Origin of the sequence: Okeania sp. SIO2C2, assembly GCF_010692625.1 — a bacterium.
In the GTDB taxonomy this organism is placed as follows: domain Bacteria; phylum Cyanobacteriota; class Cyanobacteriia; order Cyanobacteriales; family Microcoleaceae; genus Okeania; species Okeania hirsuta.
In genome coordinates, this window is sequence record NZ_JAAHGM010000055.1 from 1 (window position 1) to 48,783 (window position 48,783).

The following is a 48,783-nucleotide window of genomic DNA, read 5'->3' on the forward strand; positions in this document are numbered from 1 at the left end:
TTTAAAAAATCTTTAACATAGTCTTCAGCGGCATCCTTACCTAATTCTCCGATAACTTCCTGAGCAATAAATTTAACCGCTTCACTACCCCCCCAAGCAATTAACCATTCAATCATAATTATTTCATTTGTTATGTGTTATATCATGTCCGGATAATTAGTAGACCTCTCCGGAAAAGAGGGAGTAGGGAGTAGGGAGTAGGGAGTAGGGGGAAAGAATTGATTATTTATGCACGATAATTGATTTGATTTTTGATTATCGGAGATGTCTAGTGATAAAAAAACTTTCTCCTTCTTCATTCTTTCTACCCTCCTGTCTCCTGTCTCCTGTCTCCTGACTCCTTCGTCGTTTATTTATAACTGTTCAACCGGACATGATATTAGTTATTTTTTATTATAAAAAAATTAGGAAGAATTTATAGGAGTAAGATAAATATATAGCATTTCTCAAAAGGCGTGACATACAGTTTTAGATCCCCCCTAACCCCCCTTAATAAGGGGGGAACCGCTTAAAGGAAGGTTTCAAAGTCCCCCTTTTTAAGCTATCCCTTATAAGGAACTCCTGAAACCCTGCTGTAGATGGGGACATGGAGAGATGGGGAGATGGGGAAAAAAGCCTCTAATTAAATACGTTTACTCTCCCGGAATACCCATTGAATCGCTAATACATAACTTTTATTTTTTGTCAAGTTTTATGTTAAGAAAGATGTTTATAAAGCATAGCTTTTTAAGGGGGATTTAGGGGGATCGTAGGGGAACCGCTGAAAGGGAGATTTCTTCAAAGTCCCCCTTAAAAAGGGGGATTTAGGGGGATCATAAATTTACCTCACACCTTTTGAAAACCGCTATATCTTCGCACATTAGCAAGCAGGAAAACCCCAATCATTTTTTTCTCCGTACCTACTAATATCATGTCCGGATAAGAGCGCGATAGAACACCGCTCCGCGACCAAAAAACTTCTTCCTCCTTCCTCCTTCCTTCTTCCTTCTTCCTTCTTTCTTACCTCCTGACTCCTGACTCCTGACTCCTGACTCCTCAAGTTACGAAACCTTGAACTTCTCTAAATTTCCAGTAGGAATAGAAGCAATAAGTTGTCGCGTATACTCTCGTTGCGGTTGATTATAAACTTGTTCAGCAAGGCCAATTTCTTCAATTTTACCTTGATTCATTACCATGATTCGATCGCTCATAAATTTAACTACACTTAAGTCATGGGAAATAAATATGTAAGTTAAACCAAACTCATCTTGCAACTCTTTAAACAAATTCAACACTTGTGCTTGCACCGATACATCTAAAGCTGAAACAGACTCATCACAAATAATCAATTTAGGATTCAAAGCTAAAGCACGAGCAATACAAATTCGTTGACGTTGACCACCAGAAAAAGCATAAGGATAACGATTTAATGAATCAGCAGTTAATCCTACCCTTTCTAATAAATATACTGCGCGATCGCGCCTAATTTGGGAATTATTGCCTACCCGATGAATTAACATTGGTTCCATTACTGCAGCACCAACAGTTAAACGAGGGTCTAGAGAACTAAAGGGGTCTTGAAAAATAATTTGCATATCCCGTCGCAACCTCCGCATCAATTGCTTAATTCCCGACTTACCTCTATGGGAGTTTGTAATTTCTTGACCCTCAAAAAATACCTGCCCACTTGTAATCGGAATCAATTGTAATATTGCTCTAGCTAAGGTACTTTTACCACAACCAGACTCTCCCACTAAACCCAAAGTTTCACCAGGAGAAACACTAAAAGAAACGTCATTAACTGCCATATATAAACGTTTAGTTTGACCAAACATTCCTTTAACTGGGAATCCTACTCGCAAATTATTAACTTGTAAAATAGGATTTTCTGTTGTTTGGGGAGCTGTTTGTTTTGCCAAATCTACATTTTGTTGTTTTGCTGCTGCTATCTTTTTTTCCCTAATTTCAATTTCGCCATTCGAGTTTGTTACCTCTTCCATAAAATCAGAAACAGTAGGTAGACGCCAAATTTTTCCATGGAGGGGAGGACGACAAGCTAATAAACCTTTTGTGTAGGGATGCTGGGGCTGAGTAAATATTTGTCCGATATCCCCAGACTCAACTATTTTACCTTGATACATTACTGCTATAGTGTCCGCAACTTCAGCCATTACTCCTAAGTCGTGAGAGATAAATATAACTGACATTCCTCTACGTTGTCCTAACTCCCGCAGTAATTCTAAAATTCTCGCTTGCACTGTGACATCTAAAGCTGTCGTTGGTTCATCTGCAATTAATAAAGTGGGATTACAAGAAATCGCCATTGCGATCATCACTCTTTGCAATTGACCGCCAGAAAGTTCGTGGGGATAACGGTCTAGCATGGCCAGCTTTTTTTTGTTCACTTGTAGCATAATTTCGCGTTCGCTTGCGCCACTACTTATTTGTGTTTGACTCACAAAAGGTTCACTAGAAGCATCTAATCTTTTTGCCTGATTTTGAGTCGCACCGCTTCTTCCTTCTTCCTTCTTCTTTCTTCCTTCTTCAAGATTGTAGTCTGTTATTTCTTCTATAGATTTTTGTCGCAACACTTCATCATTAGGCAGAAGTTTTACTTCTTGAAGTAGAGATGCTGCTTGACGTCGTGCTTCTGCTGGTGAAACATTTTGATGAAATCTAATAGCTTCTGTTAACTGAAATCCAATGGTATAAACAGGGTTAAGAGAACTCATAGGTTCTTGGAAAATCATGGCTATTTCGCCACCCCTGTATTCTTGTTTTTGCTCTTCTGGTAACTGTAATAAATTTATTGGTTGAAAATTTTGTTCATTTTCAGCAGAATTATTGAACCAAATTTCACCGTTAATTTGACAAGATTTAGTTAGTAATAAACCCATAATTGCCAGAGATGTAACAGATTTTCCGGAACCTGATTCCCCTACAATTCCTAGAGTTTGCCCTCGTTTGACTGCAAAAGATATACCATCAACAGCTTTTAGTAGTTTTTCTTCTGTTGTAAATTGAACTTTAAGGTCGCGAACATCTAGTACAATATTACTCATTATTACTCATTAGAAACTAAGTATTAATAATTAGGTTAATTTATATTTATATTTAAAATTTATTTAAATTATATAACAATACTATAATTTTGTCAATTTTATTTAAGAGTTAAAATATTCTCTATAGCAATCCGCGCATAGGTTGCGGGTAATCAAAAAGTAAATAAAAAAACTGAAACTCTTACCAGTTAAGTGTTCCCAGTTAAGTGTTCCCTAAAAAGCAGTAAGATTTTTGACACGAATAAAATAGGATTGCTATAGTTTTTAATTTGCCCAAATCGAGACTCAATTAATTAAGTATTGGATCTAGAAAATTATTAAGGTAAAATAGTGACTAACTATGACTTAGTAGATAATAATTACCTACTAAATAATAATCATTGTGAAAAAATTATCTTTATTTTAGATAATTTTACTGAAATATTTCAATGGATTTAGTTAGAGTAAATTACTAATTTCAGTGTATATACTTAAAATTCTGGATAACAATCAATTTAAATAATTTTTGGGTGATATCTTAGTAGTGGACGACCAACCTAATAATCTCCGAATTTTAGCTAAAATACTCTCTAAAAAAAGGTATTAAGTAAGGGAAGCCACCAATGGAGAAATGGCATTAATAACTATCCAATCACAAGTGCCAGATTTAATTTTATTAGATATTATGATGCCACAAGTAGATGGTTATCAAGTTTGTCAACAGTTAAAAGCAAACCCTAAAACGAAAGATCTTTCTATCATTTTTGTTAGCTCTATCAATGGTTCTGTAGATAAAGTAAAAGAATTTTCTGTGGGAGGAGTAGATTATATTACTAAACCACTACAAATAGAAGAATTATATCAAATCCGTTTAATTGGACATAAAAAAAATCTTCAATCGCCATAACTACGTTTATCTTTGTAATTCTTTCTCCTCCTGACTCCTGAGGACTGACTTCCCCTCCACCGGAGGGGTTAGGGGTGGGTTGACTCCTCCTAACTTAACCATTCTATGGCTGTTTAACCGGATTTGATATTATTGGCTCGTGTAGAAAATCAAATGATGATGACTAAACAAAAACAAAAATTGAAAGAAGAAAATACTAAACTCAAACAAGAAATTTCAGAACATCAACAAAATGAGGAGCAATTACAATTATTACACAGAGCAATTGATGCTTGTCAAAATGAGATAATGATTACTGAATCTACTCAAACAGATAATCCTATAGTTTATGTGAATCAAGGCTTTGAAACAATAACTGGTTCTTCAAAAGCAGAAGTAATGGGCAAAAACCCTAGATTTTTACACAAAAATCACCCAAATCAAACTGCTCTGACAGAAGTCTCCACAGCTGTGCAAGAACAAAGAAAATGGGCGTTGCACAATCAGGAATGATAAAATCCGAAAGTAGATATTTTTGGATAATTCTTTCCTCAATATATGTACAGTTTAAAATCTATTATCATTCTCTAATGTACAACCCCTCTTTTTTAAAGATATCTCAAATGGGTTCTATAAGTAGAATTCCCAATTGGCCTACAGCTATTACATATCCCAGAGCTTTGGGTCATCAAATTTATTGATTTTCAGTATTAAGCATAATAATTAGTAAAATATTTTACTAACTTATTTTAAGTATTTAAGCAGGAGAATGAAAAACTAAATATTTAAAATATACCTATTGAATAAAATATCTAGTTCCTAAAAATTACAAATTCTTGGATAAAACACAGATGATGTGCTGTACTATAAATAACTTTAATTTTTCCACTTTCATTAGATACTCTTAAGTAATTAGGAACTTTCTCGGACTAAAATAATTCGTAAGTATTTAGATAGTTTAATTTTTATTCGTTATCACAGATTATGAAGATTAAAGCTTTATTTCGTACTGTTCCACTATATCCCCATAGACTAATGTCCCAGTCTTTATCAGCAGTAACTCTATCTATATTAGCCTTAATGATGGGTGTAATACCTACTAGGTTATCTAACTCATTAATTCCTGTATTTGATAGAGCTGTCTACGCTCAGGAATCTTTTACAGATACAGAAGAAGAACAAGAAACAAACTTTACAGATGAAGAAATAACTAAATATAGTACTACAGTCTTAGAAATTGAAAAATTAAGAATAGGAGTTTATCAAGAAATTCAAAATGAATTTCAAAAACAAAGTCCAGGAGGATCTATTCCTCCAATTATTTGCAATCAGAAAAACACTGTTAACGATCTACCACGAAATATTCAAGTAATTGCCGTGAATTACTGCAATCGAGCTAAAAAAATTATTGATAGTAATGATATGACCGTTACTCTGTTTAATCAGATTACAATGGCTCAAAAGATTAATCAAACCTTACGAGAAAGAATTCAAACTAAGTTGGTCCATCTTCAACAAAAGCGAACAAGTAGTCAATAAACCCATGACTGACAATGGTAATTTTAACCCAACGTTTAGCTGCTGACCAAAATGCAGTAGTTTGTTTGACTTTACCTCTGACTGCAGTACAACGGACCAGGAGTCGCTATCGTTTTGATACAGAGAATGGGGAAATTTTACATCTGCGTTTGTCTAGAGGAACAGTGCTGCGCGATCGCGACTTACTGGCCAATGAGACGGGTGAGTTTATAGTCAGAATAATTGCTAAACCAGAACCCATCCTGAGAATAACAGGGAAAACTTCCTTAGATTTACTCAGGGCAGCTTATCATTTAGGTAATAGACATATACCAATAGAAATTACTCCTACCAATTTAAAGTTATCTCTAGACCCAGTGTTAAAAGCTATGCTGGAACAATTAGGTATGGAAATTATAGAAGAAATCTCTCCATTTCAACCAGAAATAGGAGCTTATGGTCATGGTCATTAAGCAAGAGATAGCAAACCATATATATGTCTGTTTTATAAACCGGAAATAATGCACTATCAAAACCAGGGAGAAAACCAACTTTTATGTCTTTTACAGTTAGCAAGTCCGGCGTTACCAGTAGGAGCTTATAGTTATTCAGAAGGTATTGAAATATTAGTAACTACAGGAAAAATTTCCGATTATGATAGTCTCAAAAATTGGTTGATAGATTGTCTCAAATTTGGAAGTATTCGATTAGAAGCAGCATTAATAGTTAGAGCCTATCGGGAAACTAATTCAGGAAATTTACAGCTTTTAAATAATTGGAATAATTGGGCAACTGCAGTTAAAGAAACAGAAGAATTGCGTCTGCAAAGTTTACAAATGGGTCGAACTTTAATTCGTTTATTTACGAATATTCAGCCATATTTATCAACAGAATTAATGAGTTTTGTCCAAAAAAAACTCGAAACAGAAACAGATTTTTGTAACTTTGCGATCGCTTATGGTCTAATTTCTGCTAGCTGGCAAATTGAGATTGAAACTGCAATTTTAGGTTATCTACATAGTTGGGCAACTAATCTAGTTAATGCTGGTGTCAAATTAATTCCTCTAGGTCAAACAGTAGGACAAAAGTTATTATGGGAATTGCAAAATCAAATAGTTTTGAGTGCCAAAGAAATCCTCAAATTAAAAGATGATGAGTTAAACAGTTGTAGTTGGGGATTATCTCTAGCAAGTATGGCTCACGAAGTTCAATATACTAGATTATTTAGAAGTTAGGCTTGAGGTGTTAGGTGGTAGGTTTGAGGTAAACTTTATATAACCTATGAACTTAATAAATGGCCTGATAATTATAGCAGCCAAAGGAAAGGGCGCGGACAGTTCAAAAGTTTAAAACTCAGACAACGTAATACTTTTCCTTCTTCCTTCTTTCTTTTTTCTTCTTCCTTCTGCTATACCCATTAACAATTAGTAATTTATGAATGTTTTTCGGATTGGAATAGCTGGCCCGGTAGGCTCAGGTAAAACAGCCTTAGTTGATGCCTTATGTAAGTCAATGCGACAAGAATATAACATTGCAGTTGTAACTAATGATATTTATACCCAAGAAGATGCCCAATTTTTGGTGCGTAGCCAAGCATTAGATAGTTCCCGTATAATAGGAGTAGAAACAGGTGGTTGTCCTCATACAGCTATCAGGGAAGATGCTTCTATTAATCTCATTGCTATTGAGCAGTTAGAAAATAAATTTACCGATCTAGACTTAGTATTTGTCGAAAGTGGCGGTGATAACTTAGCAGCAACTTTTAGTCCCGAACTAGTTGATTTAACAATCTATGTAATTGATGTAGCTGCCGGTGATAAAATTCCAAGAAAAGGAGGTCCAGGTATTACTAAATCCGATCTACTTGTAATTAATAAAATTGACCTTGCTCCCCATGTAGGAGCAGACCTGAATATTATGGAAAAAGATACTAAAAAGATGCGAGGCGATCGCCCTTTTGTCTTTACGAACCTCAAAACAAAAGTTGGTTTAGAAGCAGTTTTAAACTTTATCCACAGATATCTAATTGTAGATTAACTCAATTTTCCTAATTCTATCAACTTAAAACATGAATAATATTTGGCAACGTTTGAAAAGTTTACCTTGGCAAGAACTATTTTTAGTAAGTTTCATTGCTATTTTGGCAGTTGTAGCAACAGAAGTATTATTAATCTTAAGTTTCACTTATTTTGTTGTTATCCTGAAACCATTGAGTATGCTATTTTCCTCTCCAATTTTTGGCGTATTAATACCTGTAGGAGCAGCAGTAGGAATGGGAGCGTTAGCAGTTTATTTATTAGAATTCTGGCAAAAGCAGTGGTTACTGAATAATTCTAGTCTTTGGGCGCTAGTTTTATGTTTATTTATCGGATTATTATTCAAGTCTTTATTTCCTCTCCCTGCTGTATTAGTTAGTGCATCTAGAACTTCATTAATAAGTCTAGCTATAGGAGTTTTCTGGAAAGGGCGACCTTATTGGCGACGTTAAAAAATTTCTGGAAATATAGGAAATATAATCGATGAAAATACTTACAAATTGGGGTTTTACCAGAGATGGGTGGCGCAGTGGCAAACGCGGTGAATATTTGGTATTAATTCAAGGTTTATTGCTGGTAGGATTTATTTTTTTGCCTACATATCACCTACCAGGAATTAGTTTAGAATTGCCAAAATTAATATACTCTTGTTGGATCGTAGCAGCACTTTTTAGTGCTACTGCATTAGTTTTGATTGCGAAAGGATTATTAGATTTAGGCAAAAATCTGACACCTTTGCCATATCCGAGAGCAGATGGTGAGCTAGTGCAAACTGGAATTTATGGCATTGTCAGACATCCTTTGTATAGCGGTTTAATTTTCTTGACTCTCGGTTGGAGCATTTTTCAACTTAGTTTGTCTCATTTTGTAGCTGTTATTGTGATTTTTTTGTTTCTTGACTTGAAAGCAAGGCAAGAAGAAACCTGGTTAAGTGAAAAATATCCAGAATATTCAGATTATCAACAACGGGTAAAAAAATTAATTCCAAGGATTTATTAATTAGATATTAATTCACGATATTTGTCTCGAGGTCAATATATTTATTCAGAAGCAATTGAGATTATAAAAAAAGTATATTAGATAACAATTTATCAATATTTATTATTTCCATAACTATTTTTTAACGTAATTCTACTGAATATTCTGCTAAAGTGCGAATAACAGTAATTTTTTTAGCTTCAATGATTTGATTTTTGGAATAACAAATTTTGGCGATAAAAGCTAGTTATTTTAAACAAATATCAACAGATTTCATCTAATCTTCACAATACTAGGATAAAAATTAAAGTAATTGTGAAAGTTTGCAAAATCAGGCCAAATTGGCTATACAAGAAAGTGAGATCAAAGTTAGACTGAAAATATATTGATAGAGTTGATATATAGGATGATCTAATTATGAGTTCTATTACAAGTATTTCACAGCAAGCTGCTCAAACAAACTATAACTACCTAGATAAACTACTGCAACCAATTCGCGAATATCTCGATCATGTAGAAATAAATAATCAAAAAATAGCACATTTGCTGTGTCAATTGATCCCAGCTCAATGTCCTTTTGAGAGAGATGTGAAACTATTCGGACATCTACTGTTTCATATTCCTGCAATGTGTAAACTGAATCCTTTGTATGACCAATTTATTGGCTTACGATTTCGCGCTTTAACTTTTCTAGCGGATGTTTGTGGAGAGGATATTACAGATTATATCAAATCCGTTTAATTCGGTATAAAAACATTCTTTATCTTCACCATTACCAAATCTTCATAAATTTTTTCCCTCCTGACTCCTGAGGACTGACTCCTGAGTCCTACTTCAAAAGATTTTATACCGATGCTACCGGATTTGATATTATTGCTGAAATATATTTCTTAATTTTAAATACTTGCTTCTACATTTTGTCTTAGAGTAGCTCAATGATATTTAGGTTATGCTACCAAGAGCTTAGTTTTTCTATGAAACTAGGCTCTTTATTATTGCCGAATGCGATCGCTATAACAAAAGGCAGAAAGCAGAAGGCAGAAGCCAGAAGCCAGAAGACAGAAGAAAAAATATCGGGATAAAAAATCTAGGACTTCAGCAAATACCCTACACATAAACATGATAAAATATAATATTCAAGACTTTCTTCCTTCCTACTTCTGTCTTCCGTCTTTAAATAATGGCAAAATCCCTAAAACCTGACGCATTTTTCCAAACACCAGGAGTCATTCTCGATGTTCGTAGTCCCGGCGAATATGCTCAAGGTCATATTCCTGGATCTGTTAATTTCCCTCTATTTAATAATGATGAACGTGCCTTGGTGGGAACTTGCTACAAACAAAAAGGTAAAGATCAAGCAGTCGAATTAGGGTTAGCGATCGTCGGTCCGAAATTAGCTAATTTTGTTGCTCGTGCTAAGGTATTAGCTCCAGAGCGTCAAGTTAGAATTCACTGTTGGCGAGGTGGAATGCGTAGCGCTGCAGTTGGTTGGTTACTGGAAACCGCAGGATTTAATGTTGCTCTACTGATTGGCGGTTACAAAGGGTTTCGACGTTGGGCACTTTCTCTATTTTCGATTCCACAAAAAATGATTATTCTAGGAGGAATGACTGGCAGTGGTAAAACTGAGATATTGACTGCTCTGGAAAATATAGGAGAACAAGTGTTAGATTTAGAAGCTCTAGCTAACCATCGGGGTAGTAGTTTCGGTGCTTTGGGGCAGTTGCCTCAACCTACTAATGAGCAATTTTGGAATGCGATCGCGATGGAATGGGCAAAGTTCGACCGGAGTCAAGTTTTATGGGTTGAAGCAGAAAGTAAGCGTATTGGAATGTGTTGTATTCCCCAGGAAATTTTTGAGCAAATGGAAAGGGCGAAAGTTATTGAGATAAGTCGTAGTCGTCAGGAAAGAGTAGCATTTTTGGTCGAAATTTATGGAGAAGCAGATATTAATGATTTGATTGCTGCGACCGAACGCATTAGAAGACGACTGGGGGGTCTACGGACGCAAGAAGCGATTAATTTTCTGAGGGAGGGAAATTTGGCAGCAGCTTCAGATTTAATACTCTACTATTATGACAAAACTTATACTTATGATTTAGAAAAAAGAGGAGTTAGTATTCATAAAGTAGATGTTTCTGGTTTATCAGCGGTTGATGCTGCCGTTTTGGTGCGGGAGAAAAGTCAAGAGATATAGTGGCGATCGCCGGATATTATTGTAGGGAAAAGGGAACAGCTAAGTTATTCTGTAGGGTGCGTTGCAACGCACCTATCGGTAGATTAGTTGTCTAAGTCCTAATCTAGTTAGGGTTTACCGATCTAATCTAAAAGCACTGAGATATAAAAGTAAGTGCATTTTTGGAGCGAAAAAAAGTGCCTACTTTCAGCTTATATCATGTCCGGTTAAACAGTGATAAATAAATAACTAGGGAGTCCTCAGGAGTCAGTCCTCAGGAGTCAGGAGGAAAGAGGGAAGAAAGAAGAACAACTGGAGTTGAAGGAGAAAGTTTTTTTATAACTAATTATCCGGACATGATATTAAGTTACCAAAAAGTTAAGACAAAAGACAGGCAAGCACGGAAAGATACAGGTACAATTATTCCTCCTACTTTCTCTTTTTCCCCACATTCCCCTCCTGGGAAGGGGAGGGGCGAGGGGTGGGTCCCCACACTCTGCTTTTTTCAGCAAACCCTAGTTAATTGTCCCTCGAAAACTAAAATTAATTAACATAGAGCGATCGCTATTATATGGGGAAGCGATCTCCGTTCTACTCTGGAAAATTGATTGAAAGAAAGAATAGACATCTCCAGAAAAGAGGGAATAGGTATGGAGGGGGAAATAATTGATTATTTATGTACGATAATTGATTGTATTTTTTATTATTGTACATGTCTCATATCTATGTAAAAAAAACGCTAAATTTGTGATATTAAATAATTGGTTTCTATTGCCCATAAATCGAAGGCTGTAGGGAATAAGTTTAGTGAATTTAAGTCAATGACTTCCGACACAACAGAATCTTGCCTGACAGTATGGTTTAAACCGATAGCGTGTACTACTTCGTGAGATATCACATACTGTTGTAAATATTGATTTTCAACATATAGCAATTCATCAGATAAGAAAATATCGCTGTTGATTGGACGATCTCCAGGGAAGTAAGCATAGCCAAGATAAGGAGTATTTGAATCTATACTAATTTTTATTTCTGCTGTATTGTAATCTACTTGTTGAAAGTCTAAATAGGTTCTGTTTTCTATGTAGTTGAAAGTATTGTTAAATAAGGCTTGAAGTTGTGGTGTAATACTATTGTCATAGCCATAAGTTGCATTTGGACTTAAAGCAAGTCCAGTTAGAATATCGTACATAACTAATTTTCAAGATTAGAAAAAAAAAGAAAGTAGTGATGCTACTTGTATTTACATCAAGCTAATAATTTCTTATAGTTAGAAATAGCATCCTACTCATTTAGGTGTTATTTGATGTCCACTTGAATAGTGACAACCCGTATTTCACAGCTAAAGCTAGTAGCGATCGCTTAGTTCTCAGATTTGGAAAGGTTGAGTGTTACTGTAGCAACCCAACCTATAACCTAACAATTGAGAAAGTGCAGTGAGCTATTACTAAAGCACTCTACCAGTTATCTTTTAGGAGCGACTAATCTGATATCGAACAGTGTAATCCCAAGTAGACCAACCCATAAAGCTGTCTTTTTTACTCATTTTCCACTCTCGTGTTTCATTAGCTGGTCCTGTAGCAGAAATTTCTAATTCGGTAGAACCTAGTAAGTCGTCTTTATCAAGACTAGCGAGTATGCCTATCCCTTTCGTAGCTACTTTAAGAATCGTTGCCGCAGTAGCTCCTTGTGGGCCTGTCGCTGCTAAAGCAGCTGAAACAGTATTAGTAATACTATTAACTGTATCAGCGTAACCATTATTCCAGTCTTTGGCAGCATCTTCGTCATAAGCTTGTAATCCGCCTTTGATACTTTGCCCTGATTGGATTTCTCCTTCAAATAAAAGGGCATCTTCTGGGCGAAAACTTTTTCTTTGCTTATCATTAATTTTGATAGGGTGCGTTAGGATTGATTTTGTAACTCCTCCACCAACTAAAGAACCAACAAGATAAAAATCGTCAGCTCCGGTTACATCTTCAGTATCTGCACAATAAACGTCAATCAATTCTACTTTGACTTTGACCATTTTTTCTCCTATGTGTTTTGTGTTTGCTCGATCGGGAACATATTTGCTAGTTCCATTATTAAGACGATCTCCGATGTCAATTTCTGAATTTTTTTGGGAAAAATTTGAAACTTTCAGAAAAATCTGACTTTGGTTTTTCGCTTCTATCTAATATAGGACTTACGCAGAAACCTGATTTATCAACGAAATTTCGTCGAAGGAAATTTACTCCTTACTTTTCAAGTTGATTCACCACATTGTCACGACCAAAACCAAGTAGGGACGTTCCATGGAACGTCCCTACTACTATCTACCTAAATGAAAACTGCTATAAACTTGTAGAAATAACACAATCCTCATTCCTGATACCATTTATCAACAGTAATGCTACAGTTGGAAATTGCGAGAATAACAAGTATTATTTTCGATGTTGGTTACGCTGTCTCAAATAGCTTCGAGGGATCGGTAAAGTCATTTTGGTTGGATGAAAACAAACTTGGGAGAATTGATTCATAATCAATCTTTGTTGCGACATAATGGCCATCATAGCTTTTGGTCTTACTAATTTTGACCACATCCCGAGATTTTAACTTTGAGGCATCAGTAGTAATTTGAACCTGATCTTCCTTTCCTCTTTTTACCTCACTAATACTACCTTGTGGTATTGGCGTGGAATCTACCACTGGTTTAGTTTCATCCAAAGTATTCAAAGGCAATTGTACATCCCGACTATCACTTCTGAGAACTGTTATAAATTTTATTTTTTTTCTGAAAATTTCACTCAAAAAATTCAGAAATTGGCAAGCATGATCGTCTTATTAGTAGAAACGAGAAAGGTACTCAACCAATCTCTGTTTTGAAATACTGAAAGTTAAGGACGGAAAAGTTTCTCTAGGAAGATCCATCTTTAAAATCAGTAATTTCTGCCCATCGCGATGGTATTACCCAATACGGTTCGCTGTTGCTTTTTGCGCATCAAATCACAATTACAAATTAAGACGGAGAATAACATGGCTAATAATCTTCTTATTGTTTTTGGTGGAACAACAGAATCGGATGTTGTTTTTCCAGTCATTGATACTCAAGATAAATCTCTCAAATCTTCAGGACTATTCACACAAGATGAATTAGATCTGGTCAAGCTAGATGTTTTACAATTTAATCTCCTTACAAGTGAACCTAGTATTAATTTTTTTGCCAATAAAAATAGTTACTTTGACAACTCATGCCAAAGGTTGACAAACAAAAGTAACAGTTGGTTCAAAAGGGATTTGATAATGACAAAAAAAGAATTTGATTTTCAAGATAAAACTGTTTTAGAAAAACTGGACGATCTATTAAAGACAATCGAAGATATAAACTGGAGTTCTTTGAATTACAGTGAAAATTCAGATGGGCGAGGAATGACTGTCGAAGCATTCAACAATTTTTCAGAAATGTCACGAGAGTTAATTGTCAGCTTTTTAGAATACTTAGAAAACAAAAAAAATAATTATGATAAAGTGTTTATGTTGGCTCACAGTCGAGGTTGTGCTTTAGCACTTCAATTGTTATCGGATCGATCTGTTAACACACAAGATGATACTCAACTTATTCAATTAGCCGATAATTTACTAACAAAAAAGCTCAAACGTATCGTGCTGCTAGATCCAGTCTCAAAAAACGCCACTAACACATTCTCTTGGAGTACGGATGCTAATAATGTTGTCAGTCCTGCAAATGCGAAAATTGTTAAACTCTTCAGCACCATAAAAGATGAAAACAAGGAGATACACATTATTTCCAAGGCTAAATCAGCAAAGATAATCAACTACGAGAGTTATGCAGATCTTTTGGTTGGTACGAAACAAGCTAACAAAAATAACAGTAGCGATTCTCCTAATATGAGCAATGTTTATGTAGATATTGCTGATATGGTCCACGAGGGAATGTTGTCGGGTGACTTGTATAAAAAGGGTAATTTTACAGAGTACACAAAAATAATATCCGACAGTCCATGGAATACAACTTATGTTGGCGATCGAGACGTTGATTTAGAGGAAATGAAAAAATCTAAGGCTCTGAAAGAATACATTGAAGGGAATAAAAGTGCAAACGAATTAACACCAGGAGATGGAGATCCTCTGAAAGACTTCTACGAAAAAATTGAGCAAAAAGATCGCCGAAGAGCCTTTGTGCATTGTCTGGCCAGAAAAGTTCAGTTGCTTTCCTAAAGCTTGGGACAATTTCTGAAAGCCGATCGCCCCTAATATCATGTTCGGTTGAATAGACATCTCCTCCAAAAGAGGGAACAGGGAACAGGGAACAGGGAACAGAGAACCCACCCCTCGCCCCTCCCCCTCCCAGGAGGGGAGTAATTGATAATTTATGAATAATAATTGATTTTATTTTTAATTTTTACCAGATGTCTAATACTTATAAATAACTGTTGTGAGGAGTCAGGAGTCAACCCACCCCTCGCCCCTCCCCCTCCCAGGAGGGGAATAAAAGAGGAATACACAGGAAATATTGATATTGGGGGTATTGATAATTTCAGTATTTCTTTGGTACTGTCGGTACTATCAGTCCTTAAGTTTTATTATAACTGATTATCCGCAATTCGTAGCTCCCCCTCGGGGGGAACATGATATAACATATCCATAACAAAAGGGAGTGATCGCTCCCTTTGATTGCATTCTCATAAACCTATGGATTTTACCAAGAGTTAATGTAGAGCTGTTTAACCGAGTTTTAGAAGACTTTGCACGAGAATTTCAATTAGGAGAAGACAAATTAATGAACCGATACTGCTGACGCAACGCTCCGCGAACGCAAATCGTTCATTTACCAGCCTCGAAAAGTTAGAAGAAATTCTGTTTGAGCGTTGTCCAGTTCTTTTAACACAGCAATTTGTAATCAAGGCTATAACCCAGTACCATTGGTGGCCGAAAATTAAGGTTGAATTACTCCGATGCTACCGGATTTGATATAACACCAGATTTTAGACCTCCATAGGTTCGTGTTGGTCTCAACAATTAAATTCTAAATGAAATATTAAGTTTTGTTAAATAATCATTTTTAGCAGCTAATTAGAGTTTATTATTAATATTAGTTCTATATAGCAGTCAAATAGCACCTAATGATCGATAGTAATCGAAAAACAAGGTCTGAAAAAATATCTGTCACTATGTCCGCAGGAACCTATAGACAGCTAGAAGAAAGAGCTTTGGAAGAAGAGCGAACTTTAGTTAGTCTGGCCTTGTTTTACATAGAGAGCGGATTAGCTAGGAGTAGAGAATACGATGTTCTGCATGAATTAAGTTTTGACTATAAAAAGGCTTTAGCAGAACAACAAGCTCGGATAAAAACTCTTGAAGCCAAAATTGATAATTCCGATCCTCCTTTGGACAATCTTGTCAGAAAGGCGATAATCAAATCAATTTCAGGCCAAGCTTTAAACAATGTAGACATCAGCCTTATATGCAAGTACCTTGATTACGATCAGGAGTTGCTACCCGATCTAGTCTATGGAGATCAAATCCTAGAAAAAAATGTATATGAGGAAAAAGATCGAAAATCAGCCTCAATTCCTGAATAGACATCTCTGAAAATAATCAAACATCTACTATAACCATCTTTTAGCAAGAAATCGCTATCAATGGATGGATTAAAGCTGTATTTAAACAGGGTGCAAACAAAATCCTAGAACAAAATGCAGATGAGTAAAAATATCAAAGGTAATCAGTCCCAATTCCTGAATGGATGGACTGAAGCCGTATTTCAACAGGGTATCGTCTTTATTGCTCCTTTTTCTTATAGAAAAGAAGACGTGATTACTATCTACAATGAACATGAAGATTGGTTTATTTTATTAGCTACTAAGTGGGGTGAGGTTCGCCTCATCTGGAATGGAGCAAAACGAGGTATCAGAATTATAGGGAAAAAAATAATGATTAAAGAACTAGGTAAAAGTCTAATTGAAATTTACGGCGAGGTTAACCCACAGTTTATCACTGATATGAATACTAACGAGGTGATTTGGATGAACCAAGCCGCCATTGTTGCTAACAGTAACCAACCAATGAGTAAAATTGTTGGTCAGCAAGCCAAAGATTTATGGCAACCTGGTGAATTGAATAAAATGCTTGATTTCTTAGATAATGACCTTTACCTTCCTAAATTTGAAGTTAAAGGCTATAGGTTTCTTCCCGATGGAGAAAAGGAAAAATATACTACCTTAAACGAGTACAGAATTATCAATGCTTTTGGCAGAAAGTGTCGATGGTCTAGAGTTAATGTTTAAATATTCTAGCCTTGTTGATGCTGCTTGAGTAACGGGAATCTCAAAAAGTACTCAATTACTTAGGTGAATACAATCAAAATCAGTGGGCATCGCATATCTCGTGAAAATCAAGTAGCAGATTTGATTTATTCATAGAGTGTGCGGTGCTCAATTCCATGATACAGAATGGTAAGCTGGAAAGCTAGAAAGTGGAATTCTAGTTAATTCCTCCAGTAAAGAGTTTGACTCTTGCCTTGATTCAACAAAGCTTATTCAGATTACGAATATTGATCGGATTAGCGATCAAAGTAGGCGATCGTAATTTGCCCAATCAATCTGACTATAAAGATCGTTAAAAATGTTTTTTGGCATATTACTCAGGATATAGTAAAATAGAAATAAAGTTATTCAGCGATCGCGATATTTTTTCAAGGTGATTGGTAGTAACAGAACAAAAATCTAAACTAAGATTACGATTCCTACTGGGAATAAATTAAGGAAACAGGACTTACACATAAAGCAGGAAAAACTTGGATTTGAGATTATTTTCCCTATCGGTCACAATGATGGAAATACCTTGTGGTGACTAAGTTATAAGAAATTAGATTTTCCTACATAAGTACATAGGCAAAATCAATTACACATATTTTAAGGTAATAATAAATCGCTCTATTCTTTGAATATAGACTATTACAGTGTTTATTGTTTTCGGTCTTAAATTTGCATGACTACTTATCTAGGAATAAATCAGCTTTTCAGAGATGATTAGATACTCTTTATGACTTACACATGAGGTAGGAAAAACTTGGATTTCAGATTGCTTATTCCGGACTGGTCTACAAACCCCATCGGTAGCTTTGGACAGAAATAGGTTGTATTGTGTAAGTTTCATGGTGTTAAGTTATAACATACAATTCCCAAGAATGCTACCCATTCCCTTGAAATTATAGTTCTGCTCCAACTAACTAATAGATTTCTTTAAGGGTTGACTATTATGGTATCAAATTCTCTCAAAGTAGTTTCAGCTACTACATTGGGTCTAAATTGTACTGAAAAAACAGAGCAAGAGTTTTGGCAGCAATGGCTAAAGCATGAAGATTATCTTTATTATTGCTGTGTCAAGTGGATGGGCGGGAACCGAACTGATGCTGAGGACGCACTCAGTCGAGCAATGCTCAAAGCTTGGGAGAAGAAGCAAAAGAATGCAGCAAAAATTTATAATTCTAAGGCATGGCTGACAAAACTGACTTATAACCTCTGTGTGGATATTCATCGAGAACATATTCGGGGTGCGAATAGAGTTGAAAATATCGAAGATTACGCATCTGCTGAGGAGCAAGAAGTGGTTTCTGTTGAACAAAGGCCAAATTATTCTATAGAAGCAGAAGAGAAAAGTATTGTGATTCGTCGTGCTATTGATAATTTGCCGACGAGAATGCGTGAAACGTTTATCCTGCATTTTTATCAGCAACTGTCTCATCAAGAAATTGTCCAAAAACAAAATATTTCCTACGATAATGTCTGCAAGCGAATTTCTCAGGCACGGAACATATTACGAAAGGAGTTGAGGGAATATTTTATCGGGGGGGTGGCAAGTAAGATGAAAAAAATATTTCTACTGGCTGTAACAGAGTGGTTGATAGGGAAATCTTCTTGGTGAGACAGTGACATCAAGTCCGGTAGTATCGGTATAAAAAAGCAGAGAAACCGGGTTTGTATTTAATATCAAATCCGTTTAATTGGACATAAAAAAAATCTTCAATCGTCATAACTACGCTCATCTTTGTAATTCTTTCTTCTCCTGACTCCTGACTCCTGACTTCCCCTCCCCTCCTGGGAGGGGTTAGGGGTGGGTTGGGAGGGGGAGGGGCGAGGGGTGGGTTGACTCCTCCTAACTTAACCATTCTATGGTTGTTTAACCGGATTTGATATAATGCCCCACTATACTAACATATACTTTCCACAAACCCGGTTTCTGATAACACTTCCATTGCAGGCAGATTTGATCTGACATCAGAAGTTGCTTTTCCTAAGCAGACAACATCTATAGCAATGAGCGCTGGTATATTTACAAATTGTAGTAGGGGCAAAAGAGCTAGAAGTCTTATATGATTCCTACGGAATGCTTGCGCAAACGGCAATTTATTCCCCCTGTTCCCTGTTCCCTGTTGCCTGTTCCCTGCGCACAGCGCTATAAGTAAAGTTTCTTTGAATTTTCAGAAAAAAATAATTCAGAAATTTGCTTCCTTAAACGTCTAATTAATGAAAGCAATTACAAGCTTTCTATTTAGTGAGGACAATATTATGCTGTAGTTGAGCTAAAACAGCCCAAAACTCAAGCATTAATCAAATCATATCAAGTCCAGATAATTACTTAGTGTAAAAGTCATTGCGACTGAAATGGAGTTCAAGGTTTGCGGAGCATTCCGGAACGGAAAGCAATCTCTCAAAGCTGGAGATTGATTTTCTATAGAATGTTCTACAAATGTCGCAATGACAACTGTTCAACCGGACTGGAACTCAAAAAGTATTCTGCCTTTCTAAACTTCTTGTTCCATCTGTTTTTTGTACTTTTTTGTATACAATACTATTTCTCAAATGACACAGACAAAAGAAAAATTCAAAAAACTCGAAGTTCCCTATTTCTCTCAGTTGGATAACGATACGGCCTATCACGGACCTGGTTACAGACAATGTAACCTAACTTCTTGTTCAATGTTTTTAGCCTTTCTCAGACCCGATCTTGTTGAAAAAGCAAAATCAGAGGGTTATAGTGAATTTGAAAGTATGTATGGGAAGATACTAGATAAATATGGGGATACTACCGATCATCAAGCAAATACTCGTGCTTTACAATATTTTGAAGTAGATACCTATTTTTCCTATACACTTTCAATTGATGAATTAATCGAGTGCTTGCAAGCAGGATATCCAGTAGTTATGGGTATGGCATATAAAGGTAGCGGACACATGGTGGTAGCTACAGGATTTGACCTAGACAAACAGAAAATTTTCATACACGATCCTTATGGTATTAGAGACGGAGCGGGCAATACTTACCAGGTAGGGGTAAAAGCAGCTTACGATCCTTACAGTTTCGATCTTTTAAGAAAAATTTGGGTCGATATGGGTGAACAAGCAGGATGGGGTAGAGTCACTGTTTCTGTTAAAGGAAAACCAACAGGACTACCTCAGAATTTGTAGATTTTGCTATGCTGTCTCTGCCGATAGCAGGGAACAGGCAATGGTGGAAAAACATTAATATTTATGCCTAATTAAATCTGACTAGATCATTGCGACCGGAGTGGAAGGAAGTAACCTCTAATGCCCTAAGATTGCTTTCTAATGGAATTGCTTTGCCAACTTTCCACTCCCTTGCTCCTTTACCTCCTGTCTCTCTTCTGTTTCTACCCTCTTTTGCTCGTTGCCTGTTGCATTCACAAAAATATCAAGACTAGAAAAAATGGAAACTATCAAAGCAATTAGTCAAACTGTTCTCAAAAAAGCAGTAGCTCAAGCTTTTCAACTTCCTGAGAGTCAAAAAACATCTGTTGCTCAAGGAAAAACTTATGAAGTTCTCAAATATTCTCTAGCAGAACAGGGACATTACCAAGTTGAACTCAATCATAATGCTGGAACCTGGTATATTTTCTCCGATCATTGGGAGCTATCCTGGGAAAATCAGGCAGAAATTATAGAATCTAATAACTCAGATTTATTGACTGCTGAAAATCTGAAAGCAATTATGCCCGATGCTTCTGATGATGATATTCATAGATATGTCGCTCCTCTCAATCAAGTTATACATGATTTTGATTTAGCAACAACAGCAAGAGTTTGTGCATTTATTGCTCAAATTGCCCATGAAAGCGGTTCTTTTTATTATAAAGAAGAATTAGCTAGTGGTGCAGATTATGAGGGACGAGAGGATTTAGGTAATACTCAACCAGGAGATGGCAGACGATATAAAGGAAGGGGTCTGATTCAACTTACTGGCAGAGCTAATTATCGTCAATGCGGTGAAGAATTGGGTTTGCCTTTAGAAGACAACCCGGAAATGGCTGTTCAAGACCCTTATACAAATGCGGCAGTGGCAGCTTGGTATTGGCAAAGTCGGGATATTAACGAGTATGCAGACCAAGGAGACTTTGAAAAAGTCACCCGTCTGATTAATGGTGGTCTAAATGGTTATAGCGATCGCCTGCAATTTTGGGAAAAAGCTAAAAAAGTTTTTGGTATTGATTAAGAAAGGAACAGCCCATTTTGAGTCTTTCAGGACTTACCAAATAATTAATAATTGAACAATTAAGGTTTAAAGTCTCTCCTTTTAAGGAGAAAAAAGCGGTCGATCTTCGGAGCTTTCTGTAGGATAGGATGGCAAAGCCGCTCCGCTTTTTCCTACGGAATGCTTCCCTACGGGATGCTGCGCAAACGCAAACATGTCGCGCAGCGTTAACGAAGTTGTGCGTTAGCTAAACGCCATATCCAATCGACCAAGAGAAGAAAAATTTTTCCTTTTAGTCAATCCCCTTCTTTTTAAGAAGGGGTAATTGTTAATTATTAATTGTCAATTGTTGAAGCATGAGGCAAGAAAAACTAGGGATTTGAGATTGCTTCTCTGTGGGTGGCAATGACGAAAATACGTTGTACTGCGTAAGTCCTATCTTTCTTAGAAAAGTTAATTTAGTGGAGGTAAACCTCAAAATGTTCGCCTTTGTTAAGTGTTAGTCTTAAGGCAACTTATCCATTAGCAAAGCTTATTTGAAGGATAAACCCAACATTCATGTTTTGTTGGGTTACCTTTGCGGGAAGCAAGCTAAATTCTTCAACCCAAACTACCTCCATGGGATTAATTATTATTTCTCTATAATACCAATTTGATAAATGTTTGCTACAAATAGTTAGGCTATTTCTTAGGAGTCAACCCACCCCTCGCCCCTCCCCCTCCCAGGAGGGGAAGTCAGGAGTCAGGAGTCGTATGGGAATTGGTTCAATACCAGTTTTTAGGTCGTAAATTCTCTTTTTTGTCAAAGGGACATTTCCTAGCAAATCTTTTTATCCCACTTATTATTCGTAACATTCTTTTTTCAAATTGGTATAATAGGAGTTTTCATTAATATAGAGTACAAAGATTTTGGCTTGAAGGCAGAAGTTTTGTAGTTAACATTTCTGGAAAACTGCTACAATTTCCTAATTTAATAATTCTGAATTCTACATTCACTCACTCTACATTCATAAAAATGAAGTTTTGTAGTCTATCTTTGTGAAAATCGCTATAAATATGCAGCCTAAAGATAATTTTGATAATTATGATTTAAATTCCTTGGAAAACAAGCCAGTTTTCGAGGAACAACATAATCTTCCGGTTATTGATGAAATAGATACCAAAGTTTATGATTTGTTCGCCCAAATCAATGAGGTAATTACTGACTCTAATTTTATCCAGGAATTAAGCGCAGAAAATCAAGAAGAAGTTTCCAAAGTTTTGATATTACTCTCAGATATCAAAACTCTATATCTATCTGGAAAATTAATTAAAAATATTCACAAAAAATCAGAAGTGGCTAATTTAGTATTTAATCTTAGTCTTGCTATTAAATCTTTTCAGCATAACCCCGAAAAACGGCTGATTGAAAAACTGCGAATTGATGGAGAATTTAGAATCAGAAGAATTAAAAACTTTTGGCTAGCTTTACCTATTAATTTTTATCGAAGAGTTACTTCTAAGATTATTCTGAAAATTTTACTAGGGTTAATTTTAGGACTTCCATTATACATAGTAGTTCCACTGGGCTTATCATCAGGAAGCCAGAACTTAGAACAAGCTCTAGAGTTAAAAGGAATTATTTCCTCAGATATTTCTAGTAGGACTAATGACACACCGGATATGTATATAAAAGATTTTCAAATGACAGTTTGGCTAGGAAATTTGTGTTTTACTGCTGGCGCTCTAGGTAGCATAGTTAGTATCTTATCTCGACTTAGTAATTATGAACAATCTGAAGAGGAGTGCCAATATGAAGACTCAATAATTCCTATCTTAGTTGGTTTTTATAAGCCTCTGATCGGAGGTACATTTGGCATTTTAATTTTTGCTATTTTACAGGGCGGAATTATTCCTATTACCTTTGGTGAACTTGATAACGAAAAGAGGCAAGATCAAAGATGGATGTCTCTATTTTCTTTGTCTTTTGTGGTGGGATTTAGCGAGCGATTAGCAAAAGATATTATTAATACGACAGAAAAAAATTTTGATTCAGAGAAATAGGCAGTGATAGATAGATGGACAAAAATGTTGATTCTATTTCGTGTATAGTAATGCTATATCGGGAACAATTTGTAATATTATTTTCAGGACTTACGAATGAGGAGCGAAATCCGGTTATAAAACCTAGTTTTTCCAAATCTGTCTAATCCTTCTGCTTTCTGCCTTACCTTGAAAATAAATCTCCCTTCTAAACCGGATTTAGTATCATATAAAAACAAGGAGAAAAACTCATTATAATCACGGATAAAATATAAGAAACTCCAGTTTTTATGAAGAATCAGTAAAGATTTAAAGTGTGGGGTTGCGGATTTGAATGGCAGTGGGAGCATCTTGCTCCCATATTAGGCATTCCTTGTTCGTATTTTTGAGCTATTCAGAAAATAGTTTTCGCAATTCATCCATTGAGGAAATCTGGGGAATTTGAGAAGCAATTGCCTCCAACAATTTCAGATCCTCTATTTGGGAAATATCAGATAATATCCCCACATATTCATCACCAAACTTGAGTTTCAATCCCATTTCAATTGCCAATAATAACGCCTGTTTAATTTGAACATCTTTTTGAGATATCTGAGTATCCTTTTGGGATATCTCAGCATCCTTTTGGGATATCTGAGTATCCTTTTGGGATATCTCAGCATCCTTTTGAGATATTTCAGCATCTTTTTGAGATATCTGAGTATCCTTTTGGGATATCTCAAGATTTTTTTCTGCTGCTATTTCATCTCCTGTTTTAATCACATTCCCCAACTCATCACACCAACGCAACCAAGTACCATTCAGATTTTCAAACACACCATTCCAAAGAATTAATCCTAAATTGACATCAGCAAACCAAGCATCATTTTTAGGAATATAAGAACTACCATGAAGTTGAAATACTTGCACAAAAGTTTTACTTAGTTTTTGCAATGGATCGTAGAGAACATAATAAGGAATTCGTAATTGTGCATACTTTGTCAATTTACTTCCTAATTCATTGCCTGGAGTGGGAGAAACAATTTCAATTACTACATCTGGGGACTTGCCAAATTCCCAGAATAAATAAGAACGAACATTACGTTTCCACCATTGTTCGCCACCAGGAATATTCAAACTTAAAAACACATCAGGTACAATTCCTGAATCTCCGACATAAGAAAATAAACCCACATTAGCAGCAACGATAAAAGGAGCATTTATAGGTATTTCAGCACCGCTGTAAAATACAGTTGTAAGTAGACGTTGTTGTTTTTCATTAATAAAGCTATCCAAGGGGGTGTCATCCTCCAGAATCATATTACTGGTGTCTGGATATTCATGGGGCAGAAGAGTCAATTTTTCTGACATAGTTCCTCCAGATTGATTTGGTAATTATTTCATATATTAAATTTCAGTGGTATTCAGCAGTATATCAAATCAATTTGTGGGAAATGCGAGACTCTTTAGAAAATATACAACAAAGCCGCTGAGTAATGCTATCTATAATTTTTATTCACTATTTCTCTCCAATTACCAATTCCCGACTCCTCAATTTGTTGTTCCCTTAAGCATAACTAAACGCATTATCCCAGATATAATCTATTAATTGTTTCGCATCATCTAAGGGTAATACTCGACAACAAAAATTTTCATCATAAGTTAATAATGGTATATTTGAAATCTCATTCTCATCTTCACCATCCCTGACAATTTTGCCCTGAATTTTTGTGAGATTATGTAAAGGTCCATTAATATCAAAATCAATTTTTGTATCAAAATTTTCCTCCATCCAGGCTTCAATCTTGTTATCCAATTGTTCTGGAGTTAGATATGTATTGCTTGTCAATAAGTGATAGTAAACTAAAATAATTTCCTTACATTCTTCTTCCTCTGCATCATCAATTAAAGTTTGAAATACACCTGCATTATTAGCAATATTATTGAAAAATAAAGTGTCTGTTACCTGTTTTTGAAACTTAATCTGTTTAGTTTTGTATTGAGTATACTGCTTGAAACAAAATCCTCCTAAAGTTACTAATAGAGATAATGAAGCTAATAAAATTCCAGTCATATTCCTCACATCCTCCGGATTAGCTCTCAAGTTCAATTTTTCTACATAAGACGGACCGAAAGCTAGAAAAACAATTACACCGATAATTAGTAAAAGTTGCGGTAAAATTTTCAGGGCAATAGGTACTGCTGCACCAATAGCAGGTACTACTAACATTAGACGGTCTTTCAAAGTCATACTAACTTTTACATTAGGAAATAGAAATTCTATATCATTTTTAGGAATATTTTTATAGAGAGAAATATAGATTTTTTTAGAACTCAGATGAGATTCTTCCTGAGAATATTCTGAACCATCAGTCTCTTCTGTATTTTGGCACTTAATTAATAAAGCAACCCTTTCAAAAATATCAATTTTCTTTTCAATTTTTCGGAAAAATTTCTTAACTTTTATTGTCTTATATATATCTCCTCGACAGTAACATATCATCTCTTCAAAGTCATCAAAATTGATATCTGTTTTCAGTTCAATTAGGGAAGTTTCCTGAAAAGCACGTTCTAAACTAGCGTGAGATATAGGAAAAAAATTTCCTTGATCTAGAATTTTCTCAAAACTCTGAACAACTTTAGTTTTCATCATTGCTAGTTCTGATTCAGAGAGAGAAGCAATATATTTAGTATTAGCATCTGGATTAAATGGAGCATAATTTTCCTTTAAGATCTCCAGTGTTTTATGTAATTTAAAATGATAATAAGCCAGGAGAATAGAACAAAAATCTCTAAACTTTTGTAAAGATCCTTCTGGTAATTTACCATCTTGAATACAAAGTTCTATGATATCTTTTCTAGAATAAGGAATAAATGCTTCCCTGTCTTGATAAACTGCCATGGTTATATACCTCGATTATATGAGGATATATTTTACCACTTTTTTCGCCCCATAAAGACACGATAATACTTGACAAAATCATCATAGTATGTATAAATAAAAGAAGCTATCGCATTAATAATAAAGGTAGCTATAAAGATAAAATACAAATATATAAAATAATCATCATTTAATAAAATGAATCCAGAAGCAACTTTAAATCAACTTAAAGAAGCCAGTCCGGAAGGAAAACTTCCCTCTAGTTACGGAGTTTATTTCAAAAATACATTGGTAGCTTTATGCCATGCTTTAGAAGACCACATATTACAAACTAACCCTAAAAATTATGAAGAAAAACCATTAGTTTTAGTCACATTTCAAAGAGGTAAATGGTATTTACAAGAAGCAGATCGTTATCAAGAAATAGCACAATCTAGCCGTCACATTATTATTAGCGCAGTACCAGATAGTGGGTTACCCAAACATCCTACAAGTCAGCTAGAAAATGTCTCTTTAGTTAATTTAGAAACGACGGATAGTTTAGTTAATGAATGGAATCTAATTATCTTAGCTCCAGGTTACAGAGCGATGGTACTTTGCCATGAACTATCAGAAGATGAATATGTACTCAATGGTAAACCCACTGTAGATGTAGAAAGAAAATTTTACGGTTTATGGAGTTTCGACCGGAGTTTAGTAGTTAAAGCCGCAGAAATTCTCATAGAAAGATGTCGCCCCTACGATCCTGCCTTAGCAGACAGCATTCAAAAACAACATCAAGAAATTCTAACTATCAAAGATGCACCACCTACAGATATGACTAATGTGGTATCTCGAATAGTTTCTTATCTGGAAACTTCCCAACAGCAGATGATTGCGATGAATCGTCAAACTAGGGAATTATGGGAATTGGAAGGTCAAGCGTTACGAGTTAGTCGCAACCTAAATGCTAATAAATTACAGGCATTTTTACGAATGGCGCAGAAAGCAGATGAACGCGATCCTAGTAACCCTATTGCTTCTTTGCAAGTTGCAGCTTTATCTGAAACTCTTGGTCAAATGTTAGATTTACCTACTTTGCAGTTACGACGTTTGCGGTTAGCAGGATTATTGTTTCGAGTGGGGTTAGCATCAGCACCAAAGGAAGTATTTACTCAAACACCAGATGAATTAGATGATGCAACTTTAACTTTTTGGCAGGAAAGGAGCATACTTGCTGCCCAATTATTAACAGCAATGCCAGAGTTAGCGCCTATAACTAAAATTGTGGCTCATCATTTAGAATATTGGGATGGTAGTGGTAAACCAGACGGTCTCAGAGAAGACGAAATACCCGTAGAATCTCGAATTCTGGGGTTAATTTCTTACTTCCAAGAGTTAATACAAGCACGAGGTAAAAGAATAGCTCTTAGTTTCGGAGAAGCTTTAGAAAAATGTATCAATCACAGTGGTAGATATTTTGACCCTATTCTTGTAGAATCTCTCAGCAACGTGGTTCGTTTAACAGAAATGGGTCTGATGCAATTACCTCAAAGGCCAAGTCAACTGCCCAACGTTTGGTTAGAGGAAGCAGTTACATCAAAGACATCAGTCAATTAATATCTTTAAAAATACCTCGATCTTTTCTTTACTTTGGATGTAGGAGCTTTTCTATTTCTTGAGTGGGGGAGTAGGGGAGTGATGGAGTAGGGGAGTGGGGGAGAAGTAAACATCAGAATAATTAATACGCTAGTGGCGTGCTCATTATCAAAAATATCATTGCGCCTGTGTTAATTACTTAATAATTGAAGTTTCACCTCACAAAAGCATTCTTTTTTCACCCTAACACCTAAGACCTAACACCTAAGACCAATTTTTATGTATATGAATCAATCAACATCCCTAGATATTTCGGCCATTCGAGTTGGCAAAATCAAACTTTTAGCGAGTGCTAATCTCCCTGGTGCAGATTTAGCAGGAACCCAACTTTCAGAAGCAGACTTCTACCAAGCTAACTTGGTTGGAGTTAATTTTGCTGGAGCTAATCTACAGAAAGCTACTCTGAGAGCTAACCTGCGTGGAGCTGACTTCACTGGTGCTGATTTGAGAGGGGCAGACTTTCGTAATGCTGACCTACGGGGTACTATTTTTATGGATGCCCAAGTTAGAGGAGCTAGCTTTGCAGGTGCTTTCTTAAATGGAGCTGTACTGAATAATTTGGACTTGAGTGGGGCTGATTTTCGTGGTGCTGACCTACGAGGTGTGAATTTTACTAGAACTATTTTATTTCAAGCAGAATTTAGTAGTGCTAATCTAGCTGGTGCAGATTTATCCCAAGCAGATTTAGAAGAAGCTAATTTTACTGGAGCTATACTCCGGGGCACAAATTTACAACGGGCTAATTTGCTCTGCGCTATTGTCGATCAGGCTGACTTCAATGGGGCTATATTCACCGATGCTTGTCTGCAAGGTACGCCCCTTGATTCAGTCTATTCCTAAAAGTTTGATTTGCGTAGTGGATTGACACATCTAAAATGTTGCAATAGTAGGGGCAGGTTCGGCGTTAAATTAATTGCTCAACATTAAATTGAGATTAACCCGACCCATCCCCCTATGTCAGTCCAGTAGGCTATTTCTTCTGTAGATGCAAAGTAATGCTTATTAAGTACATAAGTACAAGTAAACTTTACAATTCTTTATCAAACTGCTAGGATATCAATGAAGGCAAACATTGAAAAATTATGGTGACTGCGTTGTTGACCAATGTACCAATGCAAAATCAAAGTGGCGATCGCCTAGTGAGCAAGGCAGCAGGAGCGGCAATAGCAGCTCTGTTTAAAAGCTCTGATAAAGTCGAAGCCAATGTCCGTGCCGAGCCAGTGGCCAAACTTTTACAGGGTAGTCTGGATGGGTTTGATTTCATTGGCAAAGGAATGCGGATGTACAATGGCCTTCGGATTGAAGTTATGGAGCTTTACCTGCAAGCTGTCTCAATAGACTTTAGTGCAATTTTTACTGGTAAAGTCAAATTAAGGCAGCCGATTCAGGCCACTCTGAGGACTGTATTAACTGAGTCTGACTTGACTACCTCTTTCAATACACCATTTGTGATAGAGAAACTGCAAAGGCTCAAATATCAGGGACAATCCCTACATTTCCAAAATACTCAAATGACTATCACTGAAGATCGAGCCCTCAGACTTAAAACTCAAATCGGGGTAGGAAATCCAAATCAACCTATAGATGTTGATTTCACTGCTAACATTGAAGTGGAAAATAGACGTAAAATCAAATTTGTTAATGTTAAATATAATGGCGATCGAGAGTCAGTAGATTTAGGTAAATCTCTCATAGACCATGTAAATAATTTACTAGATTTAGATAAATTTGCTTTAGAAAATACTCAACTAAGAGTAGACCGACTAAGGGTAGGAAGAGATGACATCACGTTCTATGGTATAGCTAAGATTGAACAGTTTCCTAGTGGGATGAAGAATAAATAGTTGTTAATCTTTAAAATCCATTTAATGCAAGATCAAAATTGATGGAGTGATCTTGATAATCAAGCAGGAATTGACTAAAAGTATACAACTTCCTTGACAATTCTGGATTATTTCTCAAACAATATCACAAATGAGATAATACTCAGGTTAGATAAAAGCTACTCTAAAACATAATCTCTACCTAGTTAGAGTAGCTTCTAATGTTCAGTAAACTGTTATGCTTTTAGCTATCTTTATCATCATTAACTTTAGGAACATAGTCTGGACGTTGTGCATCTTCCCAACCAGGTGGACGCTTAGAATTATACCAAGCAATTGAACCTATAGTAATAGCAGCAACAAAGCCTACTACAACTACTGCAATTGGAATCCATATATTACCCTGGACCATATTAAATCTCCAAATTATTTCTATAATTTAGAAATATTATCTCATGGCCTGGATTGAGTTTAAATAAAATCAATCATTATTGCTAGGCGGGGTCATTTCAGTCATAAGTTAAAAGTTATCAGTACCTTTAGCTGAATCAAGAGGCTTGAAATACGGAATATTCTTTTTTTTATCCTCTTAAAAGAGGAAGATTCAGACCAAAATTTATCGGTCAAAGTAAGAAACAATCTAGAATCTGAATTTGATAGATTTTTTTGCGGTTGTAATCGCGGAGCTTAGTGTAGCCGTATTACTAGTTTCATCACACCTATTTAACCACCAGCAACAGCAGGAACAATACTAACTTCATCTCCATCTTGTAGAGATGTTTTTGTTCCCTCTAAAAATCGGATATCTTCGCTGTTGACGTAGAAGTTTAAAAATCTTCGGGGTTCTCCTTGGTCATCACAGAGACTTTTTTTAATGCCAGGAAAGTTTGCTTCTAGAGAATCTATTAGTTCGGAAATATTGCCACCGCCACATTCAATTTTTGCTTTACTCTTGGTGAACTTTTGTAAGGGAGTAGGAATTAAAACTGTAACTGCCATAGTTGAGTAATGTTATTGATATAACTAAAACGTCTTTGCAAATTTTTATTCTAATGGTGGGCTAAGAAAAACTGTCAATTTTTAAGAAAAAAATTATTTTTCCTAACCCACTATTACTGCCTGGAAGATACACCAGATTTAACCTTGCTGAGGTATATTCATCGCGGACAAGATACCCGCACTAGGAACATTTAACTGTTAGTATCTTTACTTCAGATACCACCGAATCTGCTGTCTTTAGGAATTTTTGAGGTAAAGTTGCTTAAACCAAAACTTGCTCCCAATCAAGACGCTCTAATGTTTGAGCACGTTCCCAAGCTCGCTCGAAACTGTCTAACTTTGCATCTATTGTTAAAGGTTCGCCGATATAACCTTGTACTGCTTCTTGTGTCTTTAAGCCGTTACCTGTAATGTAAGCAACAGTAGTTTCTTCAGGATCGATTTTGCCTGCTTCTGCTAATTTTTTCAAGACCGCAATAGTTGTACCACCTGCTGTTTCGGTGAAAATTCCTTCTGTTTCTGCCAATAACTTCATACCTTCAATAACTTCAGCATCCGTGACAGATTCGATATTACCGTTTGTTTTGCGAGCTACTTCTAATGCGTAGATACCATCTGCAGGGTTGCCGATCGCGATTGATTTGGCAATAGTATTAGGTTTAACTGGGGAGATAAAATCACGACCTTCTTTGAATGCTTGAGCTACTGGAGAACAACCTTCAGCTTGCGCTCCACTAAAACGAACTGCTTTATCTTCTACTAAACCTACTTTAACAAACTCTTGGAATCCTTTGTAAATTTTAGTGTAGAGGGAACCAGAGGCGATGGGTGCAACGATATGGTCTGGTAGTTGCCATCCTAGTTGCTCGGCGACTTCAAAGCCTAGAGTTTTTGAACCTTCTGAGTAGTAGGGGCGGAGGTTAATATTTACAAATCCCCAACCGTAGGTATTGGCAACTTCGCAACAGAGGCGGTTTACTTGGTCGTAGTTACCTTTAACTGCCATAACTGTTGGATTGTAAATTAGGGTGCCGAGAATTTTGCCTGCTTCTAGGTCGGCGGGGATAAATACACAACACTCTAATCCTGCTTTGGCTGCGATCGCTGCGGTGGAGTTTGCTAGGTTGCCTGTACTGGCGCAGGATACTGTGGAGAAACCTAATTCTCTGGCCCGACTGAGGGCTACTGATACCACCCTATCTTTGAAGCTGAGGGTAGGCATATTTACAGCGTCATTTTTGATGTAGAGATTTTTTAGACCCAGGCGACGGGCTAAACGTTCTGATTTTAGTAGGGGGGTCATACCTGTTCCTACGTCTATAACGTTATCTGTTGCTACTGGTAGGAATTGACGATAACGCCATATAGAGTTAGGACCTGCTTCGATTGTTGCCCGACTGACTGTTTGACTGAGCTTTTCATAGTCGTACTTTACTTCTAGGGGGCCAAAGCATACGTCTTCGCATATATGTTTGGCTTCTAGTGGGTATTCTTCACCACATTCTTTGCACTTGAGTGTTTCTATTGCTGTATTTTGACTGTGGATTTGACTATCGGTATTTGTAGCCTGGGTCATGGTCTTTACTCCCTACTTCTAACTAAAAACTATTCTTCTGCACTTTTTGAAATACTAGCATGGGTAAAAATTACCGTCAACCATACCAGACTAAAATAGTCGGGATTGATATTCTTCTATTTTTTTCATTATTAATTGCAACAGATATACTTTCTGCTTTGGTAAGTAATTTTACTAATTTAGTAGTTGATTTTAATGTAGCGATTTGAGCGGTAGTATAAATGGCTTAGTTGTTTAGAGTGAAGCTTACAGTTAGTGGCTTGCTTAAGGAAGTAAGAAGTCAGAAGTAAAAAGTAAGAAGTTCTTTTTGTAGGGGGGATTTGAGCAAGGTTCCAAAAACCAGATCGCCAATCAAGGCGGGGTTGCGCGACCCAATTATTTTGATAACTATTTTGTTCAAATTGATTAATATTTTGGTTGTCAATTTTACTGATTTTCAGGATAAATTTATTTTTTTTGTGTCACATTTTTTCTATTTAACTTAGTATTAAATGTGAATCATGTTATTGGATTTATTTTAATAAATGTAGCATTTTATAGTAAAAAACTTTCTAGAGGTAAGTGGTTTAATACCATATACCAAAGAAATTATATTTTCTAAAAAAAATATCTAAAATCTAAAATTGTAAAGAAGAAGGCTTCTATAGAAGTCGGGAATTTCAACTCAAGCTTTTAGGGTCCTGAAAGCTGAGTGCTGTTTGCAAAGCATTCCGGTATGGAAAATGCTGATAGCTGTTTGCGGAGCATTCCGGTACGGAAAATGCTGATAGCTAGTTAAGGCCACCACTAACTGGAGGAATGAGGACTACTTCATCGCCGTCTTGAAGGACGGTTTCGGGTGGAGCAAAGTTGAAGTTAATACCAAATTTGGTTACTTTTCGCCACTGCTCTAGTTCGGGGTGTTGAGTGACGATCTGTTCTAAAAGTTGGGAGGCGGTAGTTCCTGGGGAAAGGGTGAGTTGGAGTTCGGAGACTCCATAGGCTTCTTGGTAGGCTGCGAATAGTTTGAGGGTGATGGTCATTTCAGTTATCAGTTATCAGTTATCAGTACTTCCTGCAATAGAGATGCTTGAAACCTAATTTTTTCGTCATATTATTGGGAAGAGGTGAATCAGCTTCTACTTCTTTATTTTTTGCGTTGAATAAAAAATCATGCGTATGGGCGAGCGAACCCTTATACATCTTATAGTCTTCAGAATATCAGAGTTTTTGTTTGAATGCAACTATTTCCCTGATGATTTTTTCGAGAGCTTATGAGGATGAGAATGATTGATAATTTATTTTATTATTTTAAATAGGGACGTTGTTGATTGACATCCTCCCGACGCTACTCTCACGAGACAGCGCGGGATTCCTTAACATCATTGTTAGGGGCTTTCTGTTTCTTAGCACACGCCTTCCGGGATTTACTCCCAGAAGGTCTTACAATCACTCCACAGACTGACACTGCGAGTCCCGCAGCCAAAATATTTACCGAAGCGTTTATGTCCCTGTCATGGTGAGCTGCACATTCAGGACAATCCCACTCTCTAATATTTAGAGGCAGCGGAACGGAACGGGCAAGATGCCCATTCCACATTTAATAATTTTAATAATAATGTTCAGCCATAAAACCTAAGACCTAACACCTAAGACCTAACACCTAAGACCTAAGTAGGCAGGCAAAAAAAGTTGTAAAATAGCCTAGTCGAGTAGATGGAGGAAAATTTATAGTGTGCCAGCCCCTTTAAGAGTACATTTGAGTGAAGCTGAAGACAAAGAACTGCTGGAATTCCAGAAAATTGAGGGAATCCCCTCAAGAGTGAGAGAAAGAGCGGAAATAGTTCGACTCAATCATCATGGATGGTCTGTAGCAGCGATCGCCAAATATAAAAATAAGTCACCTCACACCGTGAGAAACAGTCTTCACCGTTGGTCAAGCCAAGGTTTTGAGGGACTGTGGGAAAAGATAGGTAGAGGAAGAAAAGCCAAGTGGGTTGAAGAAGATATAAAACATATAGAGATTTGTTTGGAAAAAGATGAACGAACCTATAATGCGGCTCAATTATCCCGAAAACTATCTCCAGAGCGAGGAGTGACTCTCAGTAGCGATCGCTTCAGAAAAGTCCTCAAAAAAAGGGGTGGCGTTGGAAAAGGACAAGACCTCAACAACCTTCCCCCCCAGATGCTCAACAAAAACAAGCCAAAAAAGCTGACGCACGAATGGTTATTGTGGTCTCACAGTGCAGGAGAGATTTGCCTAAAATTCCGTAAAGGAATCCGGTTTTTGTCTTTGGAGTCCCGTCAGTTACAGTTATGCTCGTTGTGGACAGCAAAAACTCCTCAAACAGACAAAAAAACGGGGGAAAAGGTTAAATATTCTAGGTCTTTATGCCATCGGAGTTAGTTTTGATTATGGACTAAAGTTAGGTTCTTTTAAAGGAGAATCTTACCTTAAGCTAATGGACTGGCAAGCTCAACAAGCCTCTCAACGTTTTGAGCAGACGGGACAAATCACAGTAATCGTTCAAGATAACCATCCTATACACCTGAGCCAAAAAATCAGAGAACGTTGGAGTTATTGGCATGCCCCAAGGATTATTTTTCTTCCAACTGCCCAAATATTCCTCAGAAATGAATCTGATTGAAGCAGAGTGGCATCAACTTAAAACACATGAACTAGCTGGTCGGATTTTTGAAGATGAATATGATTTGGCGATCGCTGTTATAGAGGGTGTAGAAGCTCGCGCTCAACAAGACCAACATGCCACAGAACGTTTTCTATTTAATTCTGCCTAGCTACTTAACATAAAATTATTATCAAAGTTAACCATCTAATTAAAATGCTCAAAATTCAAAACTTAGTTCTCACTAGCAGTTGTTTTTACCTCTACTTTTCAACTTATTGTTTAGCAAAAACTCCTGAATTTTCCGAATATACTCTCAGAAACAATGGCGTAAATATTATCTCTCAACGTCAAACAGATGCAGAACAAGAATTAGAATCTCCCAATAAATTTTCCCCTAACCCTTTAGAAAGCACCGAACCAGACCCACTCTTACCAGAACCCCCTACTACAGGAACCGTTACCGGGGACAAACGAGAAGAACTTTCTCAAGAACTCGACCGACTTAACGCTGAAGCTTCAGCATTATTCGCCGCGGGAGAAACAACTAAAGCTTTTGATACCTGGAATAGAGAACTTCGTTTGCGACGTTATCTGGGTCAAGCAGAAGAATTAGCAGCTTTGGAACGAGTGGCAGAAATAGCATGGAATAATAGTCAAAAATTACAAGTGCAGTGGATTACAAAACGACTGGAAACCATACAACCAGAGATTCAAGAACAAGAACCAGTGAATATAGAATTGTTGCAAGCATTAGGTTCTGCATTTAATACTGTTAGAGCAAAAGATCCAGCGGTTCAAGTTTATCAACGGGTTATTGTTGAAGCAAGAGAGCGAGAGGATGTTGCTACCCTGAAAGTAGCTTTGACAGCTATGGGGGAAATATATTTGAATTGGTTAGATTATGATAATGCAGCGATCGCCTATGAAGAATTATTGGAGGTTCAGCAGCAGAGTAACTCAGCAACATCTACTAATGAAGAAACAACAGATCCTGCTTTAACTACTAATTTTGAAAAAGTAGATACTATCGAAAAATTAGCTTTCATTTATAATCAAGCGGGAAAACCTCTACAAGCAATTACAGCTAAAGAAAGATTGGTCAATTTTTACGAAGGTCAAGAAACTATCACAGAAATTCCGGATATAAAAATATCTATTGCTGGAGATTATGAGGAACTCGGTAAACTTAGTCTTGCCAGTCAATACTATCAGGAAGCTTATGATATTGCTCAATCAATTCAACAGTTTATAAGTGCTAGTGATGCTTTAGAAAAATTGGCAGCACTCTATCTTTCTCAGGACGAAAAAGAGGCAGCAATTGAAATATATAAAGTGCAATTATTGATGGATCAACAGTTTGTTAATGTTTATGGGATGATGGAAACTTATGACCGTATGGGTCAAGTTTATGCACAGTTAAAGGCTTTTCCTTTGGCAATGTCATCTTTTCAAAGAGGTTTAGAATTATCGAGACAATTGGGGGGATATCGAGAAAGTTATTTTCTACAAAAGCTGGATAAATTGAATAGAAATAGAAATCTGTGATTTGACTAAAAGTTTGTAGTTGGGCTTTAGCCCAAGCAATACTTATATGAAGGCTAGAGCAAAACTACAAGCCTGGTTATAATTTTTTTCCCAAACATAATATTAGCCCTATCTATCTTGGGGCTAAAGCCCTACTACGAGCATGATATTACTTAATTAACTCAAAAATTCTGTATTTGTAGAATATACAAAACATAGCTACAGGAGTAAGTAGAAGTGTTAAAGATAAAGTTACTGTAGATAAGGTGATAAGCACTGCTCCTACTTCAATTATTTCTAAAATAATAGAAGCAATTATTTGAGTTTGATTTTTTTTGCTATGTTTTGCATAACCTCTAGGTAAGCGTTTCTGAGAATTGGTATTCTTCATTTTTGTTGTTTCTTGAAATTACATCTCTACCATAAAAGGTAGATGCTACCCCAAGGCAAGGGATGCAATTATTTACCTATAAATCTCTTACAATAAAGTATTCAGCTTGAGGATAGCTTGGGAGTAACCCAAACCTTTTTTCAAAACCTTATAATTGTTAGTAATTTAAGTTTGGGGTAAGTAAAAAATAACCCAAACCACCCAAACCCCTAAAAAAAGGATTAATTGAATTAACAAAACTTATGCCACGAGGAAAAAACAAGGGTGAGGAACCCCTCAAACGAGCAAAAATATTAATCGGATTTCTAATAGATTACAACAAGACTAATTATGAACCTGGCAAATTATTTACTGAATGGAGAGATAGAGATAGCGATCGCCCTAAGTTATTTGTAGAAACAGAATTAACAAAGCTTGCCGATCTATTAAATCAAGAAATATCATCTGATTTCAAAAAGGCAAATCTTCAAGACACTATAAGCAACCTAAAAGAATTTAAAATTGTGACAGAACATAGTACACGCAGTCAAAAAAGCAAAGGTACTAGAGTTTTGACATTCGCTCTTTGGTTTTATAATAAAAAGGCAGAAAACCTAAAAAAATTAGGGTCAGTTTGGGAGGAACAGAAACGCCAAAAGCAAAACCAAACTAAAAACCCTAATTATAATAATCAAAAACAACAAATTGATATCAAAAATAGAGAATTAGACACTATTCTGGAAAGAAATATTACAACTTATCTTTCTAAATCATTTAGAAAAGATAGATTTGCAGAATTAGATCAGGCAGGTGATTCAGGAAGAGATGAAGAAGGTACTTATCTCCAAAGAGTATTTATCGATATTTTCCTTAAACCGTGGGATAAAGTAACTACTGAAGTTAAGAAAATATTCACAGGTGAAGATGATTTATTTAGAGACAAAAATTATGTTCCAGCTATGGAATATTTCACAAAAGAAGAAAAAAAGTACAATAAGGTTGTAATTATTGGCGGTCCTGGTCAAGGTAAATCTACTTTAGGGCAACAATTAGCTCAAGTACATAGAGCTAAATATCTAAATACAGAATATGAATTTACTGAAAATATAAAAGTTAAACGTATTCCCTTTCGGGTAGTCTTAAAATATTTTGCTCAATGGTTATCAAATAGAGATAGAAATGAATCTTCTAGTTTAGAAAATTACCTAGCTACAGAAATGGGTAATATCACAAATAGACTAGAAGAAATATCTGCTGCTAACGTACAAGATATTTTTGAACAGAAAGAATGCCTCTTAATTTTGGATGGATTAGATGAAGTTTCAGATGCTCGTTTACAACAGCGAATGGTCGAAGAAATTTCTACTTTTTTAGACTGGGCAGAAAATATAAAAGTGGATTTAAAAGTAGTAGTGACTTCTCGTCCTAATATGTATAAACAACAGTTCAATCCTGAAATATTTCCTCATTTAGAAATATTGCCACTGGAAAAGGAACAGAGAACAGAATATGCTCAAAAATGGGTTAAAACTAGAGAAATTGCTGATGGAGAACAAATAAGAATACTTGATATTCTCAAAGAATGTGAGGAAGATGAGAGAATTTCTAGATTGTTAACAACTCCCTTGCAAGTAACTATTATTTTACTGATTATTAAAAATGGTGGAAGACCTCCAGGGGAAAGAGAAACTTTATTTGATGAATACTGGAGAACTATATTAAAGCGGGAAAAAAGTAAGGACAAAGACCTAATTAAGAGTGATGACCAAATTCTGCTTAATGTTCATTCTTACTTGGGTTATTTATTACATTATCGTGCTGCTTCTAACACTTCTGATAATTCTGATATTAATGTTCAGTCTCTTTTACCGGAAAATGAATTTAGGGCAGCAATTAAGGAAATTTTGCGAAAGAATGATCGATTTTCATCGGATGAAGATATTAATAATAAAGTCGATAAATTTGTGACTGATGCTAAGGATAGATTAGTTTTGATTGTGGAACCACAACCAGGGTTATTTGGTTTTGAACTTAGGTCTTTTCAAGAGTTTTTTGCTGCTGTTTGATTTTACCAGTAAAACAAACCCTTTGGATAGTTTTTTGGTTATTTAATCAACCAGAGAAACAAAATATAGAGTTATTTGGGAATTTTCTTAAAGATCATCCAACCTTACCAGACTATTTTGATAAATTATTGTTTATTTCATATCTAGAGGATTATTGGGATATCTTAACCTTAGCTATCAAGGCAAATACTAATCAAAAAGATACATTCGCAAATTTTTTAGATTATTTGGATAGTTCTACTCAAATATCTATTGCTGAAGAAATAGACAAAGGAATTAAAGAATTTTTAGATAAAGCTGATGATGAAGAAAAACAACGATTTATTATTGCCTTACAAGCATTAGTAGGATTAGATGAGTTTTTTCCTCAACTAATTTCTACTGCTAGAAAAATAGGAGTCCAACTAGATGAATTAGTAGGAGCATATCTCACATTAGATTCAATTTATCTAGGACTAGAATATCCTCCAGAGCAACTACAAAAAATGCTAACTACTGTTGAAACAGCAATACAAAACAGAGAAAAGCCATATAACTATTTATGGCAAACATTTATATTTGAAGGTATTTGGTCATGTTCTTTAGAAGTTATAAACTATGCACGTCAAATTCTTGAATTATTTCTTGAGAAGTATTCTGAATCTTACTCTTTTCCTACTGCTAGTTTAGGTATAAATTTATTCCTAAAGCTACTTGAATATGATGCTAATATCTTAGATTTAGCACCTAATTTGTTTACTACATTGTCACTAGATAAGCTAATGGAAGTAGACATATATAAACCACTAGATAAACTACTATATAGGCTAATCAGTATACGTAGTATATCTAGATTTTTTGTTAACCTTGAGAAAGAGTATATTTCTCGACTTAAAACATTGCTGACTCACAGCAACAAATTAATTCGTGTTGGCAGTGCACTGATTTTAAAAGTAATAAGAAATTCATCTCATTTTCCAGGGGAAATAAAAATAGAATTGTTCTCAGATATTCGTATAGATTTTAGTTTAGGAATAGAATTTATTTACAAAGAAGATACGAAAGATCGTCTAATTGGTATAACACTTCTATCTTTGTCAGATTATCCTATCGAAGATAAGCAATATCAACATTTGATTTGGAATAATTTACAAAACCCAAAAACAGAAGCAGAGGAAAAAGCTTGGAATAAATTTCTAGAGGAAATTCCAATGGATTCAGAAAAGCATTTTATGTGGCGTACATTACTAGAAGAAATTTTGAGGAAACCTGCTGTTTATAGTAGTTCAGTATTAAGAATAGCAATGGAAAGATACCTTGAAATTGTTGGTAAGAGTTAAATTTATAGCATTTCTAGTAAACTGCTGGAGATCCCCCCTAACCCCCCTTGAAAAGGGGGGAACCGGAAGTACCCCTTAGAAAGGAGGATTTAGGGGGATCATAGTTGTTATTTGTAAGCCATCATCTTTTTGCTCGTAACCTATAACTTCTAACTTTTGACTTTTGACTTTTGACTTTTAACTTTCTAATTCTCGCCTTCCCTCCAACGCACGCGCCAAAGTCACCTGGTCAGCATATTCTAAATCTCCTCCCATAGGCAAACCAAAAGCAATGCGCGTCACTTTTGTAAAAGGTCTCAACAACTGACCGACATATAAAGTAGTAGTCTCTCCTTCCACACTCGGACTAATAGCAATAATTACTTCCTGAATATTTCCCTGACTAACTCGCCGCACCAAAGCTTGAATAGTCAACTGTTCTGGACCAATACCATCCATCGGCGAAATGACCCCCCCCAGGACATGATATTCACCTTTATATTCTCGTGTTTTCTCCAAAGCAATAAGGTCGCGGGAGTCAGAGACCACACAAATAACTTCCTTGTCTCGCTGAGGGTTACGACAAATTTCACAAATAGGTTCAGCAGATAAATGGAAACATTTCTCACATAAACCCACTTTTTTCCTCGCATCAACCAATGCTTGAGCTAAAGCTTGAATTTCCGCTTCCGGGCGCTTAATAATATGTAGTGCCAGACGTTGTGCCGTTTTGGGGCCAACTCCAGGCAACATTTGTAATTGTTCAATTAATCTGGCTAAAGGTCGGGTATAAATTTTGGATGGCCTCCGATTCAGTTATCAGTTATCAATTATCAGTACCAAACACTGTTTGCGCAGCATGACCTAGGAAAGTATCCAGCTTGAGACCTTATTTTTTAGTCACAACCTGCTATTTGATTGTAGCGATAAATAGTTTTACTCTCAGAAAAAATAAATACTATCAATTCCTACTTTCTAACTTCTGACTTCTGACTTTTGACTTCTGACTTCATTAAGATTGTAGCGATAAATAGTTTTACTCTCAGAAAAAATAAATATTATCAATTCTGACTTTCTAACTTCTGACTTCTGACTTTTGACTTCTGACTTCGTTAAGGCGATCGCTTATGTAAACCAAATTTACAAATTGAAGGATTTTTCAAATTGAGCAGCTATGGTGGAAATAGCAGTAATCATTCTAAGTCCATGACTGAGACAAGAAAAATTAAGAGAACTATTGTTATTTCCTTAGTATTAATCTCTTCAATTTCCCTAACAGCTTGCACATCTCATAAGCATCGGGAAATCTATAAAAGTCTCGAAGACTGTCGTCGAGAATGGGGAGGAGTTGAAAAATGCGAACTGATAACCGATGGCAGTTATCCACCTGGGTATTATTATGGTCCCTACTACTATCGGTCTAGGTCTAGTGGTAGATATTTTTATCGAAACAGCAGTGGTAGCTATCAACCAGTTCCCAATAATGCAGGTATTCTCAAAAGTCCTTCGGGAAGGTCTACAACTTCTGTTGGTACGGTCAATAGAGGTGGTTTTGGTAGTAGAGGTGGCAGAGGTAGTAGTAGTTTTGGAGGTAGAGGTGGTGGCAAAGGTTAATATAGCGGAAGGAAGAAGGAAGAAGGAAAAACTTTGCGTTGTCTGAGTTTTAGGCTTTTGATATGTCCGCCCTCTTTGCTTTAACTCCTATAAAATTCTAAATTAAAATTTAAAAAATAAAGTAACAAATGAAACGGATAAATATTGAACCTCGCGCCAACTGGCAGCAGAAATGTGAAGCGGTTGGCTTTCATTTTTATAATATGTACGGAGAACCATATTGGGATGAGACTGCTTGTTACTATTTCACTACTTCAGAAATAAATGAACTGGAAGTAGCAACTCAAACTCTACAAGAATTATATATTGAAGCGGCAGAGCGCATTATCCACGAAAACCGTTTTTCTCAATTATCTGTTCCGGAACAGTTTGCGGAATTATGTCGCCAATCTTGGGAAAGGGATGACCCCAGTCTTTATGGTCGTTTTGACTTTGCTTATGATGGTGTTAACCCCCCGAAGTTATTGGAATACAATGCTGATACGCCAACTGCGCTTTTGGAAACTGCGGTAGTGCAGTGGACTTGGTTGGAGGAAATGTTTCCTGAAGCAGATCAATTTAATTCTGTACATGAAAAGTTATTGGCAGCTTTTGTGGAAATGAATGGTTTAGGAGGGGAGACTTTATATTTCAGTTGTGAAAGAGAGACTTTGGAAGATTTGGGAACTGTTGAATATTTGCGAGATTTGGCAATTCAAGCAGGATTAAATACTCAACATATATATATAGATGATATTGGTTGGAGTGAAGATTTAGAAGTTTTTTGCGATTTGAATAATCAAATTATTCGTCATTTATTCAAGTTGTATCCTTGGGAATGGATGATGCGGGAAAAGTTCGGAAAGTATCTATTATTAGAACCGATGAATTTAATCGAACCTGCTTGGAAATTAATTTGGAGTAATAAAGCTATTCTGCCTATTCTTTGGGAATTTTTTCCAGACCATCCTAATTTATTGCCTGCCTATTTTGACTCGGTCAAATTATCTCATCCCTATCTGAGTAAACCAGTTTTTTCTAGAGAAGGTGGAAATATTACTGTTTATTTTGGAGAGAGAGAATATCAAACGGAAGGAATATATGAAGATGAACCTTTAATTTATCAATCCTATTATCAATTGCCGAATTTTGATGGTTATTATCCAGTGATTGGTGCTTGGGTTATTGGTGGAGAAGCGGCTGGTATTTGTGTTAGGGAAGATAGGGAAATTGTGACTCAAGATTTGAGTAGATTTGTGCCTCATTATTTTAGTTAGATAGATAACATTCTTAATTATCAGGAAATTTATATAGGATTATATTTAAACAATTAATAATTAATAATTAATAATTAATAATTACCTCTCCTTGAAAACAAGAGAATTGACTCAAAGGAAATTTTTTTCTCTCTTGGTCGATTGGATATGGTTAGGAAACCCATCCATCCCTCGACCGCTTGTTTATCCTTTAAAAGAGAGGCGTTAAACCTTAATTATTCGGTAATTTACTTAGAGAGTATTTGGATTGTGTAATGATGGAGGAGTTGCCAACAATAGAGTATCTCGTATATAATCCACTATATTGTACATAAATTGTTGTAAATACAGAATTAACTATATGATAGAAGTACCTAGTTGGATCGTTCCAATAGTACTAAAAATAGTGAATCCTATCTATGAAGGAGCATTAAAAGAATGTGGAAAAGATTTAAAACAATATATACAAAGTAAATTTGGATCAAGATTTAAGCTGCAACAAGTAGATGAAGAACCTGAAATTATTATTGACGCATATAGAGAAGATCAAAACTTTCAAGAAAAATGCCAAACATTACTTGAAGAATGTAAAGGGAACCCAAATTTGCAAGAAGAGTTTCAAAGAGTGGTTGAAGAATATCAGCAACGACAAAATATTAATAAAGTTTCCAATAATAGTTCTAATTCAAATGTAGGGAGCATCAATGTATCTAATAACCAAGGTAACCTCAATGCAGGTCAGCAAAATGTAGAAAAGCTATTTTTTCGATAATAGTAACAATAATTATAGTTATTATTACAATTATTGTTACTATTACTCTGCTCTTAAAGATCGGGATTTAGAGAAAAAACCGTTTCATATTTTAATATTTCTAGTAATACTGCTACCATTCTGGTGTCTTGCCAATCGTGTTGTTCGGTTTTTTGGCTACACCTTTCCATGTAAAGAAGTTAGGCAGTTAATATTTTGTTATTCTAAGGGAGAATTATCAGCAAAGGTTAATAGCTTACAATACCAACTTCAGGAATCAGAAAAAATTGCTGTAAAAGGAAAAAGAGGAAAAGGAGAACTAAAGCAGGCGAGCTTCTTTATACTGGTTATATATAGAACTAATAGATAGACTTGGTAAAAACAACATAAATAGTATTAAAAGAGTCAGTGAAACTTTAGAAGCTTTAGAACAACAAAGAAGTTCTGTATTAAATGAATTAAAACCTTTAAGACCAAAAATATGCGATTATTGGGATAATTTTCAACAATTTTTCCAATTTATAAGTCAAACTGAAGAGAAAAAAGACTATATCAGATTAGAGAAGAGTCTGAATACGATAGTTAATAACTTCCTAACTTCTGCTGCTTACAAAACAGAGAAAAAAATAATTTTAGGCATAATAGATGAGGAAATAAAAAATAATGTAAAAAATATAAGTCGTTCTAAACTAAGAATGATTTACAAAATACAAAAGTTGATTATAGCTTCTTTCCAAAATAGCGATCGGGAAATTTTAGGAGATAAAATAAGTATTAAAGATGACAAGAATCAATTTTATAATCTAGGTGTCGAGAACGATAAAAAATTACAGTCAATGCTAGAAATGCGAGAGCAACAAATACAAATGTTACGTCAAAATAATTATGCTAAATTATCAAAGATACAAAAAGGAAAATATATTGGAGATATCAAGAAAAAACTAAGCTATCATTACAGCGATAAATGTGAACATTGGAAAGCATTAATGTTTGATTTTCATTTCAATAAAAAAGTTTCCAATGAAATTATTTTACAAAAAAATCCTAGTTACTTTGATGAATTAGGCATAAAAGAATGTAGAGATTGTCAGAACTATAAAGAGAGGGAAAGGAATTTTTAACATTAAAGCAATCCCACTTTACAAGCTCTAAATTATGAGTAGTGAGATAGTCTTTAGATACTAAATATAAGTTACATTTCAATCTAATACTAAACAGATTAATAATCATCTTTGTATAATTGTCTATTCGAGCAATAATGATTAAAAAGTTGTTTGCCTCAATGCTCAAATATGAAGTATATCCCGTTTGTTTTAATGAATCTTTCCCAGAGATTTTATGGAATTTTGAAGTCTTTGCAACGTAAATTAGGATTAGAAACGGCAGAAATTGATGATAGTTCAGAAAGTTTAATTCGAGAACATGGTATATTTATATTTCTCTTTATAATTTTATTTTTGTTCGTAGCGTATCAAAGTTGGACGAGTAATAAAGATAAGTAATTTTGATTAGATATGAAATAATTTCCTGAAATTTCTATAGAGTTAAAGTTTCCAGCTTATAAAATATTAACTTTTAACTTTTGACTTTTAACTTCCGAATAATTTTTTATTCCTATCTACCATTAAGCGAGCAGGACTACCAAAAAATTATTATTTGCCCACTCTATGAATTTACTTATAAGTTATAAGGTGCGTTGCAACGCACCCTAGAATTGCTTTTAAATTTACTGAAAAATTCAGGTATAAAGCCTCTCCATTAATTAAGAAGAGGTAATTCTCAATTCTCAATTCTCAATTCTCAATTCTCAATTATTGAACCTCTTCCTTCTTCCTTCCTTTAAAAAGACCTTCTCCAATTAAAGAACTTCTCTAAGAAATTCTGCTGCCATAAATTCTTGGCATATTTCTGCTTTTTCAACAATAAACCAGCTTTACTATTTACCTCAGATAAAGTCGGATAAATATGAATCCCAGTCAAAGCAGAAACAGGCAACTTATTCGACATTGCCAAAACAATTTCATGGATTAATTCACCAGCAGAAATACCAACTAAATGAGCCCCTAAAATTTCCCCATTTCCTCTAGTAATAATCTTACCAAATCCAGTTGTGGCTGCCTCAGCTTGAGCGCGGTCTACACCAGAAAAAGGCTGCTTCAATACACAAACATCATCTCCAAAACGTTCCCTCGCCTGCTGTTCTGTTAACCCTACCCTTGCTAATTCTGGGTCAGTAAAAGTTGCCCAAGGAATAACCCGATAATCAGCCTTACTTATAGGAAAAAATAACGCATTTGTTAAAGCTACAACTGCTTCATAACCAGCTACATGAGTAAACTGATAACCACCAATCACATCACCACAAGCATAAATTTTAGAATTAGTAGTTTGCAACTTTTCATTAACAATAATTCCCTGCTTTCCTACCTCCACACCAGCAGCATCTAAATTCAAAGATTCTACATTTGGCAACCTACCACCAGCAACTAAAATTTCATCAACTATAATATTTTTTCCACCTGCCGTAACTACTTTTTTCCCATCCACAACCTCTACTTTTTCCGCCCTAGTTTCCTTCAAAATATTAATACCTTCGGACTCAAATTGTTCCTGTACAACTAGAGCAGCTTCCGGTTCTTCCTTCGGTAAAATATGACTTCTACTAGAGATAATAGTTACCTCACTACCAAGGCGAGAAAAAGCTTGACCCAACTCACAACCAATAGGACCAGCGCCAATTATTGCCAAAGAATTTGGTCTTTCTTTTAGAGAAAATACCTTTTCATTTGTTAGGAAACCAGCAGAATTTAACCCATCCACAGATGGAATTGCAGGTCGAGAACCCGTAGCAATAACAAAAGCTCTAGCAGTTAATTTTTTACCATCAACTTCAAAAGTTTTGCGGTCTATAAACTTACCCTCTCCAAAGATAACTTCAACACCCAAACCTCTAAATCTTTCTGGCGAGTCGTGGGGTTGAATATTAGCTATTACTTGTTGAACATGACCAGTTGCTTTAGCAAATTCAATCTCTGGAGGTTGAGTATAAATGCCAAACCTAGAAGCATTTTTCACTTGATAAGCAACACGAGAAGCATGAATTAAAGACTTACTAGGAACACAACCAAACCACAAACAATCACCACCAAGACGGTCACGTTCTACTAATGCTACCTTAGCTTTAAGTTGAGCAGCAGCAGAAGCTACAACTAAACCCCCCGAACCACCGCCAATAATCACAATATCATATTCAACTGTCATAATTTTACCTCTATAAAAATGGGAAATTAAAAGAAGGAAGAAGGAAGAAGGAAGAAGGAAGAAGGAAGAAGAAGGAAGGGAAAATTGCTGATGGATAGTCAACTATCGGCCACTTCGTGTTTGATCGCCCTAAACAGAAGAAGGCAGAAGGCAGAAGGAAAAATTGCTTACTACTAAAAGTAGATTAATAAATAGCTTTAATATCAAAAAAATACGATATTTAATAGTATTAATTAGTGGGGAATATCCCAGAAAAGCAACTCCGCATCTTCAAACCTTCCCCCCCCCACTATTCCCAGTATTCAAGAACTCAGAAATTACCGAATAATTAATAATTAAATAATTAAATAATTAAACAATTCAGCTTTATTAGCCTCCCCTTGAAAGGGGAAAAAAATAAATTTTTTCCTTATTGGTCAATCTTCTCCCTAAAAGCTATCCTTTATAAGGAACTTCTGAAACCCTTGTAGGAGGGTGGGGAGAGGGGGAGGAGGGGGAGGAGGGGGAAGAGGGAGGAGTAAGAATTTTGTCTACATCCCTCACTAAGCGTGTATTTTTCAATACAATTTTCTCCCGAAAAAGTCGCTTCCATACCTATACATAACTTGTCTGTTTTGTCAAGTTTTATGTTAAGAAAGATGTTTATAAAGCATAGCCCTAAAAGGGAGAGGTAATTATCCATTATCCATTAATGAACTACCACTTCAAATCTCAAATCCAATAATTATTTAGTAAGTATTCCGCAGGAAATGCTTACATTATTTATTTAACTCTCAAAATATTAGTCAGGTATGAGAAACTACTGAAGATTAATTAAGAATCTATAAAATTAACAAACTATTAGACTTCTCGAGAAAAGAGAGAGTAGGGAGTAGGGAGAAATAATTGATAATTTCTGTACGACAATTTATTTTATTTTTGATTATTAGAGATATCTATTAAATACACCCCCTGAATTTTACTGAATAATTAAGGTTTAAAGCCTCTCCTTTCAAGGAGAAACAAGCGGTCGTTAGCGCAGCTTCCCGTAGGGTGGGATGGCGTTAGCGGAGCGGGTCTGTAAGAACGGGTCTCCTCGCCATATCCAATCGACCAAGAGAGAAAAAATTTTCATTATTAGTCAATCCTATCCGTTTTCAAGGAGAGGTAATAATTAATTATTAATTATTAATTATTAATTGTTGAAACTTGTTCTACAGTGGGTGTTGTAGTTGTATCCTCTGTAAAATTACCGAAGAATTTCTGACTAATCCAATAGGTTAAAATATGAGATAATAAGCCAAAAGGTCCGGCAAATAAACAAAGAATTATTGAGTGGATAGTCCAAACACCAGTACGTTGTCCTTCCCAATAAATCCAACGACCGACAAATAAATCCATGACCAGAAAATGAATCCATCCTGTTGCTGCAGCAGACTCTTCTCCAAAGAATTTAGCAATATCTGGCAAAGTAGGGTTGGATAAAGCAGCAGCAGATTCAGGGGTAATACTACTAATAAGTAGGTAAAGATAAAGGACGGCTAATAATACAAACGGAATAAAAGATTCCATGATTTTGCGAGTAACTTTCCAGTTAGGCAAAAATATTATTAATGTCCAAAATGGTAATACAAATAAGTTAGCACCGTTGAAAATTAGATCGATTGTCATTGTTAGTTATTGACTCCAGTAGGGGTAAGAAAATGTTGAAAGAACTTTTAAATAAATGTTATGCCATTTCGGCAAAAATGTCTCTAGGGACGATGGCTATAATTATCATTATTAGTATCTATAATTTGCCTGGAGTTGCAATAAAGTTAAGGAATCGGGAATTTCATACTGATAATCAGACAAATTCCCGACAGAATATATTCGCTAAAATAGAAGATATGGACATCAGTATGAAATTAGTTTCCGCTAATAATAGATTTGCCTTTCAACTATTTTCAGAAATTCAAAAATCACAATCAAATAAAAATATTTTTATCTCTCCGAGCAGTATAGCGATCGCTCTATCAATGACCTACAACGGTGCCGAAGGAAAAACCAGAGA

47 protein-coding genes and 3 pseudogenes are annotated in these 48,783 nt (G+C 35.7%); 33 read left to right on the top strand and 17 right to left on the bottom strand.

What is annotated here, in order from left to right; genetic code table 11:
* Nucleotides 1–859: 859 nt before the first annotated feature.
* Nucleotides 860–1,039 carry a hypothetical protein gene (locus F6K18_RS28320; RefSeq protein ID WP_287525769.1) on the bottom strand — a complete coding sequence of 60 codons (180 nt, stop codon included), beginning with the start codon at nucleotides 1,037–1,039 and terminating at the stop codon, nucleotides 860–862.
* Nucleotide 1,040: 1 nt separating this feature from the next.
* Nucleotides 1,041–3,041, bottom strand: coding sequence for an ABC transporter ATP-binding protein (locus F6K18_RS28325; protein WP_287525771.1), 2,001 nt, complete (start codon nucleotides 3,039–3,041; stop codon nucleotides 1,041–1,043).
* 598 nt (nucleotides 3,042–3,639) lie between these two features.
* Between F6K18_RS28325 and F6K18_RS28330 the strand changes: the two are divergent.
* From F6K18_RS28330 to mnmH, 10 genes and pseudogenes are all read left to right on the top strand, one after another.
* Nucleotides 3,640–3,927 (top strand): annotated as a pseudogene (locus F6K18_RS28330) (response regulator); the annotation flags it as partial.
* A gap of 132 nt (nucleotides 3,928–4,059) precedes the next feature.
* Nucleotides 4,060–4,419, top strand: coding sequence for a PAS domain-containing protein (locus tag F6K18_RS28335; RefSeq protein WP_287525773.1), 360 nt, complete (start codon nucleotides 4,060–4,062; stop codon nucleotides 4,417–4,419).
* Nucleotides 4,420–4,890: 471 nt separating this feature from the next.
* Nucleotides 4,891–5,445: a DUF4168 domain-containing protein gene (locus F6K18_RS28340; RefSeq protein ID WP_287525775.1), complete on the top strand. Its 555-nt coding sequence runs from the start codon at nucleotides 4,891–4,893 to the stop codon at nucleotides 5,443–5,445.
* A gap of 14 nt (nucleotides 5,446–5,459) precedes the next feature.
* Nucleotides 5,460–5,897, top strand: coding sequence for an urease accessory protein UreE (gene ureE, locus F6K18_RS28345; protein WP_287276909.1), 438 nt, complete (start codon nucleotides 5,460–5,462; stop codon nucleotides 5,895–5,897).
* A 48-nt stretch (nucleotides 5,898–5,945) separates the two neighbouring features.
* Complete coding sequence (locus tag F6K18_RS28350) at nucleotides 5,946–6,659, top strand: urease accessory protein UreF (RefSeq protein WP_287525777.1); 714 nt, start codon at nucleotides 5,946–5,948, stop codon at nucleotides 6,657–6,659.
* 199 nt (nucleotides 6,660–6,858) lie between these two features.
* Complete coding sequence (ureG, locus tag F6K18_RS28355; RefSeq protein ID WP_124145440.1) at nucleotides 6,859–7,461, top strand: urease accessory protein UreG; 603 nt, start codon at nucleotides 6,859–6,861, stop codon at nucleotides 7,459–7,461.
* A 31-nt stretch (nucleotides 7,462–7,492) separates the two neighbouring features.
* A complete protein-coding gene (locus tag F6K18_RS28360) occupies nucleotides 7,493–7,912 on the top strand; it encodes a peptide chain release factor 1 (RefSeq protein WP_124145439.1) in 420 nt (139 codons plus the stop codon).
* A 31-nt stretch (nucleotides 7,913–7,943) separates the two neighbouring features.
* Nucleotides 7,944–8,459 (top strand): isoprenylcysteine carboxylmethyltransferase family protein, encoded by a 516-nt coding sequence (locus F6K18_RS28365; RefSeq protein ID WP_287525779.1) that lies wholly within the window; start codon nucleotides 7,944–7,946, stop codon nucleotides 8,457–8,459.
* 396 nt (nucleotides 8,460–8,855) lie between these two features.
* Nucleotides 8,856–9,179 carry a Mo-dependent nitrogenase C-terminal domain-containing protein gene (locus F6K18_RS28370; protein ID WP_287525780.1) on the top strand — a complete coding sequence of 108 codons (324 nt, stop codon included), beginning with the start codon at nucleotides 8,856–8,858 and terminating at the stop codon, nucleotides 9,177–9,179.
* A 439-nt stretch (nucleotides 9,180–9,618) separates the two neighbouring features.
* On the top strand, nucleotides 9,619–10,635 hold the full coding sequence (gene mnmH / locus F6K18_RS28375) for a tRNA 2-selenouridine(34) synthase MnmH (protein WP_287525781.1): 1,017 nt from the start codon (nucleotides 9,619–9,621) through the stop codon (nucleotides 10,633–10,635).
* Between the two features lie 718 nt (nucleotides 10,636–11,353).
* On the opposite strand, the gene F6K18_RS28380 is transcribed toward mnmH, so the two are convergent.
* The 3 genes from F6K18_RS28380 to F6K18_RS28390 all read right to left on the bottom strand — a co-directional run bounded on the left by F6K18_RS28380 (nucleotide 11,354) and on the right by F6K18_RS28390 (nucleotide 13,404).
* Complete coding sequence (locus F6K18_RS28380) at nucleotides 11,354–11,806, bottom strand: matrixin family metalloprotease (RefSeq protein ID WP_287525784.1); 453 nt, start codon at nucleotides 11,804–11,806, stop codon at nucleotides 11,354–11,356.
* 279 nt (nucleotides 11,807–12,085) lie between these two features.
* Nucleotides 12,086–12,640: a hypothetical protein gene (locus F6K18_RS28385; protein WP_287525786.1), complete on the bottom strand. Its 555-nt coding sequence runs from the start codon at nucleotides 12,638–12,640 to the stop codon at nucleotides 12,086–12,088.
* Nucleotides 12,641–13,053: 413 nt separating this feature from the next.
* Entirely contained in the window at nucleotides 13,054–13,404 is a 351-nt protein-coding gene (locus tag F6K18_RS28390) for a hypothetical protein (RefSeq protein ID WP_287525789.1), read from the bottom strand.
* A 225-nt stretch (nucleotides 13,405–13,629) separates the two neighbouring features.
* Here F6K18_RS28390 and F6K18_RS28395 point away from each other — a divergent pair, with 225 nt between their 5' ends.
* The 4 genes from F6K18_RS28395 (at nucleotide 13,630) to F6K18_RS28410 (ending at nucleotide 18,540) form a co-directional block, all read left to right on the top strand.
* On the top strand, nucleotides 13,630–14,832 hold the full coding sequence (locus F6K18_RS28395) for an alpha/beta hydrolase (RefSeq protein ID WP_287525791.1): 1,203 nt from the start codon (nucleotides 13,630–13,632) through the stop codon (nucleotides 14,830–14,832).
* Between the two features lie 905 nt (nucleotides 14,833–15,737).
* Nucleotides 15,738–16,196 (top strand): hypothetical protein, encoded by a 459-nt coding sequence (locus tag F6K18_RS28400; protein ID WP_287525793.1) that lies wholly within the window; start codon nucleotides 15,738–15,740, stop codon nucleotides 16,194–16,196.
* A 114-nt stretch (nucleotides 16,197–16,310) separates the two neighbouring features.
* Nucleotides 16,311–16,901: a hypothetical protein gene (locus tag F6K18_RS28405; protein WP_287525794.1), complete on the top strand. Its 591-nt coding sequence runs from the start codon at nucleotides 16,311–16,313 to the stop codon at nucleotides 16,899–16,901.
* A 973-nt stretch (nucleotides 16,902–17,874) separates the two neighbouring features.
* Nucleotides 17,875–18,540, top strand: a complete 666-nt coding sequence (locus F6K18_RS28410; RefSeq protein ID WP_287525796.1) for an RNA polymerase sigma factor — start codon at nucleotides 17,875–17,877, stop codon at nucleotides 18,538–18,540.
* A 10-nt stretch (nucleotides 18,541–18,550) separates the two neighbouring features.
* On the opposite strand, the gene F6K18_RS28415 is transcribed toward F6K18_RS28410, so the two are convergent.
* Complete coding sequence (locus F6K18_RS28415; RefSeq protein WP_287525798.1) at nucleotides 18,551–18,784, bottom strand: hypothetical protein; 234 nt, start codon at nucleotides 18,782–18,784, stop codon at nucleotides 18,551–18,553.
* Nucleotides 18,785–19,478: 694 nt separating this feature from the next.
* On the opposite strand from F6K18_RS28415, the gene F6K18_RS28420 reads away from it, so the two are divergent.
* The 4 genes from F6K18_RS28420 to F6K18_RS28435 all read left to right on the top strand — a co-directional run bounded on the left by F6K18_RS28420 (nucleotide 19,479) and on the right by F6K18_RS28435 (nucleotide 23,148).
* Nucleotides 19,479–20,084 carry a C39 family peptidase gene (locus F6K18_RS28420; protein ID WP_124145429.1) on the top strand — a complete coding sequence of 202 codons (606 nt, stop codon included), beginning with the start codon at nucleotides 19,479–19,481 and terminating at the stop codon, nucleotides 20,082–20,084.
* A 259-nt stretch (nucleotides 20,085–20,343) separates the two neighbouring features.
* Nucleotides 20,344–21,126 carry a glycoside hydrolase family 19 protein gene (locus F6K18_RS28425; protein ID WP_287525800.1) on the top strand — a complete coding sequence of 261 codons (783 nt, stop codon included), beginning with the start codon at nucleotides 20,344–20,346 and terminating at the stop codon, nucleotides 21,124–21,126.
* A gap of 642 nt (nucleotides 21,127–21,768) precedes the next feature.
* Nucleotides 21,769–21,894: a hypothetical protein gene (locus F6K18_RS28430; protein WP_287525802.1), complete on the top strand. Its 126-nt coding sequence runs from the start codon at nucleotides 21,769–21,771 to the stop codon at nucleotides 21,892–21,894.
* A 267-nt stretch (nucleotides 21,895–22,161) separates the two neighbouring features.
* Complete coding sequence (locus F6K18_RS28435) at nucleotides 22,162–23,148, top strand: hypothetical protein (RefSeq protein ID WP_287525804.1); 987 nt, start codon at nucleotides 22,162–22,164, stop codon at nucleotides 23,146–23,148.
* Nucleotides 23,149–23,517: 369 nt separating this feature from the next.
* Here F6K18_RS28435 and F6K18_RS28440 read toward each other — a convergent pair whose 3' ends face one another.
* Both F6K18_RS28440 and F6K18_RS28445 read right to left on the bottom strand, forming a co-directional pair.
* Nucleotides 23,518–24,477, bottom strand: coding sequence for a Uma2 family endonuclease (locus F6K18_RS28440; RefSeq protein WP_287525805.1), 960 nt, complete (start codon nucleotides 24,475–24,477; stop codon nucleotides 23,518–23,520).
* 196 nt (nucleotides 24,478–24,673) lie between these two features.
* A complete protein-coding gene (locus tag F6K18_RS28445) occupies nucleotides 24,674–26,008 on the bottom strand; it encodes a TMEM143 family protein (RefSeq protein ID WP_287525807.1) in 1,335 nt (444 codons plus the stop codon).
* 177 nt (nucleotides 26,009–26,185) lie between these two features.
* Here F6K18_RS28445 and F6K18_RS28450 point away from each other — a divergent pair, with 177 nt between their 5' ends.
* The 3 genes from F6K18_RS28450 to F6K18_RS28460 all read left to right on the top strand — a co-directional run bounded on the left by F6K18_RS28450 (nucleotide 26,186) and on the right by F6K18_RS28460 (nucleotide 29,469).
* The gene (locus tag F6K18_RS28450) at nucleotides 26,186–27,586 is read left to right on the top strand and encodes a DICT sensory domain-containing protein (RefSeq protein WP_287525809.1); all 1,401 of its coding nucleotides are present in this window, start codon (nucleotides 26,186–26,188) and stop codon (nucleotides 27,584–27,586) included.
* A 258-nt stretch (nucleotides 27,587–27,844) separates the two neighbouring features.
* Nucleotides 27,845–28,465 (top strand): pentapeptide repeat-containing protein, encoded by a 621-nt coding sequence (locus tag F6K18_RS28455; RefSeq protein ID WP_287525811.1) that lies wholly within the window; start codon nucleotides 27,845–27,847, stop codon nucleotides 28,463–28,465.
* A gap of 242 nt (nucleotides 28,466–28,707) precedes the next feature.
* Nucleotides 28,708–29,469, top strand: a complete 762-nt coding sequence (locus F6K18_RS28460) for a DUF2993 domain-containing protein (RefSeq protein WP_287243106.1) — start codon at nucleotides 28,708–28,710, stop codon at nucleotides 29,467–29,469.
* Nucleotides 29,470–29,692: 223 nt separating this feature from the next.
* Here F6K18_RS28460 and psb35 read toward each other — a convergent pair whose 3' ends face one another.
* The 5 genes and pseudogenes from psb35 to F6K18_RS28485 form a co-directional block, all read right to left on the bottom strand.
* A complete protein-coding gene (gene psb35, locus F6K18_RS28465; RefSeq protein ID WP_192901174.1) occupies nucleotides 29,693–29,860 on the bottom strand; it encodes a photosystem II assembly protein Psb35 in 168 nt (55 codons plus the stop codon).
* Nucleotides 29,861–30,171: 311 nt separating this feature from the next.
* On the bottom strand, nucleotides 30,172–30,447 hold the full coding sequence (locus F6K18_RS28470; RefSeq protein WP_124146427.1) for a MoaD/ThiS family protein: 276 nt from the start codon (nucleotides 30,445–30,447) through the stop codon (nucleotides 30,172–30,174).
* A 262-nt stretch (nucleotides 30,448–30,709) separates the two neighbouring features.
* Nucleotides 30,710–32,023 (bottom strand): threonine synthase, encoded by a 1,314-nt coding sequence (thrC, locus tag F6K18_RS28475; protein ID WP_287525813.1) that lies wholly within the window; start codon nucleotides 32,021–32,023, stop codon nucleotides 30,710–30,712.
* Nucleotides 32,024–32,793: 770 nt separating this feature from the next.
* Nucleotides 32,794–33,045 (bottom strand): MoaD/ThiS family protein, encoded by a 252-nt coding sequence (locus tag F6K18_RS28480; RefSeq protein ID WP_124146425.1) that lies wholly within the window; start codon nucleotides 33,043–33,045, stop codon nucleotides 32,794–32,796.
* 311 nt (nucleotides 33,046–33,356) lie between these two features.
* Nucleotides 33,357–33,569, bottom strand: a pseudogene (locus F6K18_RS28485) (zinc ribbon domain-containing protein); the annotation flags it as partial.
* 255 nt (nucleotides 33,570–33,824) lie between these two features.
* On the opposite strand from F6K18_RS28485, the gene F6K18_RS28490 reads away from it, so the two are divergent.
* From F6K18_RS28490 to F6K18_RS28500, 4 genes and pseudogenes are all read left to right on the top strand, one after another.
* Nucleotides 33,825–34,409, top strand: coding sequence for a helix-turn-helix domain-containing protein (locus F6K18_RS28490; protein WP_353735201.1), 585 nt, complete (start codon nucleotides 33,825–33,827; stop codon nucleotides 34,407–34,409).
* Nucleotides 34,339–34,650: pseudogene (locus F6K18_RS36935) on the top strand (hypothetical protein); the annotation flags it as partial. The gene F6K18_RS28490 and the pseudogene F6K18_RS36935, both read left to right, overlap by 71 nt.
* Nucleotides 34,589–34,801: a transposase gene (locus F6K18_RS28495; protein ID WP_287525819.1), complete on the top strand. Its 213-nt coding sequence runs from the start codon at nucleotides 34,589–34,591 to the stop codon at nucleotides 34,799–34,801. The pseudogene F6K18_RS36935 and the gene F6K18_RS28495, both read left to right, overlap by 62 nt.
* Before the next feature lie 44 nt (nucleotides 34,802–34,845).
* On the top strand, nucleotides 34,846–36,177 hold the full coding sequence (locus F6K18_RS28500; protein WP_287525822.1) for a hypothetical protein: 1,332 nt from the start codon (nucleotides 34,846–34,848) through the stop codon (nucleotides 36,175–36,177).
* Nucleotides 36,178–36,325: 148 nt separating this feature from the next.
* On the opposite strand, the gene F6K18_RS28505 is transcribed toward F6K18_RS28500, so the two are convergent.
* The gene (locus F6K18_RS28505; RefSeq protein WP_287525825.1) at nucleotides 36,326–36,547 is read right to left on the bottom strand and encodes a hypothetical protein; all 222 of its coding nucleotides are present in this window, start codon (nucleotides 36,545–36,547) and stop codon (nucleotides 36,326–36,328) included.
* Nucleotides 36,548–36,789: 242 nt separating this feature from the next.
* Here F6K18_RS28505 and F6K18_RS28510 point away from each other — a divergent pair, with 242 nt between their 5' ends.
* Nucleotides 36,790–38,592 (top strand): NACHT domain-containing protein, encoded by a 1,803-nt coding sequence (locus tag F6K18_RS28510; RefSeq protein WP_287525828.1) that lies wholly within the window; start codon nucleotides 36,790–36,792, stop codon nucleotides 38,590–38,592.
* On the top strand, nucleotides 38,589–39,911 hold the full coding sequence (locus F6K18_RS28515) for a hypothetical protein (protein ID WP_287525830.1): 1,323 nt from the start codon (nucleotides 38,589–38,591) through the stop codon (nucleotides 39,909–39,911). The genes F6K18_RS28510 and F6K18_RS28515 overlap by 4 nt, the downstream gene beginning before the upstream one ends.
* Nucleotides 39,912–40,088: 177 nt before the next feature.
* On the opposite strand, the gene recR is transcribed toward F6K18_RS28515, so the two are convergent.
* Nucleotides 40,089–40,685 (bottom strand): recombination mediator RecR, encoded by a 597-nt coding sequence (recR, locus tag F6K18_RS28520; RefSeq protein ID WP_287525843.1) that lies wholly within the window; start codon nucleotides 40,683–40,685, stop codon nucleotides 40,089–40,091.
* Between the two features lie 411 nt (nucleotides 40,686–41,096).
* On the opposite strand from recR, the gene F6K18_RS28525 reads away from it, so the two are divergent.
* The 5 genes from F6K18_RS28525 (at nucleotide 41,097) to F6K18_RS28545 (ending at nucleotide 44,992) form a co-directional block, all read left to right on the top strand.
* On the top strand, nucleotides 41,097–41,504 hold the full coding sequence (locus tag F6K18_RS28525; protein ID WP_287525832.1) for a hypothetical protein: 408 nt from the start codon (nucleotides 41,097–41,099) through the stop codon (nucleotides 41,502–41,504).
* Nucleotides 41,505–41,632: 128 nt separating this feature from the next.
* Nucleotides 41,633–42,760: a glutathionylspermidine synthase family protein gene (locus tag F6K18_RS28530; protein WP_287525833.1), complete on the top strand. Its 1,128-nt coding sequence runs from the start codon at nucleotides 41,633–41,635 to the stop codon at nucleotides 42,758–42,760.
* 340 nt (nucleotides 42,761–43,100) lie between these two features.
* Nucleotides 43,101–43,511, top strand: coding sequence for a hypothetical protein (locus tag F6K18_RS28535; protein ID WP_287525835.1), 411 nt, complete (start codon nucleotides 43,101–43,103; stop codon nucleotides 43,509–43,511).
* 695 nt (nucleotides 43,512–44,206) lie between these two features.
* Nucleotides 44,207–44,611 (top strand): hypothetical protein, encoded by a 405-nt coding sequence (locus F6K18_RS28540; protein ID WP_287525837.1) that lies wholly within the window; start codon nucleotides 44,207–44,209, stop codon nucleotides 44,609–44,611.
* Nucleotides 44,612–44,806: 195 nt separating this feature from the next.
* Nucleotides 44,807–44,992 (top strand): hypothetical protein, encoded by a 186-nt coding sequence (locus tag F6K18_RS28545; protein ID WP_287525839.1) that lies wholly within the window; start codon nucleotides 44,807–44,809, stop codon nucleotides 44,990–44,992.
* Nucleotides 44,993–45,329: 337 nt separating this feature from the next.
* On the opposite strand, the gene F6K18_RS28550 is transcribed toward F6K18_RS28545, so the two are convergent.
* Nucleotides 45,330–46,751, bottom strand: coding sequence for a mercuric reductase (locus F6K18_RS28550; RefSeq protein ID WP_287525840.1), 1,422 nt, complete (start codon nucleotides 46,749–46,751; stop codon nucleotides 45,330–45,332).
* A gap of 1,167 nt (nucleotides 46,752–47,918) precedes the next feature.
* Nucleotides 47,919–48,401: an ABA4-like family protein gene (locus F6K18_RS28555; RefSeq protein WP_287276875.1), complete on the bottom strand. Its 483-nt coding sequence runs from the start codon at nucleotides 48,399–48,401 to the stop codon at nucleotides 47,919–47,921.
* A gap of 32 nt (nucleotides 48,402–48,433) precedes the next feature.
* Between F6K18_RS28555 and F6K18_RS28560 the strand changes: the two genes are divergently transcribed.
* Nucleotides 48,434–48,783 (top strand): serpin family protein (locus tag F6K18_RS28560; protein WP_287525841.1); only part of this gene is annotated, 350 nt, incomplete at its 3' end.

Coding starts and splice junctions, on each gene's coding strand:
- F6K18_RS28325 (WP_287525771.1), bottom strand. CDS start 3,041: ATGAGTAATATTGTACTAGATGTTCGCGACCTTAAAGTTCAATTTACA.
- F6K18_RS28340 (WP_287525775.1), top strand. CDS start 4,891: ATGAAGATTAAAGCTTTATTTCGTACTGTTCCACTATATCCCCATAGA.
- ureE (WP_287276909.1), top strand. CDS start 5,460: ATGGTAATTTTAACCCAACGTTTAGCTGCTGACCAAAATGCAGTAGTT.
- F6K18_RS28350 (WP_287525777.1), top strand. CDS start 5,946: ATGCACTATCAAAACCAGGGAGAAAACCAACTTTTATGTCTTTTACAG.
- ureG (WP_124145440.1), top strand. CDS start 6,859: ATGAATGTTTTTCGGATTGGAATAGCTGGCCCGGTAGGCTCAGGTAAA.
- F6K18_RS28360 (WP_124145439.1), top strand. CDS start 7,493: ATGAATAATATTTGGCAACGTTTGAAAAGTTTACCTTGGCAAGAACTA.
- F6K18_RS28365 (WP_287525779.1), top strand. CDS start 7,944: ATGAAAATACTTACAAATTGGGGTTTTACCAGAGATGGGTGGCGCAGT.
- F6K18_RS28370 (WP_287525780.1), top strand. CDS start 8,856: ATGAGTTCTATTACAAGTATTTCACAGCAAGCTGCTCAAACAAACTAT.
- mnmH (WP_287525781.1), top strand. CDS start 9,619: ATGGCAAAATCCCTAAAACCTGACGCATTTTTCCAAACACCAGGAGTC.
- F6K18_RS28380 (WP_287525784.1), bottom strand. CDS start 11,806: ATGTACGATATTCTAACTGGACTTGCTTTAAGTCCAAATGCAACTTAT.
- F6K18_RS28385 (WP_287525786.1), bottom strand. CDS start 12,640: ATGGTCAAAGTCAAAGTAGAATTGATTGACGTTTATTGTGCAGATACT.
- F6K18_RS28395 (WP_287525791.1), top strand. CDS start 13,630: ATGGCTAATAATCTTCTTATTGTTTTTGGTGGAACAACAGAATCGGAT.
- F6K18_RS28400 (WP_287525793.1), top strand. CDS start 15,738: ATGATCGATAGTAATCGAAAAACAAGGTCTGAAAAAATATCTGTCACT.
- F6K18_RS28405 (WP_287525794.1), top strand. CDS start 16,311: ATGCAGATGAGTAAAAATATCAAAGGTAATCAGTCCCAATTCCTGAAT.
- F6K18_RS28410 (WP_287525796.1), top strand. CDS start 17,875: ATGGTATCAAATTCTCTCAAAGTAGTTTCAGCTACTACATTGGGTCTA.
- F6K18_RS28415 (WP_287525798.1), bottom strand. CDS start 18,784: ATGGTTAAGTTAGGAGGAGTCAACCCACCCCTCGCCCCTCCCCCTCCC.
- F6K18_RS28420 (WP_124145429.1), top strand. CDS start 19,479: ATGACACAGACAAAAGAAAAATTCAAAAAACTCGAAGTTCCCTATTTC.
- F6K18_RS28425 (WP_287525800.1), top strand. CDS start 20,344: ATGGAAACTATCAAAGCAATTAGTCAAACTGTTCTCAAAAAAGCAGTA.
- F6K18_RS28435 (WP_287525804.1), top strand. CDS start 22,162: ATGCAGCCTAAAGATAATTTTGATAATTATGATTTAAATTCCTTGGAA.
- F6K18_RS28440 (WP_287525805.1), bottom strand. CDS start 24,477: ATGTCAGAAAAATTGACTCTTCTGCCCCATGAATATCCAGACACCAGT.
- F6K18_RS28445 (WP_287525807.1), bottom strand. CDS start 26,008: ATGGCAGTTTATCAAGACAGGGAAGCATTTATTCCTTATTCTAGAAAA.
- F6K18_RS28450 (WP_287525809.1), top strand. CDS start 26,186: ATGAATCCAGAAGCAACTTTAAATCAACTTAAAGAAGCCAGTCCGGAA.
- F6K18_RS28455 (WP_287525811.1), top strand. CDS start 27,845: ATGTATATGAATCAATCAACATCCCTAGATATTTCGGCCATTCGAGTT.
- F6K18_RS28460 (WP_287243106.1), top strand. CDS start 28,708: ATGGTGACTGCGTTGTTGACCAATGTACCAATGCAAAATCAAAGTGGC.
- psb35 (WP_192901174.1), bottom strand. CDS start 29,860: ATGGTCCAGGGTAATATATGGATTCCAATTGCAGTAGTTGTAGTAGGC.
- F6K18_RS28470 (WP_124146427.1), bottom strand. CDS start 30,447: ATGGCAGTTACAGTTTTAATTCCTACTCCCTTACAAAAGTTCACCAAG.
- thrC (WP_287525813.1), bottom strand. CDS start 32,023: ATGACCCAGGCTACAAATACCGATAGTCAAATCCACAGTCAAAATACA.
- F6K18_RS28480 (WP_124146425.1), bottom strand. CDS start 33,045: ATGACCATCACCCTCAAACTATTCGCAGCCTACCAAGAAGCCTATGGA.
- F6K18_RS28495 (WP_287525819.1), top strand. CDS start 34,589: ATGCCCCAAGGATTATTTTTCTTCCAACTGCCCAAATATTCCTCAGAA.
- F6K18_RS28500 (WP_287525822.1), top strand. CDS start 34,846: ATGCTCAAAATTCAAAACTTAGTTCTCACTAGCAGTTGTTTTTACCTC.
- F6K18_RS28505 (WP_287525825.1), bottom strand. CDS start 36,547: ATGAAGAATACCAATTCTCAGAAACGCTTACCTAGAGGTTATGCAAAA.
- F6K18_RS28510 (WP_287525828.1), top strand. CDS start 36,790: ATGCCACGAGGAAAAAACAAGGGTGAGGAACCCCTCAAACGAGCAAAA.
- F6K18_RS28525 (WP_287525832.1), top strand. CDS start 41,097: ATGACTGAGACAAGAAAAATTAAGAGAACTATTGTTATTTCCTTAGTA.
- F6K18_RS28530 (WP_287525833.1), top strand. CDS start 41,633: ATGAAACGGATAAATATTGAACCTCGCGCCAACTGGCAGCAGAAATGT.
- F6K18_RS28535 (WP_287525835.1), top strand. CDS start 43,101: ATGATAGAAGTACCTAGTTGGATCGTTCCAATAGTACTAAAAATAGTG.
- F6K18_RS28545 (WP_287525839.1), top strand. CDS start 44,807: ATGAATCTTTCCCAGAGATTTTATGGAATTTTGAAGTCTTTGCAACGT.
- F6K18_RS28550 (WP_287525840.1), bottom strand. CDS start 46,751: ATGACAGTTGAATATGATATTGTGATTATTGGCGGTGGTTCGGGGGGT.
- F6K18_RS28555 (WP_287276875.1), bottom strand. CDS start 48,401: ATGACAATCGATCTAATTTTCAACGGTGCTAACTTATTTGTATTACCA.